The sequence below is a fragment of the Halocynthiibacter sp. genome, assembly GCF_049608145.1.
Classification (GTDB): domain Bacteria; phylum Pseudomonadota; class Alphaproteobacteria; order Rhodobacterales; family Rhodobacteraceae; genus Halocynthiibacter.
Map to the genome: position 1 here is coordinate 1 of NZ_JBMYXF010000026.1, position 42,298 is coordinate 42,298.

Sequence of the window (42,298 nt, forward strand, 5' to 3'; positions counted from 1 at the left end):
ACGTGCAACTGTAAGAAACGAAAGTGATATGAGCCAAAAGAGAGAGATCAGCTTGCCCAAACGCCCCTATGATTTGCCACCGGCCAGTTCCCTGATCAGTTTTGAATCGGCAGCGCGGCACGAGAGTTTTAAGCGTGCTGCAGATGAATTGAATGTAACCACCGCAGCCATCAGCCATCAGGTAAAATCGCTCGAAAAAGAGTTGAACTGCCCGTTGTTTCATCGATTTCATCGGGGGGTAGAGTTGACGGAAAGCGGGGCGTATCTTCTGGTGTCGTTGCAGCGATCATTTGAGGGTATTGATGAATCTCTGAAACAATTGCGGGCGCAACACAGCCGGTCTTCGGTGACAATACGGTCAAGTACGGCCGTCAGTTCCCTTTGGTTGACGCCCCGTTTGGCGACGTTCTGGCGTAACTACGGACATATTTCTGTGGCGCAGCTTGTGAGCGATGATCATCACGATGTGTCGGGCTGTGACCTGAGTATTCATTACGGCGATATGGCAAATGACAGCGGTATATGTCGCAAACTGTTTCACGGGGAAACCGTGGCGCTTGGCAGTCCGGAATTTGCAAAGCTATATAATATCAAGACGGTAGAAGATTTGGCAAAAGTGCCATTGATCCATCTGGCAGATGGGGACACTGGATGGACGAACTGGAACAATTGGACCGCCGCGTTGGGGTATAGCGGGCCATTGAATGTAAAGCACCGGGTGAATAATTACGTCATCGCCCTGCAAGCTTCGCAGGATGACATGGGGGCGGTTCTGGGTTGGGAAAGCTTGACGTCTGAAATTGTCAGCGCAGGAAAGCTTGTCCGGTTGTTGCCGGAAGCCGTGGCCGCGACGCAGGATTTTTACTTGAAACTGCACAATCAGTCATCAGACAGGGCGCGGCTTGTGTTTGAGTGGCTGACAGAAAAGACTGGATAAAAGCGTGTGATGTTTTGCGCTTAGGTATCCGTATAGCTTAAAACTATACTTTGTGTGTTGTTATATATCAAATATCTCTGATGCTATATGGGGCGTTTTTATATCCTACCAAACATGCGTGTCAGGCGAAATAAATTAGAACGGGCTTTTTGCTGCTTTCTGGATACCTGACCGGAGCCGCCGACATGGCGACGGCTCCTACATATGTTAGCGCTGAAAAATGACCGGAAACCAATCTTCGCGTAGGGTCTGACCTGGCTGCATGTTGTGGCCGGGAAATGGGGGTGACGTAGGTCCTGGGCGTTCGATATAGCGGGCGTCGTCTCCAACGAGTCTCAAGGAAAATGCGCGACGGCGGGTCCCTGTTTCATTCCCCCGTGCACCGTGAAGCGTGCCATAGTTGAAAGCAACAGCGTCGCCTGCTTGCATTGCCCATTCTTTGATATTCATACCTTCCGCATCGGGATCTGGGACTGGCATGTATTCATCTTCATTTGGATAAAAGTTTGTTTCCGCAAGCCAACGGGTGGGCAAGACTGGCTTTTCCCATTTATGGCTGCCGGCAACACACCGAAGGCTTGCCTCTTGAACCATATCCATCGGGGACCAAAAGCTGATGTTCTGCAGGCCACTCACAAAGTAATATGGCCCGTCCTGATGCCAGGGGGTCGGTTTGGATGTGCCCGGTTCCTTAACCAATACGTGGTCGTGGAAAACCTGTACACGATTTGAGCCCATCAGATCTGCGGCGATTTCTGCCGCACAAGAGGTTCGGATCACCTGTTCGAACTCGGGAATGCGGGTCCAATTACAGTAGTCATCAAAAAACCGGCCACCTTCGCCTTGCTGCAGGTTTTCCGATGCATAAGGCCCGGGTTCTTTCATGTTACGTTCAATTCCCGCGCGTATTTTTTCGACCTGATCCTTGAAAAGTCCTTTGATCAGAACGACCCCATCACGTTGATAGGTTTCAATGTGTTCTTGGGTTAGAAGTGAATGCATGTGTGAAATCCTCCATTTCAGAGAAATCATATCCATTGCAATATTTAACTTCCAATAATGTCTGGTGATATTATTATTAGCTTTATGCTATATATTACACTCCGCCAATATGAGTACATCGTTGCTGTCGCCGACGCTGGTAGCCTAACGGATGCTGCGGCCCTTTTGCATGTTTCACAGCCGTCACTCTCTGTTGCTATTACACGAGCTGAACAAAAACTTGGGCAGCCAATGTTTGTTCGCCGCAAAGGTGCTGCCATCCAAATAACACCATTTGGGCATCAGGTAGTGGACAGGGCACGTAATCTGATCCGTCTGGCCACCGAAATTGAGTTGGGGCCAGAAAAGGTTCGTCCAATCGTGGTGGGATGCTTTGAAGACATTGCCCCATGGTATCTTCTTTCCACGCTGGAAATGTTAAAGGCTAGCTTCCCGTCGGTCTCTTTCAAGGGGCAGGAGGGCCGTTTTTCCAAACTGGCGGCGGATCTTGCCGAAGGCCGGGCTGACATAGCGATTTCCTATGACATAGGATTTGAAGGGGCGTTTGAACGGCGCAAAATCATAGATATCAAACCAGTTGCGTTTCTCTCAATAGATCATCCACTTTCGACGCGTTCATCGATCGACATTGAAGATCTGATAAATTATCCGCTGATCCTCTCAACAGAGGAATTATCCGAAGGTTTTATCCGGAACCTTTTTGATGAATCCCAGCTGACGCCAAATATCACTCATAGAGCGACGTCTCTGGAGATGATGCGCTCTATGGCGGCGCATGATCTTGGTGTTGGCATAAGCTATTCGCATCCTCCGAATGACATCTCTTATGATGGCAAACCCATATTGACTGTTCCAATATGTTCTCCCAAGGCGCGCGCAGATATTGTGTTGTTATGGTCTGGCTTGCGTAAGATGGATCAACAATTCAGTGATGTCTTGGATGCCGTGGCGGCATCTGATTTCTTACCATACAGCGCCCGGAAAACAGGGATTTACTGATTTCCGGGCGCTGTGATTTCTTATTCCCAGCAGCTGACCAATACGGTCATTTCAGCGGCGCGGGTTGTCAGGTCTTCCGGTGCGATTGCATCGGTTGCTGTAGGGGCTGTGGGGGTGATGTTGTTTGCGAATAACAAATCAACCAGAGCCGGGCTGCGTGTGGCGAAACGCACGATTTCGGGCAGTTGCTGACCTTCGGGTGAAGCGACGGGATTGAGTAGACCAATCACCGCGCCGGATGTGTCAAACACCGGGCCACCTGCATCTCCAGGCTCTGCCAGCATCGCAAGGCGCTGCACTGCTTTTTCCCCATTCAGGCCGCGAATGTCTTCCAGACGGCCCCAGGTTAGGGTCGCGGCTGGCAGAACACCTTCAAACGGGAAACCCGCGACAATTACGTCTGACTGAAGGCGGGCAGAACCATCACGCAATTGGGCCACGGCGGCAGGGGCCATTGGGGATGTCGGCCGCAACGCCGCAACGCCGAGCGCCTCATCCGAGAAGATGATTTCTGCGCTGGTGTCGTGGTTTAGGGTGATCTCGCCGCACTGCCCTAGGATTTCAGATGTGGTTAGAACCGTCCCGTTATCGGAAATGTAGAAACCGGACCGCGACAGGGTGGGTTTACGAATTTCAAGACCTGCCAGCAGGTCGATGCTTTGGTCATCGCCGGGATCTGTCAGGGGCAGGCTTGTGCCGGGCAGGGAGGTGAAGCTGTTTTGCATTGCGGTGAGAACGCGTTGGCGGCGACGTTCATCATTCAAAGGCCAGACGAGGGTAAAGCCTTTGACTTCGCCATTGGCAAAGCGTGCTTCGGTGTGGCTGATGAAATCGCTGTTCTGGCCAACAAGGGTGAAGCTGTCCGCCTCTTTGCTGCGCGGGCCCTGTGGTGGCACAATTTCCAGTGTTTGCATGATATCATAGAGACCATGCAGTGTGGCGCGGGTGCCAGATTGTGAAATCAGAAGCATGCGCACGCCGCTGTCGTCTTTCGCATCAAACTGCACAAACGGATATTCTTCGCGGCTGCGGGTGATCAAGGCGCCCGGAATATCCAAGGTGATCCCGGCTGTTGTGTCGGTGTGTGACGTCATTCCTATGCTGGCCAGTACTTCGTTATAGCGGGTCAGAAGCTGTTGGCGTTGTGCGGTTGTCAGAACACCGGATGTGTCGTGACCGTTTGCGCCCTGCCAGGCAGCCATGGAACGACGTGTGCCGCGCCCAAAGGATCCGTCAATCGCAGCATCATAGAAACCTTCCCACTGCAGAGCGACCTGCAGCTCTTTGCGTTCGTCGCGGGTCAGGTTGGCTTCGGAACGGCGGGCTTCGCGTGGGGTTTCATCCGGTTCGGCTGGGGTGGCTTCCAGAATGATCTCAGCCGGCGCAGGATCTGCAGTCGCCTGTTCGATCGGTGTCTGGACCGGATCAACAGGTTGGGGGTTCGTCAGCGCGCTTGCGCCGGTTGGCCAGAACTGTTGAGAATAATCAAGGCTGTTGGTGATATAGCTGTCGCGGGGAATAGCGCCATTGGCTTTTAAGGTGCGCATCCGGTCTTCTGCATCTGCTGCCGAATATGGACCCAAGGCAATGGCATACCAGCCAGACCGCATACGAAAACCGTTGACTTCGAACAGCTCGTTTGACCATGCGCGGGCACGGGTCTGTGCGCCCTGAAGGTCGGGCTTCGCTTCAATCTGAACGAATGCAGTTGTCTGTGCGGAGGCCGGTAAAACAGAGGAAATAGTGACAGAAACAACAAAAAGAAAAGCAGCGAAAAGGCGCGAAAACATGTGTGAACCCTGTTTGAGTAAATCGAATCCTGCGGACGCTAACAGAATTGACCAGGATTGCACATGGGCGGCCAGATCTGAAGCGGTTGGAGGCGAAAATGTGACAGAAATACCGTCGTTCAAGGTGGCTTTTGGGGTGCCATAGGAGGAGTGTAGGGGAGTCGCCTTTACGCCAAGTTTGGTCTGTTTCCGCTGAAAGTAAGCGCGATTTAATGACACAGTCGTGAAGTCATTAACCTAGGGGAACACCAGGGCATTGCGAAAACTGTCTTGTTTATCTGTATTTGTTGAGGTTTGGCGCGAAAAGTAGGGAAAGCAAGACTGTATAAAAACTGTACTTCGTTAACGCCCTCTGCATTGACCCTGATGACACGGGGGTTTAAACCCAAAGGCAACCAGGCACGCGTTGCTTTCACGCCACCAAGGAGCCAGATGTGCAAGACCTTCTGAGAGAATACCTCCCCATCCTGATTTTTCTTGCGTTGGCCATTGGCATTGGACTTGTTTTGATCCTTGCCGCTGTTGTCCTCGCTGTACGCAATCCCGACCCGGAAAAAGTCTCTGCTTATGAATGTGGATTTAATGCTTTTGACGATGCGCGGATGAAATTTGATGTGCGGTTCTACCTTGTGTCGATCCTATTTATCATCTTCGATCTTGAGATCGCTTTCCTCTTCCCATGGGCTGTTGCCTTTAAGGATGTCGGGCTGGTTGGTTTCTGGTCCATGATGGTGTTCCTTGGGGTGCTGACCATTGGTTTCGCTTACGAATGGAAGAAGGGGGCGCTGGAATGGGAATGACGGCTGCAACTGCTGGCGAAGATCGTTCTGTCGCCACCGCTGAATTGAACAAAGAACTTCAGGATAAAGGTTTCATCCTGACGTCCACCGAAGATGTGATCAACTGGGCGCGCACGGGTTCCTTGCACTGGATGACCTTTGGTCTGGCCTGTTGTGCGGTTGAAATGATGCACACATCCATGCCCCGTTACGACTTAGAGCGTTATGGCACCGCACCGCGCGCGTCCCCACGTCAGTCAGACCTGATGATTGTTGCGGGCACGCTGACCAATAAAATGGCACCGGCGTTGCGCAAGGTTTATGATCAGATGCCAGAACCGCGGTATGTGATTTCCATGGGATCTTGCGCGAATGGCGGCGGCTATTATCACTATAGCTATTCTGTTGTGCGCGGTTGTGACCGTGTTGTGCCTGTGGATGTTTATGTTCCAGGCTGCCCGCCCACCGCCGAGGCACTGATGTATGGCATTCTGCAACTGCAACGCAAAATTCGCCGCACCGGCACCATCGCGCGATAAGGGGATCTAAAGATGTACGAAGCCCTGAACGAATTTGGCGCTTATCTTGAGCTGAAACAGCCAGATGCGGTGATCTCATATGTCGTGTCTGACCATGGTGAGTTGACCGTGGATGTGGCACCATCCGAGATCGTCGGATTTGTCGAATTCCTGAAGAACGACCGTCAGTGTCAGTTTTCCAGCCTGATCGATATTACTGCTGTGGATTACCCGTCGCGCGACAAGCGTTTCGATATGATCTACCATTTTCTATCCATGTATCAGAACCACCGGATCCGACTGCGCAGTCAGTTGCGTGAAGAGGAAATGATTGCTTCTGTCGTGTCTGTGCACCCCAGTGCCAACTGGTTTGAACGTGAAGTGTTCGATATGTTCGGCATCCTGTTTTCCGGCCACCCGGATCTGCGCCGTATTCTGACCGACTATGGGTTCCGTGGTCATCCGCTGAAGAAAGACTTCCCGACCACCGGTTACACTGAAGTGCGTTACGACGAAGAGTTGAAGCGCGTGGTCTATGAACCTGTGAATCTTGTGCAAGAATACCGTCAGTTTGATTTCATGTCCCCCTGGGAGGGCGCGGAATACATTCTACCAGGTGATGAGAAAAAAGAGGCCAAAGGTTAAGAATGGGGCAGGCGACGCTCATGTTTGGGATAGGTGCAACGAAAGCGGGGACCAGCTGGCTCTACCGTTATCTACGCTCGCATCCTGAGTGTCGTATGCCGGCGGTTAAGGAACTGCATTATTTCAACACGACGGATGCAGACGCAATACAGCTTCAGGCGGCCAACCTGAATTCAAAAGCTGATAAGTTCTTGTCACAATCTGAAGGTCATGAAGGCGTGCGCAAGCTGAATACGCTGATGTCTTCTGAAGAATACCGCGTGGCTTCTGAGGTGATTACATCGGATCGCGAAGGGCATTCTGCCTATCGCGAATTCTTGCTGGATTCCGCGACAGAAGACGGGGCCAAACTGGCGGGGGATATCACGCCAGCTTATGCGCTTTTGCCGGAAGAAACGTTGCGCGAAATGTCTGACCTAACGTCGGAAACCCGTTTTATCTATATCATGCGTGACCCTGTTGATCGGCTTTGGTCCAATATCCGCATGAACGCCTCGCGCCGCCTTGAAGAAGGGCGGTCATTGAACGAATTTTCCAATACGATCTTGGAACGCGTTGTTAAACGCGGGCAGCATCCGGCGCTGATGCAGCGGTCTGATTATGCGTCCACATTGGAAAAACTCGACAACGCTGTGCCGGAAAGCAACCGTATGGTTCTGTTTTTTGAACGCCTGTTTTTCGACAGCACAATCCGCGATATCTGTGGCTTTCTGGGCATCAGTTATCACCCTGCGGACTTAGAAAAGAAAGTTCATGCCGGTCATTCCACAGCGATGCGACCGGATCTGAAAATTGCAGCGCGTGCGTTGCTGGATGACCAGTATAAGGCTGTAGAGCGCCGCTTTGACGATCTGCCCGTACGCTGGAAACGAGATATGACGAAGGTAGCTGAATGATGGACGGAACCCCGAAGTTTGACGATGCGCGCACAGGCGAGCAGAAGATCCGCAACTTCAACATCAACTTTGGTCCGCAACACCCTGCGGCCCACGGTGTTTTGCGTCTGGTGCTTGAACTGGACGGCGAAATTGTAGAACGCTGCGATCCCCACATTGGTCTGCTGCACCGTGGCACTGAAAAGCTGATGGAAAGCCGAACTTATCTGCAGAACCTGCCGTATTTCGACCGTCTGGATTACGTGGCACCGATGAACCAAGAACACGCATGGTGTTTGGCGATTGAAAAACTGACCGGCACCGAAGTGCCCCGTCGCGGCAGCCTGATCCGTGTGCTGTATTCCGAAATCGGCCGTATTCTGAACCACCTGCTGAACGTCACCACACAGGCGATGGATGTTGGGGCGTTGACCCCGCCGCTTTGGGGATTTGAAGAACGCGAAAAGCTGATGGTGTTCTATGAACGTGCCTGTGGTGCGCGTCTGCACGCCAACTATTTCCGTCCGGGCGGTGTGCATCAGGATCTGCCTGATGATCTACTGGATGATATCGAAGAATGGTGTGGAACCTTCCCTGCGGTTCTGGCCGACATTGACGGGCTGTTGACCGAAAACCGGATCTTTAAACAGCGCAACGCGGATATTGGTATTGTAACCGAAAAAGATATCCTGGATTGGAGCTTCTCTGGCGTGATGGTGCGTGGATCTGGCTTTGCCTGGGATCTGCGCCGCAGCCAGCCTTATGAATGCTACGATGAATTTGATTTCGAAATTCCGGTGGGCAAAAACGGCGACTGTTATGACCGTTACCTGTGTCGCATGGAAGAAATGCGTCAGTCTCTGCGTATTATGTTGCAGGCGATTGAAAAACTGCGTGCCCCGGAAGGGCAGGGCGATGTGATGGCCCGTGGCAAGCTAAGCCCGCCAAAACGTGGTGACATGAAGACATCTATGGAAGCGCTGATCCACCACTTCAAACTGTACTCTGAAGGCTTCCACGTGCCTGCGGGCGAAGTTTATGCCGCTGTTGAAGCCCCCAAAGGCGAATTCGGCGTCTTCCTTGTGGCGGACGGCACCAATAAACCATACCGCTCCAAGATCCGGGCACCGGGCTATCTGCACTTACAGGCCATGGATCACGTGGCTGGCGGCCATCAGTTGGCGGACGTCGCCGCAATCATCGGCACCATGGATGTTGTGTTCGGGGAGATCGACCGTTGATGATACTCCGCACCCGCACCCCCCATATTGAATATGTCTTTGAGGAGGCCAGCGAATAATGCTACGCCGTCTACATCACACCCAGCCCGAAAGCTTTGCTTTCACGCCTGAGAACCTTGCATGGGCCACGGCACAGCTGACGAAATACCCTGCGGGGCGCGAAGCCAGCGCGATTATTCCACTGTTGTGGCGCGCGCAGGAACAGGAAGGTTGGCTGTCTAAGCCCGCCCTTGAATATGTCGCGGATATGCTGGGCATGGCCTATATTCGTGCTTTGGAAGTTGCGTCTTTCTACTTTATGTTCCAGATGCAACCCACTGGTTCTATTGCACATGTTCAGGTTTGCGGAACCACGTCTTGCATGATCTGTGGTGCGGAAAGCCTGATTGCTGTGTGCCAGGACATGATTGCGGCGAACCCGCATGATGTGTCTGAAGATGGCAAATTTTCTTGGGAAGAAGTGGAATGCTTAGGGGCCTGTTCCAACGCGCCAATGGTGCAGATTGGTAAAGATTTCTATGAAGATCTAACGCCTGAAATGCTACGCGATATTCTCACCCGTCTGGGTAAGGGCGACGTGCCTGTACCGGGTCCGCAAAACGGTCGCTATGGCTGTGAACCTGCGGGGGGTGCGGTTGTTCTGTCCGACTACGAAAGCGGAAAGACACAGTACAATGCCTCGGTTCAGCTGGCGACGGATATCGGAGAAACTGTAAAGCGGATTGACGGCACAGAAGTGCCTCTGACTGCGCCTTGGACAGATCGAGGCGGGCGTCCACACACGGGCGATGCGGCCCCTTTTGAATTTGTGACGGCTGCAAAGCAGGCCGAAGCAGAAAAGAAAGCGGCCAAGCCTGCGGCGAAGAAACCCGCTGCGAAAAAGGCTGCGCCTGCAAAGGTGGAAGCTGCGCCAACAGGTGAGGTTGCGGAGAAGAAACCACGCACCATGTCTGCGCCACGCAAGGCCGGTGCGGATGATCTGAAACAGCTGAAGGGCGTTGGTCCAAAGCTTGAAACCACACTGAATGACCTTGGCTTCTGGCATTTTGATCAGATCGCCAAATGGGATGCGGCGGCGGTGGCCTGGGTGGATAGCCGCCTGAAGTTCAAAGGCCGTATCGAACGTGATGGCTGGATTGATCAGGCGAAAGCATTGGCAGCCGGTGAAGAAACTGAATTCTCTGCACGCGTCAAAAAGGGCGGCGTGTACAAGGGTGAATAAGCAATGACCCCAGAGAAGGATCATGAACTGGCACGTCGGGCAAGGATGTTATCCCTTGTTGTTGCGGGTGCGGTGATCCTCTGGCTTGGGGGACAATGGATTGGCAGGTTGCTGGGGCTTCCCGGACGGTTTGCCTATCTGTTTGATCTGATGGCAATCGCAGCCTTTGTCTGGGTGCTGGTGGTTGCAATAGGAATTTGGCGCGCGCGCCGTGATGATAGCTAAGCCCGTGAGGGCGGGGTGGCGGAAACGACCACTCGCAATGGAAGGAAAAGTAAGATGCTGAAGGATCAGGACCGGATCTTTACCAACATCTACGGTATGCACGACCGTAGCCTTGCGGGTGCGAAGAAGCGTGGCCATTGGGATGGCACTGCAAAGATCATCAAAAACGGGCGTGACTGGATCATTGACCAGATGAAAGCATCCGGCCTGCGTGGCCGTGGTGGTGCGGGTTTCCCGACCGGTCTGAAGTGGTCTTTCATGCCGAAAGAAACCGACGGTCGTCCGGCATATCTTGTGATCAATGCGGATGAATCTGAGCCCGGCACATGTAAAGACCGCGAGATCATGCGCCACGATCCGCATACCCTGATTGAAGGTGCGCTGATCGCAAGTTTCGCAATTGGGGCGAACAACGCCTATATCTACATCCGTGGTGAATTCATCCGCGAACGCGAAGCGCTGCAGGCGGCGATTGACGAATGTTATGCGGACGGTCTTCTGGGAAAGAATGCCTGTAAATCCGGCTGGGATTTTGATCTTTATCTGCACCATGGGGCAGGGGCCTATATCTGTGGTGAAGAAACCGCGCTGCTGGAAAGCCTTGAGGGCAAAAAAGGCATGCCGCGTATGAAACCGCCGTTTCCTGCGGGGGCTGGTCTGTATGGCTGTCCGACCACTGTGAACAACGTTGAATCCATCGCGGTTGCGCCGACCATTCTGCGTCGTGGGCCGGAATGGTTTTCATCCTTTGGTCGTCCGAATAATGCCGGTACGAAGCTGTTTGCCATGTCCGGTCACGTGAACACACCTTGCGTGTTTGAGGAAGAAATGTCCCTTCCCATGCGCGAGCTGATCGAAAAACATGGCGGCGGCATTCGTGGTGGCTGGGATAATCTGAAAGCGATCATTCCTGGTGGTGCATCCTGTCCGGTTCTGCCGAAAGAGATGTGTGAAGACGCAATCATGGATTTCGACTGGATGCGTGAAAACCGGTCGTCCATGGGCACGGCCTGTATGATCGTCATGGATCAGAACACCGATGTGATCAAAGCGATCTGGCGTCTGAGCAAGTTCTTTAAACACGAAAGCTGCGGTCAATGTACACCCTGTCGTGAAGGCACGGGCTGGATGGCGCGCGTGATGGATCGTCTGGTACGTGGTGAGGCAGAAGTTGAAGAAATCGACATGCTGTTTGATGTGACCAAACAGGTCGAAGGCCACACGATTTGTGCGCTTGGGGATGCGGCGGCTTGGCCAATTCAAGGCTTGATCCGTCACTTCCGCGAAGAAATCGAAGATCGCATTAAAGCCAATAAAACCGGGCGCATGGGCGCTATGGCTGCGGAATAAGCGGAACAATGAAACAACACGCAACATATCATCAGCCAAAAGGCACCGATACGCGGCAGGTCTCTGCCGGTATTTGGTATGTATGCATGGATGTTATTGAATATCAGGTGGGGGAAACCCCAGCTCCTTTCTATCGAAAGGAGACATCTTATGTCTGATATTAAAAAGTTTCTTGTGGCTGGCGCCCTGGCGGTTCTGACAGCTGTTCCGGTGGTTGCTGCTGCGCCTGTGCCCTTGGCTCAAAATGATGCTGTGAACAATCGCTTGATCACAGCCGGGATAGTGCGGCGCATTCACAAGCGCTGTCCGGATCTGACTTATAAACGTGTGCGCAGTTTTATGTATCTGCGTTCCATTCACAGTTTCGCGCAAGACCAAGGTTACAGCGCGGATGAAATCGAAGCCTATATCGACGACACGGATCAAGAAGCCCGGCTTTATGTCCATGTTGATAACTGGCTGACCCAGCGTGGGGCCCGTGTGGGCAACGCGGAAAGCTATTGTGCCATTGGCCGTGCGGAGATGTCCGCTGGCAGCCAGATCGGCAATTTTCTGAGGACGGACTAGGACATGACGGACCTGCGTAAGATCATCATCGACGAGAAAGAGGTTGAGGTCGATCCGGCCATGACCCTGATTCAGGCGTGTGAACAGGCGGGCGTGGAAGTGCCACGTTTCTGTTATCACGAACGTCTGTCGATTGCCGGCAACTGCCGCATGTGTCTTGTCGAAGTTGTGGGCGGCCCGCCAAAACCGGCGGCCTCCTGTGCCATGCAGGTCCGTGACCTTCGCCCTGGCCCCGAAGGCCAACCACCTGTTGTGAAGACCAACTCCCCCATGGTGAAAAAGGCGCGTGAAGGTGTGATGGAATTCATGCTGATCAACCACCCGCTGGATTGTCCGATTTGTGACCAAGGCGGCGAATGTGACTTGCAGGATCAGGCCATGGCTTATGGCCTGTCCACCACGCGGCACACTGAACCAAAGCGTGCTGTAGATGATCTGGATCTGGGGCCGCTTGTTTCCACCGCGATGACTCGCTGTATTTCTTGCACGCGCTGTGTGCGTTTCACCACGGAAATCGCTGGTATTTCCCAGATGGGCCAGACAGGCCGTGGCGAAGACGCTGAGATCACAAGTTATTTGAATGAAACACTGAACAGCAATCTGCAGGGCAATATCATTGATCTTTGCCCGGTTGGTGCGCTGACCTCTAAACCCTATGCGTTTACCGCACGCCCGTGGGAACTGCGTAAAACTGAGACCATCGATGTTATGGATGCGCTTGGTTCCAACATTCGTGTGGATACCAAAGGCCGCGAAGTGATGCGCATACTGCCGCGCAACCATGATGGCGTGAATGAGGAATGGATTTCTGACAAATCCCGCTTTGTTTGGGATGGTCTGCGTCGTCAACGTCTGGATACGCCCTATGTGCGCGAAGGCGGCAAACTGCGCAAAGCCACCTGGGGTGAAGCTCTTGGGAAAGCTGCGGATGCGATGAAAGGCAAGAAAGTTGCCGGTCTTGTGGGGGACCTTGTGTCGACCGAAGCAGCATTTTCTCTGAAACAACTGGTGGAAGGCCTGGGCGGCAAAGTTGAATGCCGTACAGATCGTTCGAAGCTGCCGGAAGACAACCGGTCTGGTTATGTGGGCACGGCGCGGGTTGAAGATATCGACACGGCCAAAGCCATCATGATCATTGGTGCTGATCCGAGTGTGGAAGCACCGGTTCTGAACGCACGTATCCGCAAAGCCTGGATGTCTGGTGCGACTGTCGGTCTTGTGGGCGAAGCCGTGGATCTGACATTTGAATATCATCATCTTGGTACGGATCGCGATGCGCTTCTGAAACTGAATGAAGGTGGCCATGACGGGGCACTGGGCAAAGACACTGTTGTGATTATCGGGCAGGGTGCCTTGCGCGAAGCAGATGGCGAAGCGGTTCTGTCTCAGGCGATGAAATTTGCCGAAACCACTGAAAGCAAATTCCTGGTTCTGCACACAGCCGCCGGCCGCGTTGGTGCGATGGATGTTGCTGCCGTGACCGAAGGTGGCTTGGATGCAGCTCTTGATGGCGCTGAAGTGATCTACAATCTGGGCTCTGACGAAGTCGACATCGATAAGGGGGCCTTCGTGATCTACCAGGGCAGCCATGGGGATCGCGGCGCGCATCGTGCGGATGTGATCCTGCCGGGTGCAGCGTATACCGAAGAAAGCGGCGTATTTGTGAACACCGAAGGGCGTCCACAACTGGCGCAACGTGCGGGTTTTGCGCCGGGTGATGCGAAAGAAAACTGGGCCATCCTGCGGGCATTGTCTGCAGAGCTTGAAGCGACCCAGCCTTGGGACAGCCTTGGTGCACTGCGCACACAGATGATCGAAGCCGTGCCGCATTTGGGCGCGATAAACGATGTGCCTGAGAATGAATGGAAACGTGTTGCCCTGCGCAAGCCGGGTAAGGCGACACTGATCAATGCAATCAGTGATTTCTATCTGACCAACCCGATCGCGCGATCCAGCCAGTTGATGGCAGAACTGTCGGCGAACGCGAAAGCACGGTCAGAACAGGCGATGGCGGCTGAATAATGAGTGTTTTTCGGCATATCACAGGAACTTCCCTGACGCTTAGAACCATGTTGGCTGGGGGGATTTTTGTCTCACTGTCAGCTTGTGTTTCGGGTGCTCAGGGGCCTGTGGATCCCGACGCGCCATTTGAACCGGAGTATCTGGGTATCGAAACCCGTTTGCTGGACCGGGATTATGAAGGCGATGATCTGATCGCCTTTGACGTAAAGATGCGCGGTGCGCGTGGGCGGGCGGATGTCGCGGCCTATGCGGATTGTGCGGTTGCGCAATATGCGTTGATCCGTGGTTACGGATTTGCGCGACATCTGCGCACGAATATCAAAAATGAGGCTGGCGTTTGGCAAGGGGATGCTATTTACAGCATCTCAGCGGCGCTGCCGCGTGGTTCGCGTACAATCGATGCAGAAGTCGTGCGTGCGAACTGCGTGGAAACTGACATACCGACGGTATAAGAGGCAACAGATGGTCGAATTCTTCACCACTACTAACCTGGGCATTTTGCTGCTGATCATTGGTCAGTGTCTGTTGGTGCTTGTTCCTATTCTGGTGGCTTTGGCCTTCCTGATGTACGCGGACCGTAAGGTCTGGGCGGCTGTGCAGATGCGCAAAGGTCCCAACATGGTTGGGGTTTTTGGTCTGCTGCAAAGTTTTGCGGATTTCTTGAAATACATCGTGAAAGAGGTCGTTGTACCTGCGGGGGCGGACAAAGCTGTCTTCTTCCTCGCACCCATGACCACATTCGTTCTGGCAGTCATTGCCTGGGCCGTGATCCCCTTCAATGAGGGTTGGGTTCTGGCGGATTTGAACGTCGCGGTCCTGTATATCTTCGCGGTTTCATCGCTTGAGGTTTACGGCGTGATCATGGGCGGTTGGGCGTCGAACTCGAAATACCCGTTCCTTGGCTCCCTTCGTTCTGCAGCCCAAATGATTTCTTATGAAGTCTCGCTAGGCCTGATCATCATCGGTGTGATTATCTCATCCGGTTCCTTGAACTTCTCTGGTATCGTTGCGGCACAAGACGGCGCATATGGCATCTTTTCATGGTTCTGGTTGCCACATTTCCCGATGGTATTTTTGTTCTTCATCTCAGCGCTTGCGGAAACAAACCGTCCCCCATTTGACCTTCCCGAAGCGGAATCCGAATTGGTGGCGGGCTATCAGGTTGAATATTCATCCACGCCCTTCCTTCTGTTCATGATCGGTGAATTGATGGCGGTTGTGTTGATGTGTACCCTGACGTCGCTGCTGTTCTTTGGTGGCTGGTTGTCACCGATCCCAGGCCTTCCAGATGGCATCCTGTGGCTGATCGCGAAAATCATTTTCTTCTTCTTCATCTTCGCGATGGTGAAGGCAATCACACCGCGTTACCGTTACGACCAGCTGATGCGCATCGGTTGGAAAATCTTCCTGCCAATGTCTCTGGCTTGGGTTGTTTTGGTCGCGTTCTTTGCACAATACGGAGCCTTTGGCGGTGCTTACGCACGCTGGGCAGTGGGGGGCTGATCGATGGCTATGGATTACACACGCGCGGCGAAATACTTTCTGCTGATGGATGTCATCAAGGGCTTTCAATTGGGTCTGAAGTATTTCTTTGCCCCAAAAGCAACGCTGAACTACCCACAGGAAAAAGGGCCGCTTAGCCCACGTTTCCGTGGTGAACACGCGCTGCGCCGTTACCCAAATGGCGAAGAACGCTGCATTGCTTGTAAACTGTGCGAAGCGATCTGCCCAGCACAGGCGATCACCATTGACGCGGAACCCCGCGATGATGGGTCGCGCCGCACAACGCGCTATGACCTTGATATGACGAAATGTATCTACTGCGGTTTCTGTCAAGAAGCCTGCCCGGTGGATGCAATCGTTGAAGGGCCGAATTTTGAATTCTCAACCGAAACCCGCGAAGAGCTGTTCTATGATAAAGAAAAGCTTTTGGATAACGGTGCACGTTGGGAAGCGGAAATCGCGCGCAACCTGGAAATGGATGCGCCTTACCGATGAGCAGCCCGACAAACCCTTTTGCAGCCATGATGGAACAGGCCCAAGAACAGTTTGGGGAGATGGCGAAAGCCGTGAACCCAGCGCTTGAGACCTTCGCAGCGGATGGGTTTGAAAAGCTGATCCCAACCATGCCTGCGGATTGGATGGAAGGGATGTTCGGCAAAGGCCTGTCGGAAGACGGGTTGGACGCGAAGACAAAACTATTGCTGACATTGGCTGGTCTGACCTGCCAAGGCGCGCAGGCGGAGATGCCGTTCAAACTGACGGTGCGCCATGCACATGCGGCAGGCGCCACGGCGCAAGAAATTTCAGAAACCATCGCAATGATGGGTATGTTTGCAGGTCTGCCCGCGTCCACACGTGCGGCAAAACTTGCACAGGATGCGCTGGCTGACAGCGAGAAAAAGGAGACAGGCGAATGACAGTCGCTGATTTCGCATTTTATCTTTTTGCCATCACAACTGTGGTCGCTGGGTTCCTGACGGTGATCAGCCGCAACCCCGTGCACTCGGTTCTGTGGTTGATCCTGGCATTCCTTTCGGCGGCGGGCTTGTTTGTGCTTTTGGGCGCGGAATTCGTCGCGATGTTGTTGATTATCGTCTACGTGGGCGCGGTCGCGGTTTTGTTCCTATTCGTTGTGATGATGCTCGACGTGGATTTCGCGGAACTCAAAAGCGGCATGGCAAAATATATGCCGGTTGCCCTGTTGATCGGCGTCGTGATCTTGATGGAACTCGCCATGGTATTTGGCACGTGGCAAGTCGCAGAAGAAGCGCAAAGCCTGCGCCAAGCCGTGACACCTGCCATCGGCGACATTCACAACACCCAAGCTTTGGGTCTGCTGATTTATGATGACTATATCTACCTGTTCCAAGCTTCTGGCCTGATCCTGTTGACTGCCATGATCGGCGCGATTGTTCTGACATTGCGTCACCGGACCGATGTGAAACGTCAAAACGTCATGGAACAAATGCACCGCGATCCAGCCAAAGCAATGGAGCTGATCGACGTGAAACCGGGGCAGGGGCTGTAAGTGAACAGCTGGCTGATCATCGGGATTGCGATGATTGCTTTTGGAATAACTCTGCGGGTCATGCTGGCGCGTGGTGATAAGAATAAAAAGAACGAAGAGAAGAAGGACTAAAGGAAAAATGGTCGGACTTGAACATTACCTAGGCGTGGCGGCGGCTTTGTTCGTCATTGGCATCTTCGGGCTTTTTCTGAACCGTAAGAACGTCATCATTCTATTGATGTCGATCGAATTGATGCTTCTGGCGGTGAATATCAATCTTGTCGCGTTTTCATCCTACAGCGGCGATCTTGTCGGGCAGGTGTTTACGCTTTTCGTGCTGACAGTGGCCGCAGCAGAGGCCGCGATTGGCCTTGCGATCCTTGTTTGCTTCTTCCGCAACCGTGGTACGATCGCGGTTGAAGACGTCAATGTAATGAAAGGGTAAGGGGACATGGAAAAAATCATCCTCTTTGCCCCGCTTGTGGGCGCGCTGATCGGCGGCTTCGGCTGGCGGATTATCGGTGAAAAAGGCGCACAGCTGATCACCACAGGCCTGTTGTTCTTGGCGGCATTTCTGTCTTGGGTCGTGTTCCTTGGTTTTGACGGCGAGACCCGCCTGATCGAGATCGCGACATGGATCCAATCCGGCACGCTTGATACCAGCTGGGCCATTCGTCTGGACCGTCTGACCGCGATTATGTTGATCGTTGTGACCACGGTTTCAGCCTTGGTTCACCTGTATTCGTGGGGTTATATGGCCCATGACGAGAACTTTGATGACGCGAAAGGCGAAAGCTATCGTGCGCGGTTCTTTGCATATCTCAGCTTCTTTACCTTCACCATGTTGATGCTGGTGACCTCTGACAACCTGGTTCAAATGTTCTTTGGCTGGGAAGGTGTGGGTGTTGCGTCTTATTTGCTGATCGGCTTCTACTATAAGAAGCCATCCGCAAACGCGGCGGCGATGAAAGCTTTTGTTGTGAACCGGGTCGGTGACTTTGGTTTCGCGCTTGGGATCTTTGGCCTGTTCTACATGACTGGCAGCATCGACTTTGATGTGGTCTTTGCAGCGGCACCGGATTTGGCGCATCAGAACATCACGTTCCTCTGGACAGAATGGAACGCAGCGAACTTGCTGGCCTTCTTGCTGTTCATCGGTGCGATGGGTAAATCGGCGCAATTGTTCCTGCACACTTGGTTGCCTGACGCGATGGAAGGGCCGACACCTGTGTCCGCCTTGATCCACGCGGCGACCATGGTGACCGCGGGTGTTTTCCTGATCTGTCGCATGTCGCCTTTGATGGAATTCGCACCAGAGGCCACCACCATTATCGTTTACATTGGCGCCACAACCGCGTTTTTCGCTGCCACCGTGGGCCTTGTGCAAACCGACATCAAACGGGTCATCGCATATTCCACCTGTTCGCAGCTGGGCTATATGTTCGTGGCGGCGGGCGTTGGCGTTTACTCTGCCGCGATGTTCCATCTGTTCACACACGCCTTCTTTAAGGCGATGTTGTTCCTTGGGGCAGGGTCCGTTATTCACGCGATGCACCACGAGCAAGATATGAACAATTACGGCGGCCTGCGCAAAAAGATCCCAGTGACCTATTGGGCCATGATGATTGGTACGCTTGCGATCACAGGTGTTGGTATCCCACTGACAACCATCGGTTTTGCGGGATTCCTGTCTAAAGATGCGATCATCGAAAGCGCTTGGGGTGCACAGACGGCTGCTGGTAACTATGGTTTCTGGATGCTGGTGATTGCCGCCTTCATGACGTCTTTCTATTCTTGGCGTCTGATGTTCATGACCTTCTTTGGCAAGCCGCGCGGCGATGCCCATACCCACGATCACGCACATGAAAGCCCAATGGTTATGTTGGTGCCGCTTGGTGTATTGGCGCTGGGTGCGATCTTTGCGGGTATGCTGTGGTTGAAGCCGTTCTTTGGCGATCATGATGCTGTGAATAAATTCTACGGTGTGCCGACCCACGAAGTTGCAGCGGCAGAAATTGCTACGGCGGATGCTGGTCACGGCGATACAGACGCTGTGTTTGAAGTGGACGCGGGGGCAACTGCTGTTGTGGCTGACGCAAGCCATGGTGACACGGCGGATGCCGATGCGGGCCATGGTGAAGCCGCGGCGGAAGAACATGCCGCGGGTTGGACCCCTGGATCTGGTGCGGTTTACACCCACCCGGATAACCATGTGATGGACAACGCACACCACGCCCCGAAATGGGTTAAGGTCTCACCGTTCATTGCGATGCTTGCAGGTCTGCTGTTGGCGCTCTGGATGTATATCTGGAACCCAACTTTGCCCGGTCGTTTGGCCAAGGCACAACCACATGCCTATCAGTTCCTGCTGAACAAATGGTACTTTGACGAGATCTTTGATTTCCTATTCGTCAAACCATCACAGGCGCTGGGTCGTTTCCTTTGGAAGCGTGGTGATCAGCAAACGATTGATGGCGCGCTGAATGGTGTTGCCATGGGAATTATCCCGTTTTTCACACGGCTCGCGGGTCGCGCGCAGTCCGGCTTTATCTTTACTTATGCCTTCTGGATGGTCATCGGCGTTCTGGTTCTGATGACATGGCTTACGATCAGCGGAGGGGCTGAATAACATGGACAACCTTCTTTCCCTCGTCACTTTTATCCCGTTGCTCGGGGCTGTTATTCTTGCAGTTTTCATGCGGGGAAGCGAAGCCGCTGCCCAGCAGAACGCAAAATGGTTGGCTTTGGCAACAACATCGGCAACTTTCCTTCTGTCGATTTTCATTCTGACCGGCTTTGATCCTTCCAACACGGGCTTTCAGTTCGTTGAGGAAAAAGAATGGATCATGGGGCTGAAATATAAGATGGGCGTTGACGGGATCTCGATCCTGTTTGTGATGCTCACCACGTTCCTGATGCCGATTGTGATCCTGTCCTGTTGGACTGTGACCGATCGCGTCAAGGATTACATGATCGCATTCTTGCTGCTGGAAACACTGATGTTGGGCGTCTTCATGGCGCTGGACCTGGTTCTGTTCTATGTCTTCTTTGAAGCGGGCTTGATCCCAATGTTCCTGATCATCGGCATCTGGGGCGGGGCAAACCGTATTTATGCGGCATTCAAGTTCTTCCTTTATACCTTCATCGGGTCCGTTTTGATGTTGGTTGCGATGATCGCGATGTATTTGGATGCGGGCACAACCGACATTCCAACATTGTTGACGCACACGTTTGACACGGGCAGCTTCAGCCTTATGGGCATGCAAGTTGTTGGCGGCATGCAGACCTTGATGTTCTTGGCGTTCTTCGCAAGTTTCGCGGTGAAAATGCCAATGTGGCCTGTGCACACATGGCTTCCTGACGCCCACGTTCAAGCGCCAACCGCGGGGTCTGTGATCCTTGCGGCGGTTCTTTTGAAAATGGGTGGCTATGGTTTCTTGCGCTTCTCACTGCCAATGTTCCCCGTCGCATCTGACCTTCTGGCACCGATGGTGTTCTGGATGTCCGCGATTGCGATTGTCTACACGTCACTTGTTGCGCTGGTGCAGGAAGACATGAAAAAGCTGATCGCCTATTCATCCGTGGCCCACATGGGTTACGTGACCATGGGGATCTTTACGGCGAACCAACAAGGTATTGATGGTGCGATTTTCCAGATGATCAGCCACGGGTTTATCTCGGGTGCGTTGTTCCTATGTGTCGGCGTGATCTATGATCGCATGCACACACGCGAAATCAGTGCTTATGGTGGTCTTGTGAACCGCATGCCGGCTTACGCGTTGATCTTTATGTTCTTCACCATGGCGAACGTCGGCCTGCCGGGCACTTCTGGTTTTGTTGGCGAATTCTTGGTCTTGATGGGCATCTTCCAGGTCAACACTTGGATCGCAATGTTCGCGACATCTGGTGTGATCTTGTCGGCGGCTTATGCGCTCTATCTCTATCGCCGCGTGGTGATGGGCGAGCTGATCAAAGAAGCCTTGGCAACGATTTCAGACATCACACCACGCGAGAAGATCATCTTCGCGCCGCTGGTTGTCATGACAATCTTACTGGGTGTTGCGCCTTGGTTGGTCACCGATATCATCGGCCCATCTGTGGAAGCACTTGTACATAACTATCACGAAGCCGTCCCTGCCGTCATGGCAGAGGCTGCGGCTCCGGCAGCATCGCATTAAGGGACCTGTACTATGATTTCTCAGGATATTTCAGTTGTATTGCCGGAAATCGTCTTGGCGGTTTACGCGATGGCAGCACTTATGGTCGCGGTTTACACCAGCAAGGATAAGCTTGCGGGCACGATCCTTTGGGCGACGGCGGCAATGTTCACAATTGTCGGTCTTTGGATCGCTTTTGCAGGGCCGGGCACACAGACCGCGTTCAACGGCGCGTTCAACGATGACGCCTTCGCACGGTTTGCCAAAGTGGTGATCTTGCTGTCTGCGGCGGCCGTGTTGGTCATGGGCCAGGATTACATGCAAAAGCGCGATCTTCTGCGCTTTGAGTACCCTATTCTTCTGACGCTGGCGGTTGTTGGCATGATGATGATGGTGTCTGCGGGCGATCTGATGGCGCTTTATGTCGGCTTGGAATTGCAATCGCTTGCGCTTTATGTGGTTGCCTCGCTGCACCGCGATTCAGTGCGCTCAACCGAAGCTGGCTTGAAATACTTCGTACTTGGTGCGCTGTCTTCTGGTTTGCTGCTGTATGGCGCATCCTTGACCTATGGTTTCGCGGGCACCACGCAATTTGCAGGCATCATGTCCACGATCCACGCCGATCACCTAAGCCTTGGCTTGCTGTTTGGCATGGTGTTCATTGCATCCGGCCTTGCGTTCAAAGTTTCAGCGGCGCCGTTCCACATGTGGACGCCTGACGTTTATGAAGGCTCGCCCACACCTGTGACGGCCTTCTTTGCAACCGCGCCAAAAGTTGCGGCCATGGGCCTGTTTGCCCGTGTGCTGCATGACGCATTTGGCGGCGCAAGTGGTGACTGGAGCCAGATCATCGCGCTTTTGTCTGTTGTGTCCATGTTCCTTGGCGCAATCGCAGCGATCGGTCAGCGCAACATCAAACGCCTGATGGCCTATTCCTCCATCGCGCATATGGGCTTTGCCTTGATGGGCTTGGCGGCGGGCACGGCGTTTGGCGTGCAGGCGATGTTGGTCTATATCGCGATCTATGTGACCATGAACATCGGCACATTTGCCTTTATCCTATCGCTTGAAAAAGACGGCAAGGCTGTGACCGACATTTCCGCGCTGAACCAATACGCCAAGGCCGAGCCTTTGCGCGCATTGGCGATGCTGGTTCTACTGTTCAGCCTGGCGGGTGTTCCGCCGATGTTGGGCTTCTTCGGTAAGTTCTATGTGCTGCAAGCGGCGGTGAACGCGGGCATGTCATGGCTGGCGGTTGCCGGTGTGATCGCATCCGTGATTGGCGCGTTCTACTACCTGCGCATCGTGTATTTCATGTACTTCGGTGAAGAGGCAGAAGACACGCTGGACGGTGGCATTTCACCGATCTTGACGGCTGGTTTGATGGCCTCTGCGGTGATCATGTTGGTTGGTATCGTGAACCTGTTTGGTGTCGAACCGATTGCAGCAGCGGCGGCGCAAGCTCTTGTCAACTAAATGGCCTGATGGGGTGGGGCGTCTTGTCCTGCCCTCTGTCGACAGCACAAATGCAGAAGCAATCCGTCAGGCCCCGACACTTTCGGGGCCGACGTGGATTCTGGGATTGGAGCAAACCAAGGGGCGCGCGCGGCGTGGTCGGGGCTGGGTTGATCCCAAGGGCAATTTTTCCGCGACCTTGGCGCTGCGCCCGGATGGCAAACCCGGAGATGTGGCGCTTTACAGTTTTGTCGCTGCTTTGGCGCTTTATGATGCCTGTGTTGCGGCCACGGGGCGTGCGGATGTCTTTGCGTTGAAATGGCCCAATGATGTTTTGCTGAATGGCGGTAAGCTGGCTGGTATCTTGCTTGAGAGTGCGGGGATTGCCGGGCAAACTGGCCTCATGCATTTGGCGGTTGGTATTGGTGTGAACCTTGCGGATGTGCCATTGGTTGACGGGCTGGAGAAACGCGCCGTGCGTCCTGTTAGTCTGCAAGAAGCAGGGGCGCATATCACGCCCGAAGCTTTTCTTGACCTGCTGGCGCCAGTCTTTGCCGCTTGGGAAGAACGTTTGAAAACTTATGGTTTTGGCCCATTGCGCGAAGAGTTTCTTGCGCGTGCCGCACGCCTTGGCGATGTGATTACGGCACGCACAGGGACGGCGGAAATCACGGGCACGTTTGAAACCATTGATGAGGCGGGCAGCCTTGTTCTGAAAACCACAGCTGGGCGTCAGGTCATTGCCGCCGCTGATATTTTCTTCTGAAGGGGAGGGGCGGCACATGCTTCTGGCCATTGACTGCGGCAATACAAACACTGTGTTTTCGATTTGGGACGGCGAGAAATTTCTTTGCACCCTGCGCACGTCCACCCATCATTCGCGCACGGCGGATGCTTATTTTACCTGGTTCACGACGCTCATTGGCCATTATGGCATCAGTGCGGATATTACGGATGTTGTGATCAGCTCCACCGTACCGCGTGTGGTTTGGAACCTGCGTGTCTTTGCGGATCGCTTCTTTGATTGCCGCCCTCTGGTGGTTGGCAAACCTGAATGTTTACTGCCTGTGATGCCACGTGTGGACGAAGGTACACGCCCCGGCCCTGACCGATTGGCCAATGCTGCCGCCGCCTGGGATCGGCATGGGGGCAACATAGTTGTGGTTGATTTCGGGACTGCGACGAATTTTGATGTGGTTGCGGAAGATGGCGCCTATGTAGGCGGTGTGATTGCGCCGGGAATCAACCTGTCGCTTGAAGCCCTGCACCAGGGCGCAGCCGCGCTGCCGCATGTGGATATTTCCCGACCGGAAAAAGTAATAGGCACCGACACAGTGGGCTGTATTCAGTCGGGTGTGTTTTGGGGCTATTCCGGCCTGATCAGCGGGCTGATTGAAAAGATTAAAACGGAATATGGCCAGCCGATGAAAGTGGTCGCCACCGGGGGTCTTGCCCCTTTGTTTGAACAAGCCGAAACCGGCTTTGACACGATTGAAGACGACCTGACCATGCATGGGCTGGTCGTTATTCACAAATATAATAAGGATGCTGGCACTCTATGAGCAGCAAAAACCGTCTGATTTATCTTCCCCTTGGCGGAGCCGGGGAAATTGGTATGAACGCCTATGTGTATGGCTATGGTCCCAAGGGCAAAGAACGCTATATTCTGGTGGATATTGGTGTGACTTTTCCGGATATGGATGGCTCCCCTGGGGTTGATCTGATCTTCGCAGACATCGCATGGCTGGAAGAACGTAAAGACCGCCTAGATGCGATCTTTATCACCCACGCCCACGAAGATCACGTGGGGGCCGTCGGCCATCTCTGGGACCGTTTGGAAGCGCCTGTTTATGCACGTCCTTTCACCGCTTACCATGCCGCACGCAAGATGGGCGAACAGGGCAAGCCTGAAGAAGAAGTTGTTATCTGCGATCCATGGCCTGCCATGGTGGATGCCGGACCGTTTAAAGTGGCGTTTATGCCGCTGGCGCATTCCATTCCGGAAAGCTCTGGTCTGGTGATTGATACACCTGAAGGGCGCATTGTGCATACGGGTGACTTCAAGCTGGATGAAACCCCATTGGTGGGCGAAGCCTTTGATCCGGTGATGTGGGCGGATATCGCGAAAGACGGTGTGAAAGCCTTGGTTTGTGATTCCACCAATGTGTTTTCGCAGCACCCCGGCAAATCTGAATCTACCGTTGGCCCCGAGATCACCAAGCTGGTGTCTGAAGCCAAAGGCATGGTTGTTGCGACGACTTTTGCGTCAAACGTTGCACGTGTGAAAACCTTGGCTGAGGCTGGTGTTGCCGCTGGTCGTTCTGTCTGCCTGCTGGGGCGCTCCATGCGTCGTATGGTTGAAGCAGGCCATGCAACGGGTGTGCTGCAAGGCTTCCCAAAAACGATTTCACCAGAAGATGCACGGGAACTTCCTCGTGAAAACCTGATGCTTTTGGTGACGGGTTCGCAGGGCGAACGTCGTGCGGCATCTGCGCAACTAGCGCGTGGGAAATATCTTGGCTTGACGATGAAAGAGGGCGACTTGTTCCTGTTTTCATCCAAAACCATTCCGGGGAATGAACGCGGCGTGATCCGCATTATCAACAGTTTCTCTGAGATGGGTGTTGATGTTGTGGACGATCGCGCGGGCATTTATCACGTGTCAGGTCACGCGAACCGTCCGGATCTGGAACGTGCCCATGAAATCATGAACCCGGATCTTGTGATCCCGATGCACGGTGAACACCGCCATTTGCGCGAACATGTGAAAGTCGCCATGAGCAATGGTCGTTCCGCCGTTCTGGCTGTGAATGGAACCATGGTAGATATTGCCGCTGGTGGTCAGATCGTGGACTATGTTGAAACCGGGCGTACCTATCTGGATGGTACGGTGCAGATCGGTGCAATGGATGGGGTTGTGCGCAACCGGATCCGTATGGCGCTGAATGGGCATGTTCTGGTGACATTGATCATCGACGAAAAGAATGAGCCTCTGGGTGAACCATGGGTCGAACTGAAAGGTTTGCCTGAAACAGGAACGTCTAATGCGCCACTTCAGGACGTGCTAGAAGAAGATCTGGGGCAGCTTGTGATGCGTGCAGATAAAAAGACGCTGCGTGATGACGATAAGCTGGAAGAGGCCCTGCGCCGTGAGGTACGTCGTTCCGCCAATGCAGAAATCGGGCGTAAGCCTGAGGTGACGATTGTCGTCAGCCGTCTGGCCTGATTGGAAAATGTGTGGGGATTAGTTCCCCACACTCCTTGGGAAATTTCCGGAACTGAAATGAAAAAAGGCGCGCTGCTTGTTTGCAGTGCGCCTTTTTTATTCGTGTTACGGGCAGGCTCAGCCTGCTTGGCGACGTTCGTCGAAACTCATGGCAATGAAGCCTGGTAGATGGTCGCCCATGCCGACAACATGGTTGTCATTGCCACGGTGATGATCACCTTTGCCACGTCCGCCGCGTCCACCACGATTACGTGGTTGTTGTTTTTCGGCTTCGGGCTGTGGAGCAGGGGGTGTTTCCTGAACCGGGGCGGCGTCTACAACAGTTTCTGCCGGGGTCTCTGTGACCTGTTCTTCACGAGGTTTGCGACGGGAACGGGTGCGTTTGGGTTTTTCAGCTGGTGCGGCTTCATCTGCTGCAGCTTCGACAACTGGTTTGTCTTTTTTCAGCGGATTTTCCAAACGTGGGATTTCCTGCTGAACCAGTTTTTCGATGTCATCAAAATTGCGTTCATCTGATGGTGCACAAATCATATAAGCGGTGCCGGTGCGGCCCGCGCGGCCGGTACGGCCAATGCGGTGCACATAGTCTTCAGCATTTCCAGGAACGTCAAAGTTGAACACATGGCTGACGTTTGGAACATCAAGGCCACGGGCAGCTACGTCAGACGCACAGAGGAAGCGCAACTTATCTGAACGGAATGCATCCAGCGTTTCCATACGTTTGCTCTGGTCCAGATCGCCATGGATCGGGGCCGCATCATAGCCGTATTTGTTCAGAGATTTTGCAACGATATCAACGTCTGACTTGCGGTTGCAGAAGATGATTGCGTTGGTGCATTTGTCACCTTCGCCATCAATCAGTTTGCGCAGAAGTGTCCGCTTTTCGCTGCTGGCGCGATCCTTGCGGGTCGGTTTGAACATCACCACGCCCTGGGTGATCTTGTCATTGGTGGTCGCCGCGCGGGCAACTTCAATGCGTTCAGGGGCCGACAGGAACGTGTTCGTAATACGTTCGATCTCGGGGGCCATTGTCGCCGAGAAGAACAAGGTCTGACGGGTGAATGGTGTCAGCCCGAAGATGCGTTCGATATCTGGAATGAAACCCATGTCCAGCATCCGGTCAGCTTCATCGACCACCATGACCTGCACACCGGTCAGCAAAAGTTTACCACGTTCAAAATGGTCCAAAAGACGACCAGGGGTGGCAATCAAAACGTCAACGCCGCGATCAATCAGAGCATCCTGTTCTTTGAAGGATACGCCGCCGATCAGCAAAGCCTTAGTCAGTTTGACGTGTTTGGCATAGGTGTCAAAATTTTCAGCAACCTGTGCAGCCAGTTCCCGTGTTGGGCACAAAACAAGTGAACGCGGCATGCGCGCGCGTGCGCGGCCACGGGCCAACATCGAGATCATCGGCAGGGTAAAAGACGCAGTTTTACCTGTACCAGTTTGTGCAATGCCCAGCACGTCACGGCCCTCTAAGGCCGGAGGAATGGCGCCTGCCTGAATCGGTGTGGGGCTTTCATAGCCCGCTTCATCAACGGCTTTCAGGACCTTGGGTCCAAGTTTCAGATCGCTAAATTTTGTCATTATTTTCCATGACTTGCAGGGCGTATTCCCTGGCCCTGCTATACAGGGTGTTTTCGGAGCGCGCGACCCGCGTGGCCGCCGGTGCTATAGGGTGCTCCAGACTCGCTATGGGGTAACGCTTTTTGTTGTAAAGGTCAATAAAGGGAGGCGCCCCTTTCCACAGGCGTAGAAATGCGCGGTAGCATCGCAACAGATATCAGAAAAAGGCTTCAGTTTTTTCAGAGATCGGTGATCTTCGCAGCAACAAGGCGCGCGGCCTGCCAAGTTTCAGGATCTTCCACGCGCGAGAGTGTGCCCCGCAATGTGATGCGCTGTCCCTCTTCGAGGTTTGTGATGGGGGTCTCAAGCAACACTTGCAGCGTGGCATTGTGCCCACCTTCGCCACATAGGGGGCAAATGTCGGCATCTGATGTCAAGATTAGCTCTCGTACGTCCTGTCCTGGCAATGTTGGTACGGCGAAACCGGTGATCTCAACATTGGGAATATCGCGTGCGAAACGTTCCGGCCAAGATTTGCGAACCTCATATGTGGTTCCGGTTACCACTTCTTCGATTGCGATATCAGTAAGCATTTTCCAGACGTCGTTTTCAGCTGTGGTGTCTGCCTGCACAGAAAAAGGAAGAAGTGCGGAGGCGAGCGCAAGTGAGCTGCTGTGAGAGCGACGAATTTTCATGGTTTTCCCCTAATCAGATTTGGAGAAACTGGCATGACTGACCAGCGGCTGCCAGCGCATTAACCAAAAGATAACGGACGGGCTGTTTTCTGCCAATCGAAGTGGTTGATCAGTCACTGACGGTTTATCGAAAGCGTTTCCGGATTTTGGAGAGGCGACGAAAGATATTATTGGCGTCGGTGTTCAACTCGTTCAACAGATGCATCACAAGCCAGGAAACGGGTTTGTCATTACAGCTTTGGGCCTGTTGCCCGAGACGCACCACGAGATATCTGTCTAGGTCGCCGTCTTCCAGGCTGAATGGTTCCATTCTGAGGGGCATCGGGCCATAATTTTTGTTGCCGAAACTGAAGATCTTCCAACTTGGAAGACCCGAATATTTTCGTTCGCCTTCGTAGATTTTCATCATTCCAAAGAACTGAACGGCCTCACAGCCTAAAATGCGTTCAGGTTCGGTTTCCCCGTAATCGCCAAAGGTTTGAATGGCAGAAATAAGCCAGCGCGGAGGCAGGCGTTCGATCAGGTGTTTTGCCTGTTCGTTCCAGATGCGGTTCCAGAGATCTAGAAACGCCGGATCGGGGTCGCGGCGGCGGAATACAGGAACCAGCTGAGCTGTGAGCAGACACAATGCTGATTGCATTTCGTTTGCCTGATAGATTTCCTGATGCACGTCATACATGCGGGACGGAAAATGTTTCCGCCCCAGATGTTCGAAATTTGAAGCTGGAGCAGGGCAGGGGTGCTGCGCCAGTTTTTTCAGATCAATGTCTGTATTCGGCAGAATAAGACTGTCCCGAGTGAAAGGAGCTTCGCGCACGCGCCATTCGTTCTGAAGGCCGATAATTCCAGCTTCCCAAGTGGTATTATCGGTCTCAGTCATTCAGGTCATCATTTCCTTGGTCGCCGACAGGGTCACATCCGGATAATCGCGGACAACACGGTCAATGTCCCATTGCATGCGGGTCAGGAAGACGACATCACCATCATTGTCATGTGCGATATGCTGTTTGTTGGCGTCGGCAAATTTTTCAACAGCGTCTTTGTCGCCATGAACCCAGCGGGCTGATGTGAATTGGCTTTGTTCAAAACGCACAGGCAGGCCGTATTCCATTTCGATGCGAGATCCCAAAACTTCGAACTGAAGTTGCCCAACAACGCCAACGATAAAGCCAGAACCGATGGAAGGTTTGAATACTTTCGCGGCACCTTCTTCGGCGAATTGCATCAAGGCTTTTTCCAGGTGTTTGGATTTCAGCGGATCACCAGCGCGTACGCCTTGCAGCAGTTCGGGCGCAAAACTTGGAATGCCGGTTGCACGTAACATTTCACCTTCGGTCAACGTGTCACCAATACGCAGCTGGCCGTGGTTGGGAATACCAATGATATCACCGGCCCAGGCTTCTTCCGCCAGTTCTCGGTCCGAGGCCAAGAACAATACCGGATTGGAAATCGCCATAGGCTTTTTTGTACGCACATGGGTCAGTTTCATGCCGCGTTTGAAATGACCGGAGGCCATGCGCACAAAAGCCACGCGATCACGGTGTTTCGGGTCCATATTGGCCTGTACTTTGAAGACAAAGCCGGTGACCTTTTTTTCATCCGGGGACACCGCGCGGGGATCCGCATTTTGTGGCTGTGGCTGTGGGCCATATTTGGCGATACCGGCCATCAGTTCCTGAACACCAAAGCTGTTGATTGCAGAACCAAACCAGATTGGGGTCAGGGTACCGTCAAGCAGAGCCTGTTGATCAAGAGGCGGCAGCAGTTCTTTCGCCATTTCGATCTCTTCTAGGAACTTTTCCAGCAGATCAGCTGGTACAAGCTCTGCAAGCTTGGGGTCATCCAAACCGTTGATTTCGACGCTTTCGGCAACCTTGTTCCGATCCGCACGATCCATCAGTTCCAAGCGGTCCCGCAGGATGTCGTAACAGCCGATAAAATCACGGCCTACACCAATCGGCCATGACGCAGGGGTGACGTCAATTGCAAGGTTTTCCTGAATTTCATCAATAATTTCAAATGTATCCCGACTTTCCCTGTCCATCTTGTTACAGAAGGTCAAGATGGGGAGATCGCGCAGACGGCAAACTTCAAACAGTTTCTGCGTTTGGCTTTCGACACCTTTTGCGCCGTCAATTACCATCACGGCAGCATCTACAGCCGTCAGTGTGCGGTAGGTATCCTCTGAGAAGTCGGAGTGACCGGGCGTGTCGACCAGATTGAAACGGTGCCCATCGAAATCAAAGCTCATGGCGGAGGCAGAAACCGAAATGCCACGGTCTTTTTCCATCTGCATAAAGTCAGATCGCGTCCGGCGGGCTTCGCCCTTGGCACGCACCTGGCCCGCCATCTGAATAGCGCCACCATACAACAGGAATTTTTCTGTCAGAGTGGTTTTACCGGCATCCGGATGCGAGATGATCGCAAAGGTACGACGGCGCGCAATTTCGGGCGGCAGGACGGGTTGGTTTGGTGCTAGATCAGACATGGCATCCCTATAGGGTGGCTATGTTCAAAGAGCAAGCTCAGCGCGGGGAAGATGCCCGGCGCAAACAGGCTGCAATATCAGTTTTGGAGGCAATTTCCGCGATGCCATCTTCGTAGGACCGAAGGGAGGCAGGGTCGTGATTTTCCGGTTTATCGGAAATTCTGCGGCAAAGGTCTTCGGGCAGGGCGGGTTTAGTATGGGTGTCCAGCAGTAGGCTTTCAGTAGCTATGCCTTCCGCATAAATAATCTGATGGTCGTCAAACAGAAGTTGAAAGTAATCAATAAAACCGCCTTCTGAAATTCTGATTTTATCTCCATCGACCAGATGGCGGGCCTGGATCAAAACTTCGGAACGACCAAGGTTTAGTTCATCGACGCGCTGCCAAAAGAACAGGCGGTGCCCCGGACTGACCAGAAGATCGTTTTCATTGTTCAGTGTGTGTTTGCGAATCAAAATTGGAGCGAACTCGCCTTCTGCGCGACGTGTAATTTCACCAATCCAGCGCACTTCCTGTGAACCATTGTCACGTGTCAAAACGCGATCACCGGGGTGAAGCTGTTCAATTGGTTTCTGCGTTCCGTCTGCCATGGTGATTGCGGTGCCACGTGTGAAAGACACACAGGCAACCAAAGCGAAGAACTTGCGGGCTGACTGGGGATCAACGCCAACAAGGCGATAGGGGGTTGAAGGAATAATGTCGGTAATTGGCAGCAAATATGTGCCTGCGAATTCACCGGTTTCGCCAATCACTTCTACCATAATGAGGGCTTCGACGGTTCTTCCATCCGGTGCCATCAGGGTGACAACAGAATCAAGATATATGGCGTTTCCTGGCGTTCCCAGCAGGGATGTCGGGGCGATCACATATTCCGGGCTGCCTTCGGTTTCATCTGTGGCAGGATCAACAGGTACGATATCCAAAGCCTTAAGGCGACCACCGTGTGTGATCTGATAGTAGTCATCAAGAAGCAATTCGGCGGCTTCTAGCAGGGGATCACCAAGGTTTACGCCGTCAGTGACGCGAAAATCATTTCCCGTGACGACAGGTATGCTTTGCATGCCGGTCGTTGAGACTTTGTTTGTAGAAGTACTAATAAAGTTCACGCTAACCTACAATCACTGTTCAGATATCCCGATCCGATGTCCGGTTGTCCTGCCAAATCTTAGGCTGGAAAGAACAACAGAACAACTCGCCTTTTTGGATAGTATAGATCCCAGGTTAATTTCCTGGAAAAAGCTGGCGAATTTATGTTGGATAAATGACATATTTTAGTATCACAGTTTAAACTCGTAACAGACCAGCCCAATGCTATGCCTCATGGAAGATGACGCATTGGTAAACAACCCAAGCAGCAGAGGAAAGAAAAATGGACTTAGGGATAAAAGGAAAATCGGCACTGGTGTGCGCATCTTCCCGCGGATTGGGGCGTGGTTGTGCCGAAGCTCTGGCAGCAGAAGGGGTGAACATTGTCATGAACGCGCGCTCTGAGGGGCCGCTTATGGAAGCCGCACAGCAGATCCGGGACAGCTGGGGCGTGCAGGTGACTGCCGTTGTTGCAGATATCACCTCAGAGGAGGGGCAAGCAAAGGTTTTGGCTGCTGCGCAGGGCGTGGATATCCTTGTAAATAACGCGGGTGGCCCACCTCCTGGTGTCTGGAGTGACTGGGAACGAGACGATTTCATCAAGGCGCTGGATGCCAATATGCTTGCCCCGATTGCAATGATCAAAGCGCTGGTTCCGGGAATGATTGATCGCGGCTGGGGACGTGTGGTGAACATTACGTCGCAATCGGTCAAAGCCCCGATTGCTGCACTGGGACTGTCAAATTCTGCGCGCACCGGGTTGACTGGATATGTTGCAGGAACGTCACGCCAGATTGCACCGGAAGGCGTCATTATGAACAATCTTTTGCCCGGCATACATGCGACAGACCGTGCGACCTCGCTTGATGGTGGTGTTGCAGCCGCGCAGGGAATCACGTCGGCAGAGGCAAAATCCCAACGCGAGGCCACGATTCCCGCCCGTCGATATGGCACAGCTGCAGAGTTCGGCGCGACCTGTGCATTTCTGTGTTCACAGCACGCCGGTTTCATCGTCGGGCAGAATATTTTGCTTGATGGCGGTGGCGTGAATTCAACGATGTAAGGCGCAGATATGGCAGAGAAATACAGTCTGAAGGATGATCTATTTAATGAGGGAACGGTTGGGTATCTTGCCGGACTGTTTCAGGCTGTTGATCCGTCGTTTCCTGCACAGACATTCAGGGACCAGGTGTTGGCGCGCTTTCCCGAACTGGAATTAAAGCAACGCATTGATCACATCGCTACGGTGCTTGAGACGTTCCTGCCGTCTGATTTTTTACAGGCGGCGGAACGTATCCGGGATGCGTTGCCCATGCCCCTTGATCCGACCCTGCAAGATGATGACTTCGGGCGGTTTATTTTTGCGCCTTTGGGTGAATATGTGGTGAACAATGGATTGGAAAATCACCGGAACGTGTCGCTGGATCTGCTGGAGGCATTGACGCAACGGTTTTCCATGGAATTCGCCATTCGTCCGTTTTTGAATCGTTGGCCGGATGAGGTTCTGGAACGCATGTCTGATTGGGTCACACATGACCATTATCATGTGCGGCGACTGGTGTCAGAAGGCTGCCGGCCTAAACTGCCTTGGGGTATGAAAATTGGGTTGAAGGCCGAACAGCCATTGCCTTTTCTGCATCAACTACACAGCGATCCCACCCGTTTTGTCACACGATCTGTCGCCAATCACCTGAATGACATTTCAAAATCTGATCCGGACACCGTAGTGAATACCTTGAAAACCTGGCAGGGCTTGAACCAGCAAAACGCAAAGGAATTGGACTGGATGACGCGTCATGCTTTACGCGGGCTTGTAAAGAAGGGGCATGCTGGGGCGTTGGAGTTTTTGGGGTATCGCAGTGATCCGGATGTAAGCGTAGTGTATTTGAAATCCGATCGCGACAGTCTGCCGATTGGTGACAGCTTCACCTTCGAAGCCCGATTGAAAGCTGGGGCAAATGAGGCCCTGATGGTTGATTACGTTGTCGATTTCGTGAAAGCCAACGGCAGCACCGCGCCGAAGGTTTTTAAATTGAAGCAGGTGAAGATGAAAGCTGGTGAAGAACTGACCCTGACGAAAAAGCACCTGTTTAAGAAGGGCGCAACGACGTTTACCCATTATCCGGGGGAGCAGCGTCTGTCGTTACAGGTGAACGGGATAGTTCTGGCTGGATTTTATTTCACACTTACGTGATATATCGTGTGCGCCCGGACAGGTGACTTGGCTTGCCCGAACAGGTGCAAGGCTTTAGGTCTGTGCCAGAATTTTCGCAACAGAGGCCCCCGTTATGCAGCATGAAACCGTTCAGGAATATTACGGCGAAACCCTTCAGGGGTCAGATGATTTACAGACGAATGCCTGCTGTACGCCTGATGCGATGCCGGATTATCTGAAGAAGATCCTAAGCAAAATCCATGATGAAGTTCTGTCGCGTTACTACGGGTGCGGTCTTGTCGCGCCCGAAGCGCTGGACGGGCTCAAGGTTCTTGATCTGGGGTCTGGTTCTGGCCGTGATGTCTATGCGCTGTCGGCCCTTGTGGGCGAAGATGGCTTTGTCACCGGCGTGGATATGACCGATGCCCAATTGGATGTGGCGCGTGCGCATATAAATTATCACGCCGAGACCTTCGGCTATACGAAACCAAATACGGCCTTTGTCAAAGGCACGATTGAGGACCTTAGCGCATTGGGGTTTGAAGACAATAGCTTTGATCTGATTGTGTCGAACTGCGTGATCAATCTTGCGCTTGATAAAGAAGCGGTGCTGTCCGAAGCCTATCGTATTCTAAAACCAGGCGGTGAAATGTATTTCTCAGATGTGTACGCTGATCGCCGTGTGCCCGGAAGCTTGCGGGAAGATCCGGTGCTTTATGGTGAATGTCTGTCCGGTGCGCTGTATCGCAACGATTTTATCGCCTTGTCTAAGAAGGTTGGTTTTGGTGATCCTCGTATGGTGGATACCCGTGTTTTGACCGTAGAAAATCCTCAGATCGAAGCAAAACTGGGGAACATTGGTTTTACATCTGAAACTTGGCGCCTGTTTAAACTGAACAACCTCGATGAAAATCCTGAAGATTATGGTCAGGCCGTGGTGTACCATGGCGGGCTGGAACATATGCCGCAGGTTTTTGTTCTGGATGATGAGGTTCGTTTTGAAACTGGAAAATGTGTGCCGGTGTCTGGCAATACTGCGCGCACGTTGGGGCAAAGCCGATTTGCGCAGTACTTCGATTTCATCGGGACATTCTGCAAACATTACGGTGCGTTCGAAATAGGTGTCACGGCGGATTCGCCGAAATCACAGGCTGCGGCGGATCCTGCAGCAGGTGGCAGCTGCTGTTAACCGGGCGCTGCGACGCAGTCGCCCCTTGCCGCAGGGCAGGGGCTCTGCTACCTCGTGAAAACTGACCGTTTCACTCAGCAAAGGCACCGCTGTGACCCAGGCGACCGCACCACATGATATGCCGCCAAGGCTTGAACTGAAAAAACTCTCTCAACATTACGGTGATAAAACCGTGGTGGATGAGGTGTCTTTTAAGGTCATGCCGGGGCAGGTGACCTGTCTTCTTGGTCCGTCTGGCTGCGGTAAATCCTCTACCCTGCGTGCGATTGCCGGGGTCGAGATGCAGCGCAGTGGGGAAATCTGGCTGGATGGCGAGTTGATCTGCGACACGTTTCACCGTGTGCCACCAGAAGGCCGATCCATTGGGCTGATGTTTCAGGATTTCGCCCTGTTCCCGCATCTTTCCGTCGCACAAAACATCGGTTTTGGTCTGAAGGGCGACAAGATTGCCAAACGCGCCCGGGTGATGGAACTACTGAAACGGGTCAGCCTGTCCCATTACGCTGATCGCTATCCTCATGAGCTGTCTGGAGGGGAACAACAACGCGTGGCGCTGGCCCGTGCCCTTGCACCGCGTCCGGTGATGATGCTGATGGATGAACCTTTTTCCGGTCTTGATGACCGACTGCGTGATTCTGTACGTGACGAAACCCTTGCGATGCTGAAAGAAGAAGGCACTGCAGTTCTTCTGGTGACCCATGAACCGGAAGAAGCGATGCGTATGGCGGATGAAATTTTGTTGATGCGTGGCGGCAAGATCGTCCAACGTGGTGCACCTTATAACATCTATAATTCACCCTGCGATCTTGAGGCGGCTTTGTTCTTCTCTGATCTGAATGTAATCCATGCAGAAGTGAACGGTGCCCTTGCCGATACGCCTTTTGGGCAGTTTCTGGCCCCGGGCCATGCAGATGGCACACAGGTCAGTATCGCCTTTCGCCCGCAGCATATCCGCATTGACTTTGATCGGGGTGGGCGGGGCCCGGAACCGACACCATCAGATGGTGTGCCTGCACGCGCAACCGTGCGACGTGCACGTTTTCTGGGGCGCGAAAGCATCGTAGAATTTGATCTTGATTGCGGCGTGCAGCTGTCAGCCACTGTACCGTCGGTCTTTTTGCCCGAAAATGGTCGGGTGATGTGGGTTTCTGTGCCCCGTGCACGCTGTTATGTTTTCGCTGACTAAGCTGAAATTTCGGGCGGTTGCGGCGAAAAATCACCCGTGAAAGGTGATTCATTGCAGCTTTGGGCTATGAATCCCGTTACGTCTTACTTAGATATATGTTGAACAATAAAACCGGAGAGGGGTGCTTGCCCTGATTTCCGGATTGGGAGAGAGAATAAATGCTGAATAATATTGGCCTTCCGGGCATCCTGCTGATCGCTGTTGTTGTGCTGGTTCTGTTTGGACGTGGCAAGATTTCGTCTTTGATGGGCGAAGTTGGCAAAGGCATTACTGCGTTTAAACGTGGCGTCGATGACAGTAAAAAAGAACTGGAAGACGAAGTTTCAGAAGCCGCTGTCGATGTGACCCCGGAATCTGAAAAAGACAAAGCCTGATCGCGGTCTGACTGAACATGTTTGACCTGGGTTTCCTTGAGCTTTTAGTGATCGGGGTCGTCGCGCTTATTGTCGTCGGTCCAAAAGATCTGCCTGGTATGTTCCGCCAACTTGGCCGGTTCACCGGGAAAATGCGTGGCATGGCCCGCGAATTTCAGCGGGCAATGGAAGATGCTGCCGATGAATCTGGTGTCAAAGACATCAAAAACATGGGTGCGGACGTCAATAAAACGCTGAAAGCCGCGACCAATCCGGTTGGGGCATCTCTGGATGCTGTGAAAGACGCCACAAAAGGCTGGTCTTCTTCGCTGACCGAAGGCACTGCTGGACCTGAAACGCAAAAGCTGGCCAAAGATCGGGCCGAAGCGGCCGAAAAGATTCGCGCAAAAGCGGCTGAAAAGGCGACAGAGCGTAAAGCTGCTGAAGCAGAAGCAGCAGCAGCGGCTGAAGCCGGATCAGACGCATCAGGCCAGGTGCCCGAGGCTAAGAAAAAGCCCGCAGCCAAAAAAACCGCTGCGAAGAAAGCACCGGCGAAGAAAGCAGCACCTAAAAAAGCTGCTGCAAAAAAGGCTCCGGCAAAAAAAGCCGCTGCGAAAAAGCCCGCTGCAAAAGCGGCCAGTAATAAAGACACAGAATAATGACGGATCAGGCCACCAGCGCGCCAGACGAGGTTGAAGCAAGCTCAGCCCCGCTTATCGAACATCTGACCGAATTGCGCACGCGCCTGATTCATTCTGTGGTGGCCTTTATCATCGGGATGGTGATTTGTTTCACCGTCTGGAACCCGATCTTTAATTTTCTGACCCACCCACTGTGTTCGGCTATGGCTGAACGGGGGCAGGCGGATTGTGGTCTGATCCTGATCAAGCTGCAGGAAGGCTTTTTTGTTGCGATCTCGATCTCACTGATGGGTGGGCTGCTCCTGTCCTTTCCTTATATCGCATTCCAGATGTGGCGGTTTGTGGCCCCGGGATTGTATAAAAACGAACAGGGCGCGTTTCTTCCGTTTCTGATCGCATCCCCTTTCATGTTCTTCCTTGGCGCAAGCTTTGCTTTTTACGTTGTCACACCGCTCGCCTTTGATTTCTTCCTAGGCTTCCAGCAAGCGGGGACCGTCATGAGCGAAGAAGTCGACAACGCAACCGCGGGCATCGCCTTCCAAGGCTCGGCGCAAGAATATCTCAGCCTGACAATCAAATTTATCGTGGCCTTTGGCCTGTGCTTCCAGCTGCCTGTTTTGCTAACATTGTTGGGCAAGGCCGGGCTTGTGTCTGCCAAAGGTCTTGGCAGCGTGCGCAAATATGCAGTTGTTGCGATCTTGGTTTTGGCCGCTCTTGTGACCCCACCAGATGTTATCACGCAGGTGATTTTGTTCACCGTGGTTTATGGTCTGTACGAGATCTCTATCTTCCTTGTGGGGCGTATAGAGGTGAAGCGCGAAGCGAAGCTGCGTGCAGAAGGCCTTTGGGTTGAGGACGAGGATGAGTTCGACGAAGAGCTAGATCAGCATCCAGAAGAGATGGACGACAAATGAGCCGCAAAACGGATGTGCTGACACGCATCGCTGAGGCGTTGGAACGGATGAACCCGCCCGCGGCTACGGCGCCTGATTTTGACGCCGCAGATGCGTTCATGTGGCAGGCGGACCCTGATACGCTGATGCCCGTGACCAAAGTGTCGCGTGTTGCGCTGGATATGTTGGTGGGGATCAACCGGTCACGCGATACATTGTTGGAAAACACCCTGCAGTTCGCCCGTGGCTTTGCCGCCAATAACGCCCTGTTGTGGGGCGCGCGTGGCATGGGGAAGTCATCTCTTGTGAAGGCCATTCATGCCGAAGTGTTGGCACAGGGGGAAAGCCTGAAGATTATTGAATTGCAACGTGAAGACCTGCCATCTGTTGGCCGTCTTCTGGGACTTTTGCGGGGTGTTCCGCATCGTTTTGTGTTGTTCTGTGATGATCTATCGTTTTCCCATGATGACGAACATTACAAATCTCTGAAGGCTGTTTTGGATGGCGGTATTGAAGGGCGGCCTGAGAATGTCGTTCTGTATGCCACGTCAAACCGACGCCATTTGATGCCACGTGATATGATTGAAAATGAACGCCAAAGTGCAATCAATCCATCGGAAGCTGTGGAAGAGAAAGTGTCCTTATCCGATAGGTTTGGTCTTTGGCTGGGCTTTCATCCCTGTGGGCAGGACGATTATCTGCAGATGATCCGAGGCTATTGTGATGCCTATGGTGTCGATATTTCAGATGAAGATTTGCGTGCAGAAGCGGTGGAATGGCAGGCAACCCGTGGTAGCCGTTCCGGGCGTGTCGCCTGGCAGTTCTTTTGCGATCTTGCAGGGCGTAAGGGCGTTTCTTTCTGATCTACGCCCTGGTTTTTACCATTGTTTAATATGTGCAAGGAAGGTTCCTCGTTGAGGTTTCCGAACTTCCCTAACTTATCAAAACCTTATTGGATTCGTTAACACAACTAAAATTCCGGTTTTCCGGAAAACCGGTTTTTCGAAATTTCCGTTTTGTTAAGTCATGGGCAGAAACGGTTCCGTCGCTGCCCATGTGTGATATCAGTTCAGGAAGTCCACCGGATCCACCGGATCAAAGCCGCGACGCACTTCAAACCGAATGAACGCGGGGGTGCTGCTGCGCACTTTGGCGATCTGCTGACCACGTGTGACCCGATCCCCTTTTGAAACCGTAATATCGCTGACGTTTGCGTAGATCGTCAGAAGGTTGCCTGAGTGGCGAAGCACAAGCACAGGCACGTCTTCGGTGTCTTCCGTAATGGCGGCCACTGTGCCGGCATCTGCCGCAACTACGGCGCTGCTTGCGCTGGCCGCAATATCGATGCCACCACCCCGACCTTCGTCGAAGGGACGAATGATGTTGCCACTTACAGGCATAATCAGACGGCCGCCGGTGTCGCTGCGGGTTTCGTTCAACGCGGGTGAGGCTGGTGCCTCTGCTGGGGTCGCGGCGGGGGCTGTGTCATTGGCGGGCAGTGGGGTGCTTGCGCTTGGTGGTACTGGCGTGGGGCTGCCCTGGCCTGGGGATGTCGTCGTCTGCACAGATGCCGGAGCTGCGACAGGTGTTACCGCAGGGGCCTGGGCTGCTGCTGTGCTGGTCGGAATCAAAAGATACTGCCCCTCACGGACGCTTAGGTCTGATCCCAGACTGTTCCATTGCGCAAGAGAGCGTACTGAAACATTGTAAAGCCGCGCAACACTATAGGCCGTTTCGCCACGGCCTACTTTGTGCCGAACAGGTTCTGTGCCTGTCGGGCCATCTGGCTGTGCAGTAATTGTCCCGGATGCAGTGCCAGAATTGCGTGCGGGGGCACGGTCAATCGCGCCAGAAGCCAGGGTTTCCACGTCAATCACACGTGGTGTCTGAACGGGCCCGGACGTCACCGCGCCCGTTGCCGCAGTTGGCTCTGCCACGCGGCCGGGCAAGGCCAGGATTTCACCGTTACGCAAATTGCTGTCCGGAGATGTGCCATTGTACTCCGCCAGTGATTGCGGGCTGATGCCAAGGCGATTTGCGACGTCCGTTACGCTGTCCCCGCGACGGGCGACAGCAACCTGGTAATTCGGATATGAAATAACACCACGACTGTCAGGCCGCGGGCGTGGGGACGTAGACGTGCGCACCGCAGAGGAGGTATCAATGCCATTGCCAAAATTGTTGCGCAGATCCAGATCGACATTGTCAAAACAGCCGGCTGTCAGCGCGGTCACGGCCACCATTGCCAGAAGTCGCGTCCGGGGGGATTTGAATATGGTTACATGTGTCATTGCTCTTCCTCGTTCCGGGACGGCCCACCCTCTGTGTGGTGTGATTTCCGCGCCTTCGGGATGTTGATTTGCCCTAAGTATACTCGTCTTTGCCAAGACCTTCCAGTAGCGGCACGAAACGTACCGGGCGCAGTTCTTCATAATCAAAGCCAGCATCGGTACGCGTCACCTTAATCAGGCTTTGTACGGCGTCAGATTGCCCGACAGGTACAACCATAATGCCGCCAACCCGCAATTGCGAAAGAAGTGGTCCCGGGGGATCTTCTGCAGCTGCGGTTACGATGATCTTGTCAAATGGCGCCTGTTCAGGCAGGCCGAAACTGCCGTCACCGGTGATCGCGGTGATGTTGCTAAGATCCTGTTGTTCGAAGATTTTGCGTGCCGCACGTATCAGTTCGCGGTGTCGTTCAACTGTGTAGATCCGGCGCCCCAGCTGGCTAAGAATTGCGGCCTGATACCCGGATCCCGTGCCCACCTCGAGAACCTTATCGCGCGGTTGTACATTCAACGCTTGCGTCATCAGAGCAACAACAGAAGGTTGGCTGATCGTCTGACCGCAGGGAATGGGCAAAGGCGTGTCTTCATAGGCGCGATCGGCAAAAAAACCCTGAATAAATGGACCACGATCGATCTGTTCCATGGCTGTCAGAACCCGGTTATCGGTCACGCCTTTTGAACGCAGATGAAACAAAAACTGCATTTTACGTTCAGCGATGTCCTGACCCGGATTTGATGTCATGTGTCAAAACTTTGCTTAAGGGCGGTAAGCGTTTGATGATCCGTCAGATCCGCCCTCATCGGGGTTACCGAGGTGTAGCCCGCAAGATTTTCAGCAACATCTGTGCCGGGCAGGGTTGGTGTCTGTTGTGGCCCGCCTTTGATCCAGAGGAAACGACGCCCGGATGGTGACATATGAGGTTCTACACTAAAATCGACATCGCGACGGAAACCCTGTGCGGAGAGACGAATGCCTTTATGGGCGTTTGCCGCGACAGGTGGGAAATTTACATTCCAGAACAGGCGATAATCCGCTGTTTCTGAGGTCTGAGGCGCATCCAAGATCTTACGGATGACGTCAATCCCATGTGTTGCAGCGCATTCAAAGGGATCATCCAGGTCGCGGTTGTCTTCACCGAAATATTGAGACATGGCGATGGCGGGGATCCCCTGAAGCGCGGCTTCCATGGCGGCACCAATTGTTCCGGAATAAAGGGTGTTTTCACCTGAGTTGTTGCCACGGTTTACGCCGGACAATATGAGATCTGGTCGATCTGGCATCACATCATGCAAGGCGGTCAAGACACAATCGGCAGGGCTGCCCTCAGCGGCAAAACTGCGCGGGCCATGTTGTGCAACCATGAAAGGGTGGGTGAAGCTGATGCAATGACCTACACCGGACTGTTCAAAAGCAGGTGCGACGGTCCAGACTTCGCCAGTTGGTCCGGCAAGCTCTGTTGCGATTTTCAGAAGGGTTTTCAGGCCGGGCGCGTGAATGCCGTCGTCATTGGTGATGAGAATACGCATGTCTGCTCCGCTGGTTGTTTTCTGTTCAATAACGACCCGGGTGTCTTGCGTAAAGGATACTGAGGTCCCGGACGGTATTGGTTGTGGGAAGTGCGGTTTTCAGGTCGCAGAAAAATATATTTTTGGGCTTGCCATTGCGCTGATCCGACAACAATTTCACCGGAAAACCGGAAAACCGGAAAACCGGAAAACCGGAAAACCGGAAAACC

43 protein-coding genes are annotated in these 42,298 nt (G+C 53.3%); 33 read left to right on the forward strand and 10 right to left on the reverse strand.

The genetic code is table 11. From position 1 onward, the window contains the following. Nucleotides 1-937: LysR family transcriptional regulator (locus tag ACPGUT_RS09395; RefSeq protein ID WP_423990690.1), on the forward strand; the 937-nt coding region annotated here is incomplete at its 5' end. Between the two features lie 207 nt (nt 938-1,144). Here ACPGUT_RS09395 and ACPGUT_RS09400 read toward each other — a convergent pair. Beyond that, entirely contained in the window at nt 1,145-1,939 is a 795-nt protein-coding gene (locus tag ACPGUT_RS09400) for a phytanoyl-CoA dioxygenase family protein (RefSeq protein WP_423990692.1), read from the reverse strand. A 57-nt stretch (nt 1,940-1,996) separates the two neighbouring features. On the opposite strand from ACPGUT_RS09400, the gene ACPGUT_RS09405 reads away from it, so the two are divergent. Then, the gene (locus tag ACPGUT_RS09405) at nt 1,997-2,938 is read left to right on the forward strand and encodes a LysR family transcriptional regulator (RefSeq protein WP_423990694.1); all 942 of its coding nucleotides are present in this window, start codon (nt 1,997-1,999) and stop codon (nt 2,936-2,938) included. Between the two features lie 20 nt (nt 2,939-2,958). Here the strand turns inward: ACPGUT_RS09405 and ACPGUT_RS09410 are convergent, their stop codons facing one another. After that, on the reverse strand, nt 2,959-4,728 hold the full coding sequence (locus tag ACPGUT_RS09410; RefSeq protein WP_423990696.1) for a serine protease: 1,770 nt from the start codon (nt 4,726-4,728) through the stop codon (nt 2,959-2,961). Nucleotides 4,729-5,162: 434 nt separating this feature from the next. On the opposite strand from ACPGUT_RS09410, the gene ACPGUT_RS09415 reads away from it, so the two are divergent. The 22 genes from ACPGUT_RS09415 to ACPGUT_RS09520 all read left to right on the forward strand — a co-directional run bounded on the left by ACPGUT_RS09415 (nt 5,163) and on the right by ACPGUT_RS09520 (nt 26,020). Beyond that, on the forward strand, nt 5,163-5,528 hold the full coding sequence (locus ACPGUT_RS09415; RefSeq protein WP_423990698.1) for an NADH-quinone oxidoreductase subunit A: 366 nt from the start codon (nt 5,163-5,165) through the stop codon (nt 5,526-5,528). Next, nucleotides 5,519-6,046 carry a NuoB/complex I 20 kDa subunit family protein gene (locus tag ACPGUT_RS09420; RefSeq protein WP_423990700.1) on the forward strand — a complete coding sequence of 176 codons (528 nt, stop codon included), beginning with the start codon at nt 5,519-5,521 and terminating at the stop codon, nt 6,044-6,046. Before ACPGUT_RS09415 ends, ACPGUT_RS09420 begins: the two co-directional genes overlap by 10 nt. 12 nt (nt 6,047-6,058) lie before the next feature. Beyond that, entirely contained in the window at nt 6,059-6,670 is a 612-nt protein-coding gene (locus ACPGUT_RS09425) for an NADH-quinone oxidoreductase subunit C (RefSeq protein WP_423990702.1), read from the forward strand. Nucleotides 6,671-6,690: 20 nt separating this feature from the next. Continuing rightward, the gene (locus ACPGUT_RS09430; protein WP_423990704.1) at nt 6,691-7,566 is read left to right on the forward strand and encodes a sulfotransferase; all 876 of its coding nucleotides are present in this window, start codon (nt 6,691-6,693) and stop codon (nt 7,564-7,566) included. Beyond that, on the forward strand, nt 7,566-8,786 hold the full coding sequence (locus tag ACPGUT_RS09435; RefSeq protein ID WP_423990768.1) for an NADH-quinone oxidoreductase subunit D: 1,221 nt from the start codon (nt 7,566-7,568) through the stop codon (nt 8,784-8,786). Before ACPGUT_RS09430 ends, ACPGUT_RS09435 begins: the two co-directional genes overlap by 1 nt. Before the next feature lie 58 nt (nt 8,787-8,844). Beyond that, complete coding sequence (locus ACPGUT_RS09440) at nt 8,845-10,008, forward strand: NADH-quinone oxidoreductase subunit E (protein WP_423990706.1); 1,164 nt, start codon at nt 8,845-8,847, stop codon at nt 10,006-10,008. 3 nt (nt 10,009-10,011) lie between these two features. Further along, a complete protein-coding gene (locus ACPGUT_RS09445) occupies nt 10,012-10,233 on the forward strand; it encodes a DUF5337 domain-containing protein (RefSeq protein ID WP_423990708.1) in 222 nt (73 codons plus the stop codon). A gap of 54 nt (nt 10,234-10,287) precedes the next feature. Further along, nucleotides 10,288-11,583 carry an NADH-quinone oxidoreductase subunit NuoF gene (gene nuoF, locus ACPGUT_RS09450; protein ID WP_423990710.1) on the forward strand — a complete coding sequence of 432 codons (1,296 nt, stop codon included), beginning with the start codon at nt 10,288-10,290 and terminating at the stop codon, nt 11,581-11,583. Nucleotides 11,584-11,733: 150 nt separating this feature from the next. Continuing rightward, nucleotides 11,734-12,150 carry a DUF5333 domain-containing protein gene (locus ACPGUT_RS09455; RefSeq protein WP_423990712.1) on the forward strand — a complete coding sequence of 139 codons (417 nt, stop codon included), beginning with the start codon at nt 11,734-11,736 and terminating at the stop codon, nt 12,148-12,150. Nucleotides 12,151-12,153: 3 nt separating this feature from the next. Further along, on the forward strand, nt 12,154-14,172 hold the full coding sequence (nuoG, locus tag ACPGUT_RS09460) for an NADH-quinone oxidoreductase subunit NuoG (protein ID WP_423990714.1): 2,019 nt from the start codon (nt 12,154-12,156) through the stop codon (nt 14,170-14,172). 47 nt (nt 14,173-14,219) lie between these two features. Next, nucleotides 14,220-14,624, forward strand: coding sequence for a hypothetical protein (locus ACPGUT_RS09465; protein WP_423990770.1), 405 nt, complete (start codon nt 14,220-14,222; stop codon nt 14,622-14,624). 10 nt (nt 14,625-14,634) lie between these two features. Beyond that, nucleotides 14,635-15,675, forward strand: coding sequence for an NADH-quinone oxidoreductase subunit NuoH (nuoH, locus tag ACPGUT_RS09470; protein WP_423990716.1), 1,041 nt, complete (start codon nt 14,635-14,637; stop codon nt 15,673-15,675). Between the two features lie 3 nt (nt 15,676-15,678). After that, on the forward strand, nt 15,679-16,170 hold the full coding sequence (gene nuoI, locus ACPGUT_RS09475; RefSeq protein ID WP_423990718.1) for an NADH-quinone oxidoreductase subunit NuoI: 492 nt from the start codon (nt 15,679-15,681) through the stop codon (nt 16,168-16,170). Beyond that, entirely contained in the window at nt 16,167-16,592 is a 426-nt protein-coding gene (locus tag ACPGUT_RS09480; RefSeq protein ID WP_423990720.1) for a carboxymuconolactone decarboxylase family protein, read from the forward strand. Before nuoI ends, ACPGUT_RS09480 begins: the two co-directional genes overlap by 4 nt. After that, nucleotides 16,589-17,203 (forward strand): NADH-quinone oxidoreductase subunit J, encoded by a 615-nt coding sequence (locus tag ACPGUT_RS09485; protein WP_423990722.1) that lies wholly within the window; start codon nt 16,589-16,591, stop codon nt 17,201-17,203. The genes ACPGUT_RS09480 and ACPGUT_RS09485 overlap by 4 nt, the downstream gene beginning before the upstream one ends. 118 nt (nt 17,204-17,321) lie before the next feature. Then, nucleotides 17,322-17,627: an NADH-quinone oxidoreductase subunit NuoK gene (nuoK, locus tag ACPGUT_RS09490; RefSeq protein ID WP_039017093.1), complete on the forward strand. Its 306-nt coding sequence runs from the start codon at nt 17,322-17,324 to the stop codon at nt 17,625-17,627. Nucleotides 17,628-17,633: 6 nt separating this feature from the next. Then, a complete protein-coding gene (gene nuoL / locus ACPGUT_RS09495; RefSeq protein ID WP_423990725.1) occupies nt 17,634-19,811 on the forward strand; it encodes an NADH-quinone oxidoreductase subunit L in 2,178 nt (725 codons plus the stop codon). A gap of 1 nt (nt 19,812) precedes the next feature. Then, nucleotides 19,813-21,360, forward strand: coding sequence for an NADH-quinone oxidoreductase subunit M (locus ACPGUT_RS09500; RefSeq protein WP_423990727.1), 1,548 nt, complete (start codon nt 19,813-19,815; stop codon nt 21,358-21,360). 12 nt (nt 21,361-21,372) lie between these two features. After that, on the forward strand, nt 21,373-22,815 hold the full coding sequence (gene nuoN, locus ACPGUT_RS09505) for an NADH-quinone oxidoreductase subunit NuoN (RefSeq protein ID WP_423990729.1): 1,443 nt from the start codon (nt 21,373-21,375) through the stop codon (nt 22,813-22,815). Further along, the gene (locus ACPGUT_RS09510) at nt 22,805-23,560 is read left to right on the forward strand and encodes a biotin--[acetyl-CoA-carboxylase] ligase (RefSeq protein WP_423990730.1); all 756 of its coding nucleotides are present in this window, start codon (nt 22,805-22,807) and stop codon (nt 23,558-23,560) included. The genes nuoN and ACPGUT_RS09510 overlap by 11 nt, the downstream gene beginning before the upstream one ends. Before the next feature lie 16 nt (nt 23,561-23,576). Beyond that, nucleotides 23,577-24,356 (forward strand): type III pantothenate kinase, encoded by a 780-nt coding sequence (locus ACPGUT_RS09515; RefSeq protein WP_423990732.1) that lies wholly within the window; start codon nt 23,577-23,579, stop codon nt 24,354-24,356. Continuing rightward, a complete protein-coding gene (locus ACPGUT_RS09520; RefSeq protein ID WP_423990734.1) occupies nt 24,353-26,020 on the forward strand; it encodes a ribonuclease J in 1,668 nt (555 codons plus the stop codon). Before ACPGUT_RS09515 ends, ACPGUT_RS09520 begins: the two co-directional genes overlap by 4 nt. Nucleotides 26,021-26,137: 117 nt before the next feature. Here the strand turns inward: ACPGUT_RS09520 and ACPGUT_RS09525 are convergent, their stop codons facing one another. From ACPGUT_RS09525 to ACPGUT_RS09545, 5 genes are all read right to left on the reverse strand, one after another. Continuing rightward, complete coding sequence (locus tag ACPGUT_RS09525) at nt 26,138-27,610, reverse strand: DEAD/DEAH box helicase (protein WP_423990736.1); 1,473 nt, start codon at nt 27,608-27,610, stop codon at nt 26,138-26,140. A gap of 218 nt (nt 27,611-27,828) precedes the next feature. Then, on the reverse strand, nt 27,829-28,284 hold the full coding sequence (locus tag ACPGUT_RS09530; protein WP_423990738.1) for a hypothetical protein: 456 nt from the start codon (nt 28,282-28,284) through the stop codon (nt 27,829-27,831). 124 nt (nt 28,285-28,408) lie between these two features. Continuing rightward, on the reverse strand, nt 28,409-29,164 hold the full coding sequence (locus ACPGUT_RS09535) for a hypothetical protein (protein WP_423990740.1): 756 nt from the start codon (nt 29,162-29,164) through the stop codon (nt 28,409-28,411). Continuing rightward, nucleotides 29,165-30,772: a peptide chain release factor 3 gene (locus tag ACPGUT_RS09540; protein ID WP_423990742.1), complete on the reverse strand. Its 1,608-nt coding sequence runs from the start codon at nt 30,770-30,772 to the stop codon at nt 29,165-29,167. A 37-nt stretch (nt 30,773-30,809) separates the two neighbouring features. Further along, nucleotides 30,810-31,832 (reverse strand): Hint domain-containing protein, encoded by a 1,023-nt coding sequence (locus tag ACPGUT_RS09545; RefSeq protein WP_423990744.1) that lies wholly within the window; start codon nt 31,830-31,832, stop codon nt 30,810-30,812. A gap of 308 nt (nt 31,833-32,140) precedes the next feature. Here ACPGUT_RS09545 and ACPGUT_RS09550 point away from each other — a divergent pair, with 308 nt between their 5' ends. The 8 genes from ACPGUT_RS09550 to ACPGUT_RS09585 all read left to right on the forward strand — a co-directional run bounded on the left by ACPGUT_RS09550 (nt 32,141) and on the right by ACPGUT_RS09585 (nt 39,137). After that, a complete protein-coding gene (locus tag ACPGUT_RS09550) occupies nt 32,141-32,920 on the forward strand; it encodes an SDR family oxidoreductase (RefSeq protein WP_423990746.1) in 780 nt (259 codons plus the stop codon). Between the two features lie 9 nt (nt 32,921-32,929). Further along, nucleotides 32,930-34,051 carry a DNA alkylation repair protein gene (locus ACPGUT_RS09555; protein ID WP_423990748.1) on the forward strand — a complete coding sequence of 374 codons (1,122 nt, stop codon included), beginning with the start codon at nt 32,930-32,932 and terminating at the stop codon, nt 34,049-34,051. Nucleotides 34,052-34,145: 94 nt separating this feature from the next. Next, nucleotides 34,146-35,201: a methyltransferase domain-containing protein gene (locus ACPGUT_RS09560; protein ID WP_423990750.1), complete on the forward strand. Its 1,056-nt coding sequence runs from the start codon at nt 34,146-34,148 to the stop codon at nt 35,199-35,201. A gap of 118 nt (nt 35,202-35,319) precedes the next feature. Beyond that, on the forward strand, nt 35,320-36,387 hold the full coding sequence (locus tag ACPGUT_RS09565; RefSeq protein ID WP_423990772.1) for an ABC transporter ATP-binding protein: 1,068 nt from the start codon (nt 35,320-35,322) through the stop codon (nt 36,385-36,387). Between the two features lie 158 nt (nt 36,388-36,545). After that, nucleotides 36,546-36,761, forward strand: coding sequence for a twin-arginine translocase TatA/TatE family subunit (locus ACPGUT_RS09570; RefSeq protein ID WP_423990752.1), 216 nt, complete (start codon nt 36,546-36,548; stop codon nt 36,759-36,761). A gap of 17 nt (nt 36,762-36,778) precedes the next feature. Next, nucleotides 36,779-37,399 (forward strand): Sec-independent protein translocase protein TatB, encoded by a 621-nt coding sequence (gene tatB, locus ACPGUT_RS09575; protein WP_423990754.1) that lies wholly within the window; start codon nt 36,779-36,781, stop codon nt 37,397-37,399. Then, nucleotides 37,399-38,295, forward strand: coding sequence for a twin-arginine translocase subunit TatC (tatC, locus tag ACPGUT_RS09580; RefSeq protein ID WP_423990756.1), 897 nt, complete (start codon nt 37,399-37,401; stop codon nt 38,293-38,295). Before tatB ends, tatC begins: the two co-directional genes overlap by 1 nt. Continuing rightward, on the forward strand, nt 38,292-39,137 hold the full coding sequence (locus ACPGUT_RS09585) for an ATP-binding protein (protein WP_423990758.1): 846 nt from the start codon (nt 38,292-38,294) through the stop codon (nt 39,135-39,137). The genes tatC and ACPGUT_RS09585 overlap by 4 nt, the downstream gene beginning before the upstream one ends. A 201-nt stretch (nt 39,138-39,338) precedes the next feature. Here the strand turns inward: ACPGUT_RS09585 and ACPGUT_RS09590 are convergent, their stop codons facing one another. The 3 genes from ACPGUT_RS09590 to surE form a co-directional block, all read right to left on the reverse strand. Next, complete coding sequence (locus tag ACPGUT_RS09590; protein ID WP_423990760.1) at nt 39,339-40,565, reverse strand: peptidoglycan DD-metalloendopeptidase family protein; 1,227 nt, start codon at nt 40,563-40,565, stop codon at nt 39,339-39,341. Between the two features lie 73 nt (nt 40,566-40,638). Beyond that, on the reverse strand, nt 40,639-41,304 hold the full coding sequence (locus ACPGUT_RS09595) for a protein-L-isoaspartate(D-aspartate) O-methyltransferase (RefSeq protein WP_423990762.1): 666 nt from the start codon (nt 41,302-41,304) through the stop codon (nt 40,639-40,641). Beyond that, on the reverse strand, nt 41,301-42,089 hold the full coding sequence (surE, locus tag ACPGUT_RS09600) for a 5'/3'-nucleotidase SurE (RefSeq protein WP_423990764.1): 789 nt from the start codon (nt 42,087-42,089) through the stop codon (nt 41,301-41,303). The genes ACPGUT_RS09595 and surE overlap by 4 nt, the downstream gene beginning before the upstream one ends. Between surE and ACPGUT_RS09605 the strand changes: the two genes are divergently transcribed. Then, the coding region (locus tag ACPGUT_RS09605; protein ID WP_423990766.1) for a hypothetical protein at nt 42,088-42,298 on the forward strand (211 nt) is incomplete at its 3' end. The genes surE and ACPGUT_RS09605 overlap by 2 nt on opposite strands.

Coding starts and splice junctions, on each gene's coding strand:
- ACPGUT_RS09400 (WP_423990692.1), bottom strand. CDS start 1,939: ATGCATTCACTTCTAACCCAAGAACACATTGAAACCTATCAACGTGAT.
- ACPGUT_RS09405 (WP_423990694.1), top strand. CDS start 1,997: ATGTCTGGTGATATTATTATTAGCTTTATGCTATATATTACACTCCGC.
- ACPGUT_RS09410 (WP_423990696.1), bottom strand. CDS start 4,728: ATGTTTTCGCGCCTTTTCGCTGCTTTTCTTTTTGTTGTTTCTGTCACT.
- ACPGUT_RS09420 (WP_423990700.1), top strand. CDS start 5,519: ATGGGAATGACGGCTGCAACTGCTGGCGAAGATCGTTCTGTCGCCACC.
- ACPGUT_RS09425 (WP_423990702.1), top strand. CDS start 6,059: ATGTACGAAGCCCTGAACGAATTTGGCGCTTATCTTGAGCTGAAACAG.
- ACPGUT_RS09430 (WP_423990704.1), top strand. CDS start 6,691: ATGTTTGGGATAGGTGCAACGAAAGCGGGGACCAGCTGGCTCTACCGT.
- ACPGUT_RS09435 (WP_423990768.1), top strand. CDS start 7,566: ATGGACGGAACCCCGAAGTTTGACGATGCGCGCACAGGCGAGCAGAAG.
- ACPGUT_RS09440 (WP_423990706.1), top strand. CDS start 8,845: ATGCTACGCCGTCTACATCACACCCAGCCCGAAAGCTTTGCTTTCACG.
- ACPGUT_RS09445 (WP_423990708.1), top strand. CDS start 10,012: ATGACCCCAGAGAAGGATCATGAACTGGCACGTCGGGCAAGGATGTTA.
- nuoF (WP_423990710.1), top strand. CDS start 10,288: ATGCTGAAGGATCAGGACCGGATCTTTACCAACATCTACGGTATGCAC.
- ACPGUT_RS09455 (WP_423990712.1), top strand. CDS start 11,734: ATGTCTGATATTAAAAAGTTTCTTGTGGCTGGCGCCCTGGCGGTTCTG.
- nuoG (WP_423990714.1), top strand. CDS start 12,154: ATGACGGACCTGCGTAAGATCATCATCGACGAGAAAGAGGTTGAGGTC.
- ACPGUT_RS09465 (WP_423990770.1), top strand. CDS start 14,220: ATGTTGGCTGGGGGGATTTTTGTCTCACTGTCAGCTTGTGTTTCGGGT.
- nuoH (WP_423990716.1), top strand. CDS start 14,635: ATGGTCGAATTCTTCACCACTACTAACCTGGGCATTTTGCTGCTGATC.
- nuoI (WP_423990718.1), top strand. CDS start 15,679: ATGGCTATGGATTACACACGCGCGGCGAAATACTTTCTGCTGATGGAT.
- ACPGUT_RS09480 (WP_423990720.1), top strand. CDS start 16,167: ATGAGCAGCCCGACAAACCCTTTTGCAGCCATGATGGAACAGGCCCAA.
- ACPGUT_RS09485 (WP_423990722.1), top strand. CDS start 16,589: ATGACAGTCGCTGATTTCGCATTTTATCTTTTTGCCATCACAACTGTG.
- nuoK (WP_039017093.1), top strand. CDS start 17,322: ATGGTCGGACTTGAACATTACCTAGGCGTGGCGGCGGCTTTGTTCGTC.
- nuoL (WP_423990725.1), top strand. CDS start 17,634: ATGGAAAAAATCATCCTCTTTGCCCCGCTTGTGGGCGCGCTGATCGGC.
- ACPGUT_RS09500 (WP_423990727.1), top strand. CDS start 19,813: ATGGACAACCTTCTTTCCCTCGTCACTTTTATCCCGTTGCTCGGGGCT.
- nuoN (WP_423990729.1), top strand. CDS start 21,373: ATGATTTCTCAGGATATTTCAGTTGTATTGCCGGAAATCGTCTTGGCG.
- ACPGUT_RS09515 (WP_423990732.1), top strand. CDS start 23,577: ATGCTTCTGGCCATTGACTGCGGCAATACAAACACTGTGTTTTCGATT.
- ACPGUT_RS09520 (WP_423990734.1), top strand. CDS start 24,353: ATGAGCAGCAAAAACCGTCTGATTTATCTTCCCCTTGGCGGAGCCGGG.
- ACPGUT_RS09525 (WP_423990736.1), bottom strand. CDS start 27,610: ATGACAAAATTTAGCGATCTGAAACTTGGACCCAAGGTCCTGAAAGCC.
- ACPGUT_RS09530 (WP_423990738.1), bottom strand. CDS start 28,284: ATGAAAATTCGTCGCTCTCACAGCAGCTCACTTGCGCTCGCCTCCGCA.
- ACPGUT_RS09535 (WP_423990740.1), bottom strand. CDS start 29,164: ATGACTGAGACCGATAATACCACTTGGGAAGCTGGAATTATCGGCCTT.
- ACPGUT_RS09540 (WP_423990742.1), bottom strand. CDS start 30,772: ATGTCTGATCTAGCACCAAACCAACCCGTCCTGCCGCCCGAAATTGCG.
- ACPGUT_RS09545 (WP_423990744.1), bottom strand. CDS start 31,832: ATGCAAAGCATACCTGTCGTCACGGGAAATGATTTTCGCGTCACTGAC.
- ACPGUT_RS09550 (WP_423990746.1), top strand. CDS start 32,141: ATGGACTTAGGGATAAAAGGAAAATCGGCACTGGTGTGCGCATCTTCC.
- ACPGUT_RS09555 (WP_423990748.1), top strand. CDS start 32,930: ATGGCAGAGAAATACAGTCTGAAGGATGATCTATTTAATGAGGGAACG.
- ACPGUT_RS09560 (WP_423990750.1), top strand. CDS start 34,146: ATGCAGCATGAAACCGTTCAGGAATATTACGGCGAAACCCTTCAGGGG.
- ACPGUT_RS09565 (WP_423990772.1), top strand. CDS start 35,320: ATGCCGCCAAGGCTTGAACTGAAAAAACTCTCTCAACATTACGGTGAT.
- ACPGUT_RS09570 (WP_423990752.1), top strand. CDS start 36,546: ATGCTGAATAATATTGGCCTTCCGGGCATCCTGCTGATCGCTGTTGTT.
- tatB (WP_423990754.1), top strand. CDS start 36,779: ATGTTTGACCTGGGTTTCCTTGAGCTTTTAGTGATCGGGGTCGTCGCG.
- tatC (WP_423990756.1), top strand. CDS start 37,399: ATGACGGATCAGGCCACCAGCGCGCCAGACGAGGTTGAAGCAAGCTCA.
- ACPGUT_RS09585 (WP_423990758.1), top strand. CDS start 38,292: ATGAGCCGCAAAACGGATGTGCTGACACGCATCGCTGAGGCGTTGGAA.
- ACPGUT_RS09590 (WP_423990760.1), bottom strand. CDS start 40,565: ATGACACATGTAACCATATTCAAATCCCCCCGGACGCGACTTCTGGCA.
- ACPGUT_RS09595 (WP_423990762.1), bottom strand. CDS start 41,304: ATGACATCAAATCCGGGTCAGGACATCGCTGAACGTAAAATGCAGTTT.
- surE (WP_423990764.1), bottom strand. CDS start 42,089: ATGCGTATTCTCATCACCAATGACGACGGCATTCACGCGCCCGGCCTG.